At 68.9% G+C, this 57,671-nt stretch carries 39 protein-coding genes (2 of these 39 only partly in view); 19 read left to right on the forward strand and 20 right to left on the reverse strand.

Features of this window, described 5'->3' with window-relative positions; all coding sequences use genetic code 11:
* From LTV02_RS23695 to LTV02_RS23715, 5 genes are all read right to left on the reverse strand, one after another.
* Positions 1-18,427: the 5' end (the start) of a non-ribosomal peptide synthase/polyketide synthase gene (locus LTV02_RS23695; protein ID WP_233033930.1), read on the reverse strand. The gene continues 26,264 nt to the left of window position 1, outside the view; the window shows 18,427 of its 44,691 coding nt (coding positions 1-18,427); it begins with the start codon at positions 18,425-18,427; its stop codon lies off the left edge, out of view.
* A gap of 303 nt (positions 18,428-18,730) precedes the next feature.
* Positions 18,731-19,489 carry a precorrin-4 C(11)-methyltransferase gene (gene cobM, locus LTV02_RS23700; protein ID WP_233033931.1) on the reverse strand — a complete coding sequence of 253 codons (759 nt, stop codon included), beginning with the start codon at positions 19,487-19,489 and terminating at the stop codon, positions 18,731-18,733.
* 103 nt (positions 19,490-19,592) lie between these two features.
* Entirely contained in the window at positions 19,593-20,018 is a 426-nt protein-coding gene (locus LTV02_RS23705; RefSeq protein ID WP_233033933.1) for a PPOX class F420-dependent oxidoreductase, read from the reverse strand.
* A 16-nt stretch (positions 20,019-20,034) separates the two neighbouring features.
* Entirely contained in the window at positions 20,035-20,670 is a 636-nt protein-coding gene (locus LTV02_RS23710) for a LuxR C-terminal-related transcriptional regulator (RefSeq protein WP_067710253.1), read from the reverse strand.
* Positions 20,667-21,821 carry a sensor histidine kinase gene (locus LTV02_RS23715; protein ID WP_233033935.1) on the reverse strand — a complete coding sequence of 385 codons (1,155 nt, stop codon included), beginning with the start codon at positions 21,819-21,821 and terminating at the stop codon, positions 20,667-20,669. Before LTV02_RS23715 ends, LTV02_RS23710 begins: the two co-directional genes overlap by 4 nt.
* 130 nt (positions 21,822-21,951) lie before the next feature.
* On the opposite strand from LTV02_RS23715, the gene LTV02_RS23720 reads away from it, so the two are divergent.
* Positions 21,952-23,001, forward strand: a complete 1,050-nt coding sequence (locus LTV02_RS23720) for an ABC transporter permease (protein WP_233033937.1) — start codon at positions 21,952-21,954, stop codon at positions 22,999-23,001.
* Between the two features lie 16 nt (positions 23,002-23,017).
* Positions 23,018-23,743 carry an ABC transporter ATP-binding protein gene (locus LTV02_RS23725; protein ID WP_233033939.1) on the forward strand — a complete coding sequence of 242 codons (726 nt, stop codon included), beginning with the start codon at positions 23,018-23,020 and terminating at the stop codon, positions 23,741-23,743.
* A gap of 9 nt (positions 23,744-23,752) precedes the next feature.
* Here LTV02_RS23725 and LTV02_RS23730 read toward each other — a convergent pair whose 3' ends face one another.
* Both LTV02_RS23730 and LTV02_RS23735 read right to left on the reverse strand, forming a co-directional pair.
* The gene (locus LTV02_RS23730; RefSeq protein WP_067710245.1) at positions 23,753-24,178 is read right to left on the reverse strand and encodes a DUF4254 domain-containing protein; all 426 of its coding nucleotides are present in this window, start codon (positions 24,176-24,178) and stop codon (positions 23,753-23,755) included.
* 127 nt (positions 24,179-24,305) lie between these two features.
* The gene (locus LTV02_RS23735) at positions 24,306-25,442 is read right to left on the reverse strand and encodes an epoxide hydrolase family protein (RefSeq protein ID WP_233033941.1); all 1,137 of its coding nucleotides are present in this window, start codon (positions 25,440-25,442) and stop codon (positions 24,306-24,308) included.
* Positions 25,443-25,505: 63 nt separating this feature from the next.
* Between LTV02_RS23735 and LTV02_RS23740 the strand changes: the two genes are divergently transcribed.
* Complete coding sequence (locus LTV02_RS23740) at positions 25,506-26,465, forward strand: helix-turn-helix transcriptional regulator (protein ID WP_233033943.1); 960 nt, start codon at positions 25,506-25,508, stop codon at positions 26,463-26,465.
* On the opposite strand, the gene LTV02_RS23745 is transcribed toward LTV02_RS23740, so the two are convergent.
* Positions 26,424-27,491, reverse strand: a complete 1,068-nt coding sequence (locus tag LTV02_RS23745) for an isopenicillin N synthase family dioxygenase (protein WP_233033945.1) — start codon at positions 27,489-27,491, stop codon at positions 26,424-26,426. The genes LTV02_RS23740 and LTV02_RS23745 overlap by 42 nt on opposite strands.
* Positions 27,492-27,663: 172 nt before the next feature.
* Here LTV02_RS23745 and LTV02_RS23750 point away from each other — a divergent pair, with 172 nt between their 5' ends.
* Entirely contained in the window at positions 27,664-28,692 is a 1,029-nt protein-coding gene (locus tag LTV02_RS23750; RefSeq protein WP_233033947.1) for a TIGR03617 family F420-dependent LLM class oxidoreductase, read from the forward strand.
* On the opposite strand, the gene LTV02_RS23755 is transcribed toward LTV02_RS23750, so the two are convergent.
* From LTV02_RS23755 to LTV02_RS23780, 6 genes are read right to left on the reverse strand one after another with little or no spacing between them, the layout of a single operon-like run.
* Positions 28,681-30,573, reverse strand: coding sequence for an acetoacetate--CoA ligase (locus LTV02_RS23755; protein ID WP_233033949.1), 1,893 nt, complete (start codon positions 30,571-30,573; stop codon positions 28,681-28,683). The genes LTV02_RS23750 and LTV02_RS23755 overlap by 12 nt on opposite strands.
* A gap of 12 nt (positions 30,574-30,585) precedes the next feature.
* On the reverse strand, positions 30,586-31,395 hold the full coding sequence (locus LTV02_RS23760; RefSeq protein WP_233033951.1) for an HpcH/HpaI aldolase/citrate lyase family protein: 810 nt from the start codon (positions 31,393-31,395) through the stop codon (positions 30,586-30,588).
* Entirely contained in the window at positions 31,392-31,877 is a 486-nt protein-coding gene (locus tag LTV02_RS23765; RefSeq protein WP_233033955.1) for a MaoC family dehydratase, read from the reverse strand. Before LTV02_RS23765 ends, LTV02_RS23760 begins: the two co-directional genes overlap by 4 nt.
* Positions 31,874-33,034, reverse strand: coding sequence for an acyl-CoA dehydrogenase family protein (locus tag LTV02_RS23770; RefSeq protein WP_233033957.1), 1,161 nt, complete (start codon positions 33,032-33,034; stop codon positions 31,874-31,876). Before LTV02_RS23770 ends, LTV02_RS23765 begins: the two co-directional genes overlap by 4 nt.
* Positions 33,031-35,112 (reverse strand): acetyl/propionyl/methylcrotonyl-CoA carboxylase subunit alpha, encoded by a 2,082-nt coding sequence (locus LTV02_RS23775; protein ID WP_408639254.1) that lies wholly within the window; start codon positions 35,110-35,112, stop codon positions 33,031-33,033. Before LTV02_RS23775 ends, LTV02_RS23770 begins: the two co-directional genes overlap by 4 nt.
* Complete coding sequence (locus tag LTV02_RS23780) at positions 35,112-36,698, reverse strand: carboxyl transferase domain-containing protein (protein WP_233033961.1); 1,587 nt, start codon at positions 36,696-36,698, stop codon at positions 35,112-35,114. The genes LTV02_RS23775 and LTV02_RS23780 overlap by 1 nt, the downstream gene beginning before the upstream one ends.
* A gap of 96 nt (positions 36,699-36,794) precedes the next feature.
* Between LTV02_RS23780 and LTV02_RS23785 the strand changes: the two genes are divergently transcribed.
* The gene (locus LTV02_RS23785) at positions 36,795-37,400 is read left to right on the forward strand and encodes an SACE_7040 family transcriptional regulator (protein WP_233033963.1); all 606 of its coding nucleotides are present in this window, start codon (positions 36,795-36,797) and stop codon (positions 37,398-37,400) included.
* Between the two features lie 53 nt (positions 37,401-37,453).
* Here the strand turns inward: LTV02_RS23785 and LTV02_RS23790 are convergent, their stop codons facing one another.
* Positions 37,454-37,906, reverse strand: a complete 453-nt coding sequence (locus LTV02_RS23790) for a MarR family winged helix-turn-helix transcriptional regulator (protein WP_233033965.1) — start codon at positions 37,904-37,906, stop codon at positions 37,454-37,456.
* 103 nt (positions 37,907-38,009) lie between these two features.
* Between LTV02_RS23790 and LTV02_RS23795 the strand changes: the two genes are divergently transcribed.
* Complete coding sequence (locus tag LTV02_RS23795; protein ID WP_233033967.1) at positions 38,010-38,354, forward strand: DMT family transporter; 345 nt, start codon at positions 38,010-38,012, stop codon at positions 38,352-38,354.
* Between the two features lie 38 nt (positions 38,355-38,392).
* Positions 38,393-38,710 carry a DMT family transporter gene (locus LTV02_RS23800; protein WP_067710218.1) on the forward strand — a complete coding sequence of 106 codons (318 nt, stop codon included), beginning with the start codon at positions 38,393-38,395 and terminating at the stop codon, positions 38,708-38,710.
* Positions 38,711-38,737: 27 nt separating this feature from the next.
* Here the strand turns inward: LTV02_RS23800 and LTV02_RS23805 are convergent, their stop codons facing one another.
* A complete protein-coding gene (locus tag LTV02_RS23805; RefSeq protein ID WP_067710216.1) occupies positions 38,738-39,181 on the reverse strand; it encodes an SRPBCC family protein in 444 nt (147 codons plus the stop codon).
* A gap of 225 nt (positions 39,182-39,406) precedes the next feature.
* Here LTV02_RS23805 and LTV02_RS23810 point away from each other — a divergent pair, with 225 nt between their 5' ends.
* Genes LTV02_RS23810 through LTV02_RS23865 form a run of 12 tightly spaced genes read left to right on the forward strand, consistent with a single transcriptional unit; the run spans position 39,407 to position 50,056 of the window.
* A complete protein-coding gene (locus LTV02_RS23810) occupies positions 39,407-39,631 on the forward strand; it encodes a hypothetical protein (RefSeq protein WP_067710214.1) in 225 nt (74 codons plus the stop codon).
* Complete coding sequence (locus LTV02_RS23815; protein ID WP_233033969.1) at positions 39,631-39,819, forward strand: hypothetical protein; 189 nt, start codon at positions 39,631-39,633, stop codon at positions 39,817-39,819. Before LTV02_RS23810 ends, LTV02_RS23815 begins: the two co-directional genes overlap by 1 nt.
* A gap of 12 nt (positions 39,820-39,831) precedes the next feature.
* Positions 39,832-40,674 carry an MlaE family ABC transporter permease gene (locus LTV02_RS23820; RefSeq protein ID WP_408639255.1) on the forward strand — a complete coding sequence of 281 codons (843 nt, stop codon included), beginning with the start codon at positions 39,832-39,834 and terminating at the stop codon, positions 40,672-40,674.
* Positions 40,675-41,538, forward strand: coding sequence for an ABC transporter permease (locus LTV02_RS23825; protein WP_233033971.1), 864 nt, complete (start codon positions 40,675-40,677; stop codon positions 41,536-41,538). It begins immediately after the preceding gene.
* Between the two features lie 5 nt (positions 41,539-41,543).
* Positions 41,544-42,608: an MlaD family protein gene (locus LTV02_RS23830; RefSeq protein WP_084534779.1), complete on the forward strand. Its 1,065-nt coding sequence runs from the start codon at positions 41,544-41,546 to the stop codon at positions 42,606-42,608.
* Positions 42,605-43,627 (forward strand): MlaD family protein, encoded by a 1,023-nt coding sequence (locus tag LTV02_RS23835; RefSeq protein WP_233033973.1) that lies wholly within the window; start codon positions 42,605-42,607, stop codon positions 43,625-43,627. Before LTV02_RS23830 ends, LTV02_RS23835 begins: the two co-directional genes overlap by 4 nt.
* Positions 43,624-44,607: an MCE family protein gene (locus LTV02_RS23840; protein ID WP_233033975.1), complete on the forward strand. Its 984-nt coding sequence runs from the start codon at positions 43,624-43,626 to the stop codon at positions 44,605-44,607. Before LTV02_RS23835 ends, LTV02_RS23840 begins: the two co-directional genes overlap by 4 nt.
* Positions 44,604-45,713, forward strand: a complete 1,110-nt coding sequence (locus LTV02_RS23845; RefSeq protein WP_233033977.1) for an MCE family protein — start codon at positions 44,604-44,606, stop codon at positions 45,711-45,713. Before LTV02_RS23840 ends, LTV02_RS23845 begins: the two co-directional genes overlap by 4 nt.
* Before the next feature lie 23 nt (positions 45,714-45,736).
* Complete coding sequence (locus tag LTV02_RS23850; RefSeq protein ID WP_233033979.1) at positions 45,737-46,861, forward strand: MCE family protein; 1,125 nt, start codon at positions 45,737-45,739, stop codon at positions 46,859-46,861.
* Complete coding sequence (locus tag LTV02_RS23855) at positions 46,858-48,036, forward strand: MCE family protein (protein WP_067710200.1); 1,179 nt, start codon at positions 46,858-46,860, stop codon at positions 48,034-48,036. Before LTV02_RS23850 ends, LTV02_RS23855 begins: the two co-directional genes overlap by 4 nt.
* An 11-nt stretch (positions 48,037-48,047) precedes the next feature.
* A complete protein-coding gene (locus tag LTV02_RS23860) occupies positions 48,048-48,785 on the forward strand; it encodes a hypothetical protein (protein ID WP_233033980.1) in 738 nt (245 codons plus the stop codon).
* 56 nt (positions 48,786-48,841) lie between these two features.
* Positions 48,842-50,056 carry a TetR/AcrR family transcriptional regulator gene (locus LTV02_RS23865; protein WP_233033982.1) on the forward strand — a complete coding sequence of 405 codons (1,215 nt, stop codon included), beginning with the start codon at positions 48,842-48,844 and terminating at the stop codon, positions 50,054-50,056.
* Positions 50,057-50,074: 18 nt separating this feature from the next.
* Here LTV02_RS23865 and LTV02_RS23870 read toward each other — a convergent pair whose 3' ends face one another.
* The 4 genes from LTV02_RS23870 to LTV02_RS23880 all read right to left on the reverse strand — a co-directional run.
* Positions 50,075-50,287, reverse strand: a complete 213-nt coding sequence (locus LTV02_RS23870) for a hypothetical protein (RefSeq protein ID WP_067710195.1) — start codon at positions 50,285-50,287, stop codon at positions 50,075-50,077.
* Positions 50,288-50,641: 354 nt separating this feature from the next.
* Positions 50,642-50,764: a hypothetical protein gene (locus LTV02_RS39325; RefSeq protein ID WP_269821557.1), complete on the reverse strand. Its 123-nt coding sequence runs from the start codon at positions 50,762-50,764 to the stop codon at positions 50,642-50,644.
* 158 nt (positions 50,765-50,922) lie between these two features.
* Positions 50,923-51,138 carry an MbtH family protein gene (locus LTV02_RS23875; RefSeq protein ID WP_067710398.1) on the reverse strand — a complete coding sequence of 72 codons (216 nt, stop codon included), beginning with the start codon at positions 51,136-51,138 and terminating at the stop codon, positions 50,923-50,925.
* 103 nt (positions 51,139-51,241) lie between these two features.
* Positions 51,242-57,671: the end of a non-ribosomal peptide synthase/polyketide synthase gene (locus LTV02_RS23880; protein WP_233033984.1), read on the reverse strand. 12,842 nt of this gene lie beyond the right edge of the window; 6,430 of the gene's 19,272 nt are visible here — the last part of the coding sequence; the start codon falls outside the window, past its right edge; it ends in the stop codon at positions 51,242-51,244.

Below are 57,671 nucleotides of genomic sequence, written 5' to 3' on the forward strand. Positions count from 1 at the left end.
CCAGGTCGTCGATGACGAGCCATTCCACCGATTCCGGTAGATCGGCGCGCACCGAGGCCACGGTCAGGCCGACCGGCGAACCGGAGTCGGTGACCATGTGGGCGATGCGGTCGGCCGGGTAGTTCGGGTCCACCGGCACGAAGGCGGCGCCGGTCTTGGACACCGCCCATTCGGCGAAGTAGGAGACGTCCGAACGCGGGACGGCGATGGCGACCAGGTCCTCGGTGCCGATGCCGCGCTGAATCAGCAGGCGCGCCAGGCGGTTCGAGCGCTGATCGAGTTCGCCGTAGGACAGACTCGTCCCCTCGAACACGACGGCGGTCGCTTCGGGATCGATGGCGACGGCGTCGGCGATGAGGTCCGGCAGGGTGCGCGCCGGGACGGCGGGCAGCCCGAAGCGCGCGACCAGATCGCCGCGTTCGGCCTGATCGAGAATGTCGATCGCGCCGACCTTGATCTCCGGATCGGCGGCCACGGCCTCCAGCACGCGCAGCCAGCGCTGCGCGAAACCGGCGGCGGTGGCCTCGTCGAACAGATCGGTGGCGTAGGTCAGCGCCAGCGCCATGCCCGAATCCTGCTCCGACAGCGTGAACTGCAGGTCGAAGCGGGAGATGTTCTCGTCGAGATCCAGTGCCGCGACGGTCAGGCCCGGCAGTTCCAGGGTGGTGCGATCCAGGTTCTGGAAGGCCAGCATGACCTGGAAGAGCGGGTTGCGGGCCTGCGAGCGCTCGGGCGCCAGCAGTTCCACCAGGCGCTCGAACGGCACATCGGCATTGCCGAAGGCGTCGAGGTCGGTGTGCCGGGCGCGATCGAGCAGATCGGTGAACGATTCCGCCGGGTCGATGCCGGTGCGCAGCACCAGGGTGTTGACGAACATGCCGACCAGGTCGTCCAGCGCGGCTTCACCGCGACCGGCGACCGGGGTGCCGACGGCGATATCGTCGCCGCCGGACAGGCGGGCCAGCAGCACCGCGAGGGCGCTGTGCATGACCATGAACAGGGTCAGGCCGCGCTGGCGCGCAACGTCTTCCAGCGCCGCGACGAGCTCCGGCGACAGGGTGCGCAGCAGGGTCGCGCCGTGATGGGAGGCGATGGCGGGGCGCGGGCGGTCGGTCGGCAGCGCCAGCTCGTCCGGCACGCCGTCCAGCACCCGCTGCCAGTAGCCCACCTGGCGGGCCATCAGCGAGGACGAATCCTCTTCCGAGCCCAGCACTTCCCGCTGCCAGATCGCGAAGTCGGCGTACTGCACGGCGAGCGGAGCCCAGCCGGGCACCGCGCCCTGGGTGCGAGCGGTGTAGGCCACCATGACATCCCGGGTGAGCGGGGCCATGGAGAAACCGTCACCGGCGATGTGGTGCACGACGACGACCAGCACATGGTCATGTGCGGCCGGGCCCGCTTCGGCGGCCGGGTGACCTGTCGTGGCGGAACCGTTCACCGCGGAGCCGTTATCCACCGGGGCGGAACCGTTCCCGGCGGGATCGGCGGACGCCGTGCGGCCGGTGGCGGCCTCGGGCGCGACGCGGAAGAGCCGCGCGCGCAACGGGACCTGGTCGGCGACATTGAAGCCGAGCGTCGCGAAGGCGGTCACGGCGGCGGTCAGTTCCTCCGCCACGACGGTGACCGGGCGCAGGTCGAGGGCGATCTCCTCGGCCGGCACCACCACCTGCATCGGCGTGCCGCCGTGCTCGGGGTAGCGGGTGCGCAGCGACTCGTGCCTGCGCACCACGTCGGCGACCGCCAATTCCAGTGCGGCGGTGTCGAGTTCGCCGGTGAGGCGGATGGCCATCGGCAGGTTGTAGGCCGCCGAGTGGGTGTCGTACTGGTTCAGGAACCACATGCGCTGCTGTGCGAACGAGAGCGGCACCAGTTCGCCGGCCGGGCGCGGGCGGGCGACCAGCTTGGCGCGCGAAGCGCCGTCGGCGTGCGATTCGATACGGGCGGCGAGGGCCTCGACCGTGGTGGCCTCGAACAGGGTGCGGACCGCGACGGTGGTGTCGAGGGCCGAACCGATGCGCGACACCACGCGGGTGGCGATGAGCGAGTTGCCGCCCAGATCGAAGAAGTCGTCGTCCAGGCCGACCCGGTCCAGGCCGAGCACCTCGGCGAAGACCGCGGCGACGGTTTCCTGGGTCGGCGTCTCGGCGGCACGGAAGGCGCGCGCCTGCACGGCCGGCGCGGGCAGCGCCCGGCGATCGAGCTTGCCGTTGACGGTCAGCGGAATGTGGTCCAGCGCCACGGTGGCGGCCGGAACCATGTAGGACGGCAGGCGTTCGCCCGCGCCGTCCCGCACGGCCAGCAGCCAGTCGTCCGAACCGAGCGCGAGACCCTCGAAGGCGGTCCCGGCGGAATCCGTTGCGGTGGTGGCGGTTTCCGGCACCACATAGGCGACGATGCGCTGATCGCCCGGCTGGTCCTCGCGCACGATCACCGCGGCCTGCGCCACGCCCGGCTGGGCCAGCACGGCGGCTTCGATCTCACCGAGTTCGATACGGAAGCCGCGGACCTTGACCTGATCATCGGCGCGGCCCAGGTATTCCAGCTCGCCGAAGCGGTTCCAGCGCGCGACGTCACCGGAGCGGTAGAGGCGGGTGCCCGGCTCACCGAAGGGGCTCGCGACGAATCGGGCCGCCGACAGGTCGGGGCGGCCGAGGTAGCCGCGCGCCAATTGCGGTCCGGCCACGTACATTTCGCCCGCGACGCCGACCGGCACCGGGTGCAGGCGGTCGTCGAGGACGTACACGCGCAGTCCGGCGATGGCGCGGCCGACCACGGAACCCGTGGCGGCGGCGATGGTTTCGGCATCCAGGAAGCGCACCGACACGTGCACGGTGGTCTCGGTGATGCCGTACATATTGACCAGGTGCGGCTTGGAATCGCCGTGGCGGGCAACCCAGTCCGACAGGCGGCGCAGTTCGAGCGCTTCACCGCCGAAGATCACGTAGCGCAGCGCGAGAGGCTGTTCGGCCCCGGCCGCGCCGGCGATACGTTCGGCCTCGGCCAGCTGGTAGAAGGCCGACGGGGTCTGGTTGAGCACCGTGACCCGTTCGCGGCGCAGCAGTTCCAGGAACTGTTCCGGCGAGCGCGAGACGTAGTAGTCGACGACCACCAGGGTGCCGCCGTAGAGCAGCGGGCCCCACAGTTCCCACACCGAGAAGTCGAAGGCGTAGGAGTGGAACAGCGTCCACACGTCGTCGGCGCCGAAACCGAATTCGCGATCGGTGTTCGCCATGAGCCGCACCACGTTCCGGTGCGCCACGGCCACGCCCTTGGGGCGGCCGGTGGAGCCGGAGGTGTAGATGACGTAGGCGACGTGGTCCGGGCGCAGCGGGCTGCGGCGGTCGGCGTCGGTGATCGGCGAATCGTCGGCGTCCTCGATATCGCCGGCTTCCATGGCGAAGCCGTCGATCAGCAGCGTCGGCAGGTCGCCGGGCAGCTCGACCTGCGCGGTGGTGTCGATGACCACGCTGGTCGGCTTGGCATCGGACAGCACGTAGGCGATGCGATCGGCCGGATAGGTCGGGTCGATCGGCACGTAACCCGCACCGGTCTTGATGACCGCGAGCAGGCCCACCACCAGATCCAGCGACCGCGGCAGCAGCACCGCGACCAGCGATTCCGGTCCCGCGCCGTCGGCGATCAGCCTGCGCGCCAGCACATTCGCGCGCCGGTCCAGATCGGCGTAGGTCAGTTCCTCCGCACCGAACCGCGCCGCGACCCGCTCCGGGTTGGCGGCCACGGCGGCGTCGAACAGGCTCGACAGGGTGGCGTCCGGATCCACGAACGGCGTGGCCAGCGTGCCCGCCGCGGCCGCGGACAGCCCGGATCCGCCGCCGAGCACGATGCCCGCGATGGCGGCTTCCAGCTCCGCGGCGGCCTCGGCCAGGTCGTCGGCGGCAGCGGCCAGCGCGGCCGCGTCGACGGCGGTCAGTTCGGTGTCGACGGCGTCGGACTCCGAGCCGGCATCAGCATCAGCATCGGCCGAGCCCGCGGCGGATTCCCTTGCCGCACCGGTGGTTTCGGCCGCCTCGGTGAGCTCCGCCATCTCGGCGCGGGCGGCGCGGATGGTGGCGCGGGCGGACTCGGCCAGGGCGACGATGTCGTCACCGGCCGAGACCCAGTTCTCGGCCACATTGTGGCGCTCGCCCTCGCCGAGGAGGTCGATATCGCCGATCAGGGCGGCCGGGTCGTCGGCGACGGCGCGCAGGATGCGCACCAGGCGCTCGGCGAAGGCGATGACCGTCTCGGGGTCGAAGAGGTCGGTGGCGTAGTTCCAGGACAGGCCCAGCGAGCCGTCGGCCTGCTCGCTGACGGTGAGCTGGACGTCGAACTTGGCGGTGCCCGGGTCGAATGCGACGACCTCGAGTTCGAGCGCTCCCCCGCCCGGCGCTTCGGGCAGCGAGAACGCGGCCGCGTCCTTGGCCGCGGCGGCCTCGAAGGTCAGCGCCACCTGGAACAGCGGGTGGTGCGCCTGCGAGCGGACCGGACTGAGGACGTCGACGAGCCGCTCGAACGGCACGTCGGCGTGCGCGAAGGCGGCCAGGTCGGTGCGGCGCACCTGGGCGAGCAGATCGCGGAAGGCGGTGTCGCCCTTGACCGCACTGCGCAGCACCAGGGTGTTGACGAACATGCCGACCACGTCGTCCAGCGCGCGCTCGCCACGGCCCGCGATGGGGGTGCCGATGGCGATATCGGTGGCGCGGGACAGGCGCGCGGCCCAGGTGGCCAGGGCGGCGTGCACGAGCATGAAGAGGGTGACGTCGTTTTCGCGGGCGACGCCGGTGAGCGCGCGGTGCAGCTCGGCGTCGATCGAGAAGTCGTAGGTGCCACCGGCATTGGTGGCGATCTCCGGGCGCGGCCGGTCGGCGGGCAGCTCGATCTGCTCGGGCAGGTCGCGCAGTTGTTCGCCCCAGTAGGCGATCTGGCGGGCCGCGAGGGATTCGGCATCGCTTTCCGCGCCGAGGATCTCGCGCTGCCACAGCGCGTAGTCGGCGTACTGCACCGGCAGCGGTTCCCAGGCCGGGACCGCGCCGCGGGCGCGATCCAGATAGGCGGCCACCACGTCCCGCAGCAGCGGGCGCAGCGAGAAGCCGTCGGCGCTGATGTGGTGCAGCACCAGCACCACCACGTGGGTGGCGGCGTCGCCGTCGACCCGCAGCACGGTGGCGCGGAACGGCAGCTCGCGGGTCACATCGAAGTAGACGGACGCGAGTTGCGTGATGCGCGAAGGCAGTTCGGCGAGGGCGACGGTTTCGGTGCCGACCTCGAAGCTGACCTCGGACAGCGGCAGCACGCGCTGGAAGCCGTCGCCTTCCACCTCGGGGTACACGGTGCGCAGCGCTTCGTGGCGGGCCAGCACATCGCCCAGGGCGGCGTGGAAGGCGTCGAGATCCACGGCGCCGGTGAGCTTCAGCGCCACCGGGATGTTGTTGACGGCGGTGCGGTTGTCGAAGCGGTTCAGGAACCACATGCGCTGCTGGGCCGGGGACAGCGGCACCAGGGCGGCGGTCTCGCCGGTCGGCAGCGTCACCGCGGCCGGGCGTTCCTGGGCGGTCAGCGGGGCGCGGGCGCCGGTGCCGACGCGCGAATCCAGGTGCGCCGCAAGCGTTGCCACGGTGGTGGCCTCGAACAGCGTGCGCAGCGGGATGTCGGCGTCGAGCGCGGCGGACAGGCGCGCGATCACCTGGGTGGCGATCAGCGAGTTGCCGCCGAGTTCGAAGAAGTCGTCGTCCAGGCCGACCCGGTCCAGGCCGAGCACGTCGGCGATGGTGCCGGCGACGGTCTGCTGCACGGGGGTGACCGGCGCGCGGTACACCTTGGCGGCGAAGGTCGGGGCGGGCAGCGCCTTGCGGTCCAGCTTGCCGGAGGCATTGAGCGGGAAGGCGTCCAGGACCATGAAGGCGGCCGGGACCATGTAGGCCGGAAGCTGTTCGGCCAGTGCGTCCTTCACCGCGTCGAGGTCGAGGTGACCGTCGGCGGCAACCAGGTAGGCGACCAGCTGATCGCCGGTGCGCTCGTCGTGGCGGACCACGACGACGGCCTGGGCGACGGCGGGCAGCGCGGTGAGCGCCGACTCGATCTCACCCAGTTCGATGCGCAGACCGCGCAGCTTGACCTGGAAGTCGGTGCGGCCCAGGTATTCCAGCTCCCCGGCCGGGGTCCAGACCACGAGGTCACCGGTGCGGTACATGCGAGCGCCCGCGCCGAAGGGGTTGGCGACGAAGCGATCCGAGGTCAGATCGGGGCGCGCCACATACCCGGTGGCGAGCTGATCGCCCGCCAGGTACAGCTCACCCGCGACACCCGCCGGAACCGGCCGCAGCCGCGAATCCAGCACGTAAACCTGGGTATTGAAGACGGGCGCGCCGATCGGCACCGAGGCGATATCGGCATCGACGACCTCGTGGTAGGTGACGTCGACGGCCGCTTCGGTCGGACCGTACAGGTTGTGCAGGCGCGCACCGGTGAGCTGCCGCAGCTTCTGCGCGACCGGGGCGGGCAGGCCCTCACCGGAGGCGAACACATTGCGCAGGCTCACACAATTGGCGGCGGCGGGCTCGGCCACGAACACCGCGAGCATGGACGGCACGAAGTGAGTGACGGTGACGCCCTCGCGCACGATCAGCTCGGCCAGATAGACCGGATCGCGGTGGCCGTCCGGCTTGGCGACGACCAGGGTCGCGCCGACCTGCAAGGGCCAGAAGAACTCCCACACCGACACGTCGAAGGTGGCGGGGGTCTTCTGCAGCACTACGTCGTCGGCGGCCAGCCCGTACTGGGCGTGCATCCACACCAGGCGGTTGACGATGGCGGCGTGCGAGACCGCGACACCCTTGGGGCGGCCGGTGGAACCGGACGTGAAGATCACATACGCGGTGTTCTCCGGGCGCAGCGGGGCCGTGCGGTCGGCGTCGGTCAGGGGCGCGCCGGAGTAGGCCGATACGTCCAGCTCGTCGATGAGCAGCACATCCGCCATTCCACCGGTGAGCTCGAAACCGTCACGCGCGGTGGACAATACGACGACCGGACGGGCGGTCTCGAGGACATAGGCATTGCGCTCGGCCGGGTGGTCCGGGTCCAGCGGCACGTACGCGCCGCCGGCCGCGATAACGGCGTACATGCCGACGAGCAGGTCCAGCGAACGGCGCATGCCGAGCGCGACCAGGGTGTCCGGGCCGACGCCCGCCGCGACCAGGTGCCGCGCGAGGCGGTGCACCCGGTCGGCGAACTCGGCGTAGGACAGACTCGTCCCCTCGAAGCTGACGGCGGTCGCTTCGGGAGTCAGCGCGACCTGGGCTTCGAACAGCGAAACCAGCGTGGCGGCAGCGCCTTCGGTGACGACCGGCAGGGCGGCGTCGAGTTCGAAGGCGGTGTCGTTCCAGGCGTGCAGGACGCGGTGGCGTTCGGCGCTTTCGAGGAGTTCGACCTCGCCGACCAGCTGGGCCGGATCGGCCGCCACGGCTTCGAGCACGCGAACGAAGCGGCGCGCGAACACATTCGCGTAGTCGGCGTCGAAAAGGTCGGTGGCGTAGACGAGTTCGGCGGCCATCGACGCGGTGTCCGAGGCGCCGTCGGCGAGCACTTCGCTCAGCGTCAGCTGCAGGTCGAACTTGGCCGTCTGCTGGTCGATGCCGAGTTCGGCGACGCTCAGCGCGGGCAGTTCCAGCGCGGTGCGGCCCAGGTTCTGGAACGACAGCATGACCTGGAACAGCGGGTGGCGGGCCTGCGACCGCGCCGGGTTCAGCACCTCGACCAGCCGCTCGAACGGCACGTCGGCGTGCGCGAAGGCCTGCAGATCGCGCTCGCGCACGGTCTTCAGCAGTTCGGCGAAGCTGGCGCCGGTGTCCACCGGCGAGCGCAGCACCAGGGTGTTGACGAACATGCCGACCAGGTCGTCGAGCGCCTGCTCGCCACGACCGGCGACCGGGATGCCGACGGCGATGTCATCGGTATTGCTCAGGCGCGCCAGCAGGGCGGCGAATGCGCTGTGCACCACCATGAACAGGGTGGTGCCGTGGGTCTGGGCGACCCGGTTCAGCCCGGCGATCAGCTCGCCCGGCACCTCGAAGCGGTGGGTGCCCGCGTTGTAGGTGGCCACGGCCGGCCGCGGCTTGACCGAGAGCCGCAGCTCGTCGGGCAGCCCGCCCAGGGTCTCGCGCCAGTAGTCCAGCTGCTCGGCGACGAGCGAGCGCGGATCCTCTTCCGAGCCGAGGGTTTCGCGCTGCCACAGCGCGTAGTCCGCGTACTGCACGGGTAGTTCCGGCCAGCCGGGGGCTTCGCCGTTGCTGCGCGCGATGTAGGCGGTCATGAGATCGCGCACCAGCGGGTTCATCGAGAAACCGTCGGCGGCGATGTGGTGGGCGACCAGCACCAGCACGTGATCGTCGGCGGCCAATCGGAAGGCGCGCAGGCGAATCGGCGGTTCGGCGGTGACGTCGAAGCCCGCACCCGCGAAGGCGTAGACGGCGGCGAACAGTTCGCCCTCGGTCACGTCGGCGACATCCAGCTGCGGGATGGCGCGCGCGGTCGGCAGCACCTTCTGGAAGGCGACGCCCTCGTGCGACGGGTAGACCGTGCGCAGCGATTCGTGGCGGGCGATCACATCGGCGACGGCGCCGCGCATGGCGTCCAGATCCAGTGCGCCGGTGAGCCGTACGGCGGCCGGGATGTTGTTGGCGGCCGAATCGGTGTCGAAGCGGTTGAGGAACCACATGCGCTGCTGGGCGAGCGACAGCGGCGGGTGCTCGGGGCGGGAGCGCACCGTGAGCGCCTGGCGCACACCGGTTCCCGCGTGCGATTCGACGCGGGCGGCCAGCGCCGCCGCGGTCGGGGCCTCGAACAGGGCGCGCACGCCGATCTCGGCGTTCAGCGCGGCCGAGAGCCGGGCCACCACCTGGGTGGCGACCAGGGAGTTGCCGCCCAGTTCGAAGAAGTCGTCGTCCACGCCGACGCGTTCGACGCCGAGCAGGTCGGCGAAGATCTGCGCGGTGATCTCCTCGATCGGGGTCGAGGGGGCGCGGAAGCGCTTGGTCTCGAAGACCGGCGCGGGCAGCGCCTTACGGTCCAGCTTGCCGGAGGCGTTGACCGGGAAGGCGTCCAGCACCACGATCGCGGCCGGAACCATGTAGCCCGGCAGCGAGCCGCTCAGCGCGGCCTTCACGGCGTCGATGTCGACCACGGCGTCGGGCTCGCGGACCACGTAGCCGACCAGCTGATCGCCGGCGTGGGCGTCGGCGCGCACGACCACAACCGACTGCGCCACGCTCGGCTGCGCCAGCAGCGCGGCCTCGATCTCGCCGAGCTCGATGCGCAGACCGCGCAGCTTGACCTGGAAGTCGGTGCGGCCCAGGTAGTTCAGCTCGCCGTCGGCGGTCCAGGTGACGAGGTCGCCGGTGCGGTACATGCGCGCGCCCGGCGCGCCGAACGGGTTCGCCACGAAGCGATCCGCCGACAGGTCGGGGCGGCCCAGGTAGCCGCGCGCGAGCTGATCGCCCGCGAGGTAGAGCTCACCCGCGATACCCGGCGCGACGGGGTTGAGGCGCGCGTCGAGCACGAAGGTCTGGGTGTTCCACACCGGGCGGCCGATCGGCACGAACACGGTGTCGGCGTCGACGACCTCGTGGTAGGTGACGTCGACGGCGGCTTCGGTCGGGCCGTACAGGTTGTGCAGGCGCGCGCCGGTCAGCTCGCGCAGCTTCTGCGCGGTCGGGGCGGGCAGCGCCTCACCGGAGGCGAAGACCTGCCGCAGGCGCGGCGCGGGCACGCCGGCGTCGCCGTTCTCGTTGCCGAGGGTGGCGACGAACACCGAGAGCATGGAGGGCACGAAATGCGCGGTGGTGATGCCGGTTTCGGCGATCACCTGCGCCAGGTACACCGGATCGCGATGCCCGTCCGGCTTGGCGACCACCAGGCGCGCACCGGTCTGCAAGGGCCAGAAGAACTCCCACACCGACACGTCGAAGGTGGCCGGGGTCTTCTGCAGGACAGCGTCTTCCGGGCCGATCGGGTACTCGTGCTGCATCCACAGCAGGCGGTTCACGATGGCCCCGTGCTCGACGGCGACGCCCTTGGGGCGGCCGGTCGAACCGGAGGTGAAGATGACGTAGGCGGTGTGCTCGGGCGAGATCGCCTGTCCGCGTTCGGCATCGGTGATCGGCGCGGCCGAGTAACCGTCCAGCGCGAGGGTGTCGACCTCGAGCACCGGCACATTGCGCCCGGTGACGAAGTCGTCGCGGCTGGTGGTCAGGATGGCGGCCGGGCGCGCGGTGTCCAGGACGTAGTCGATGCGATCCATCGGCTGGTCCGGGTCCAGCGGCACGTACGCGCCACCGGCCTCCAGCACCGCGTACATGGCGACGACCAGGTCGGTCGATCGGCGGATGGCCAGTGCGACAAGCGATTCCGCGCCGACGCCCTGGGCGATCAGCTTGCGGGCCAGCCGGTGCACCCGCGCCGCGAACTCGGCGTAGGACAGACCTGTCCCCTCGAATTCCACGGCAGGCGCGTCGGCGCTGGTCAGAGCCTGTGCCTCGAACAGCGACACCAGGTTCGCGGTCTCGGTGGTGAGGCCCCGCGGCAGTACCGGATCCAGCTCGACGGCGGTGTCGTTCCAGCCGGTGAGCACCTGTTCGCGCTCACCCTCGACCAGCAGGTCGATATCGCCGAGCGGCTGCGCCGGATCGGCGACCACGGCCGCCAGGATCAGGTCCAGGCGGCGCGCGAACGCCGCGATGGTGTCCTCGTCGAAAAGGTCCAGCGCGTAGGAGAACTCGGCGGACATGCCGGCGTGCTCGCCGCGCTCGTCCTGGGTCTCCTGCAGGGTCAGCTGCAGATCGAACTTGGCCAGCTGGGCGTCGTATTCGATGCCGTTGACCGACAGCCCGGGCAGTTCCAGGCTGGCCTGCCGGGTGTTCTGGAAGGTCAGCATGACCTGGAACAGCGGGTGGCGGGCCTGCGAACGGGCCGGGTTGAGCACCTCGACCAGGCGCTCGAACGGCACGTCGGCGTGCGCGAAGGCGTGCAGGTCGGTGTCGCGGGCCTGGGCGAGGATATCGGCGAAGGTCTGCTCCGCCTGCACCTCGGTGCGCAGCACCAGGGTGTTGACGAACATGCCGATCAGGTCGTCCAGCGCGGCCTCACCGCGGCCGTGCACCGGGGTGCCGATCGCGATATCGCTGGTGCCCGACAGCCGGGCCAGCAGCACGGCCAGCGCCGAGTGCAGCACCATGAACAGCGAGGCATTGTGCCGGCGGCCCAATTCCACCAGCGCCTGCTGGGTTTCGGCGGAAATGGCGAACGGGTAGGTGCCGCCGCGGTAGCTGGCCACGGCGGGCCGCTGCCGGTCGGCGGGCAGCACCAGTTCGTCGGGCAGGTCGGCGAGTTCGTCGGCCCAGTAGCGAATCTGCTTGGAGATCAGCGATTCCGGGTCGTCCTCGGAGCCGAGCACCTCGCGCTGCCACAGCGCGTAGTCCGCGTACTGCACCGGCAGTTCGGCCCACGCCGGGGCCTCCCAGGAGGTGCGGGCGGCGTAGGCGACCATGACGTCGCGGGCCAGCGGGCCCATGGACCAGCCGTCGGCGGAGATGTGGTGCACCACCATGCCGAGCACGTACTCGGTCTCGGAGACCTCGAAAAGCCTTGCGTGCAAAGGCACTTCGCGGGTCACGTCGAAGGCCATGGAGGCCAGCTCGATGAGGTGGTCGAGCAGGTTCGACTCGGTGACCGGGACCGGGGTCAGGTCGGGCACGATCTGCGCCGCGCTCTCGACCTGCTGCACCGGGCCGTGCGCGCGTTCGGGGAACACGGTGCGCAGCGATTCGTGCCGGTCGATCACGTCGATGACGGCGACCTGCAGCGCGGCCACATCCAGTTCACCCGACAGGCGGATGGCGACCGGGATGTTGTTGACCGCGGAGGCGGTGTCGAAGCGGTTGAGGAACCACATGCGCTGCTGCGCCAGGGAGAGCGGGATCTCCTCGGGCCGTTCGCGGGCCACCAGGGCCTTGCGCGCGCCGTCACCGGCGTGCGATTCCACGCGCGCGGCCAGGGCGGCCACGGTGGCGGCCTCGAACAGCATGCGCACGGGGACGCGGGTGTTGAGCGCGGTGCCGAGGCGGGTGGCGACCTGGGTGGCGATCAGCGAGTTGCCGCCCAGTTCGAAGAAGTCGTCGTCCACGCCGACGCGCGCGATGCCGAGCACCTCGCCGAAGATCTGGGCGACGATCTCCTCGATCGGCGTGGTCGGAGCGCGGAATTCGCGCACCTCGAAGCGCGGCGCGGGCAGCGCCTTGCGGTCCAGCTTGCCGGAGGCGTTGAGCGGGAAGGCATCCAGCACCACGAACGCGCCGGGCACCATGTACGCGGGCAGCGTGCGGTGCAGCAGCGACTTCACGCTGTCCAGGTCGATCGGGCCCTTGGCCACCAGGTAGGCGACCAGCTGGTCGCCGGCCACGGTGTCGATGACCAGCACCACGGCCTGATTGACCGTCGGATGGTCGAGCAGCGCAGTCTCGATCTCGCCGAGCTCGATGCGCTGGCCGCGGAACTTCACCTGGAAGTCGGTGCGGCCGATGTAGTCGAGGACGCCGGCGTCGTTCTGGTTCCAGCGCACCAGGTCGCCGGTGCGGTAGAGGCGGGTGCCGGGCGCGCCGAAGGGGTTGGCGACGAAGCGTTCCGCGCTCAGGTCGGGGCGGCCGTAGTAGCCGCGCGCGACCTGCGTGCCGCCCAGGTACAGCTCGCCGGGAACTCCGGCGGGCACCGGGCGCAGGCCCTCGTCCAGGACGTAGGTCTGGGCGTTCCACACCGGGCGGCCGATGGGCACCGAGGTGACCGCCGGTGCGTCGATGGGCGCGTAGGTGGCGTGCACGGTGAACTCGGTCGGGCCGTAGAGGTTGTGCACGGCCGCGGTGGAGAACTTGCGGAAGGCGGTCACGGTGGCGGGCGGCAGCGCCTCACCGGCGACCAGCACCGCACGCAGGGACAGGCATTCGGCCGCCGAGGCGCTGGAGGCGAACACGCTCAGCATGGACGGCACGAACGAGGTCATGGTGACCCGGTGCCGGCCGATGACCTCGGACAGGTAGATCGGATCGCGGTGCCCGTCGGGGGCGGCGATGACCTGCTGGGCGCCGACGGCCAGCGAACCGAAGAGTTCCCACACCGACACGTCGAAGGTGACGGGGGTCTTCTGCAGGATCACATCGGTGTCGTCGATGCCGTATTCGCCGGTGATCCAGGCGATCTGGTTGAGCACCGAGGCGTGCGAGACGGCCACGCCCTTGGGGCGGCCGGTCGAACCCGAGGTGTACAGCACGTAGGCGGCGTTGGTCGGACGCAGCGGGGCCCGGCGATCGGCGTCGGTGACCGGCGCCGCGTCGAACTCGTCCAGCGCCAGGGTGTCCAGGTACAGGACCGGGCAGTCCTGGCTGGTCACGTCGTCGTCGCTGGTGGTCAGCAATACCACCGGGCGGGCGCTGGCCAGCACGTAGTCGGTGCGCTCGGCCGGGTGATCCGGGTCCACGGGCACGTAGCCGCCGCCCGCGGTGAGGGTGGCGTAGATGGCGACCAGCATGTCCACCGAGCGGCGAATACCCACCGCCACCAGGGACTCCGGGCCGACGCCCTCGGCGATCAGCTTGCGCGCCAGGCGATTCACCCGGGCCGAGAACTCGGCGTAGGTGAGTTCCTCGGCCGCGCCGAAGATCCCGCTGCTGCGCTCGCCCGGATCGAAGATCAGGGCGGTGCCGTGCGGGCGCACCCGGACCTGCTGTTCGAACAGGTCCAGCACGGTGGTCGCGGCGGCGGGCAGCGCGTGCGCGGTGCCGTTCCACGCTTCCAGGACGGTGGCGCGTTCGCCCTCGCCCAGGATGTCGATGTCGCGGACCACGGTTTCCGGTGCGGCGACGGCGGTTTCCAGGACCCGCAGGTAGCGGTTGCCGAACTCGGTGACGGTGGCCGCGTCGAACAGGTCGGTGGCATACGACAGCACCACCGACAGGCCGTCGGGGCTGCCGTTGAACGCGCGGTGCTCGGTCAGGGTCCACTGCAGGTCGAACTTGGCGATATCGACGTCGAGTTCGTCCGCGGAGACGGTGAGGCCGGGCAGCTCCATCGAGCCGTGCGACATCTCCTGGAACGACAGCATCACCTGGAACAGCGGATGCCGGGCCTGCGAGCGGGTCGGGTTGATGACCTCGACCAGGCGCTCGAACGGCACATCGGTGTTGGCGAACGCGGCCAGATCCTGTTCGCGGGTGCGGCTCAGGAAGTCGGTGAAGCGTTCTGCCCCATCGACATCCGAGCGCAGCACCAGGGTGTTGACGAACATGCCGATCAGGTCGTCGAGGGCCTGCTCGCCACGACCGGCGACCGGGGTGCCGATGGCGATGTCGTTGGTGCCCGAGAGGCGGGCCAGCAGCACCGCGAGCGCGGAGTGCATGACCATGAACAGCGAAACGCCCTGGGCGCGAGCCAGACCCGACAGGCGGGCGTGCAACTCGGCCGGGATGTCGAAGGTGACGCGGGAGCCGTGGAAGGACTGCACCGGCGGACGCGGGCGATCGGCCGGCAGATCGAGCTGGTCGGGCAGCCCGGCCAGAGCGCCCTTCCAGTAGGCGATCTCGCGGGCGGCCATCGATTCCGGATCGGACTCGTTGCCCAGCACCTCGCGCTGCCAGATGCTGAAGTCCTGGTACTGCACCGGCAGCGGATCCCAGCCGGGTTCCTGGCCGGCGACGCGAGCCAGGTAGGCGGCGGTCATATCGCGCGAGAGCGGACCGAAGGAGAAACCGTCCGCGGCGATGTGATGCACCACGAACGCGACCGCGAGATCCAGCTCGCCCTCGGCCAGTTCGGCGTCGGCGACCCGGAACACCCGCACCCGGATGGGCAGCTCGGTCGAGACGTCGAAACCGGTGGAGGCGAAAGCCGCCAGCGCGGAAGGCAATTCGGCGGCGGTGATATCCGCGACGTCGATGCCCAGATCGACCTCGTCCATGGGCAGCACGCGCTGGAAGCCGCCGTCCCCGGACTCGGGGAAGACGGTGCGCAGCGATTCCTGCCGCGCCACCACATCGGTCAGCGCGACCTGCAGCGCGTCCATCTCGACCCGGCCGCGCAGGCGCACCACGAACGGCAGGTTGTAGGTGGGAACGCTGGGATCGAACTGGTTGAGGAACCACATGCGCTGCTGCGCAAGGGAAAGCGGCACCCGCTCGGGGCGCGGCTGGGCGGTCAGCGGCGGACGCGAGACATCGGCGGCGTCGAGGGCTTCCACGCGCGCGGCGATACCGGCGACGGTGGGGGTCTCGAACAGCGCGCGCACGCCCAGGCGGGTGTGGAACGCGGCCGAGATGCGGGCCACCACCTGGGTGGCGACCAGCGAGTTGCCGCCCAGGTCGAAGAAGTTGTCGTCCACGCCGACGCGTTCGTGGCCGAGGACGTCGGCGAACACGCCCGCCACGATCTCCTCGGCGGCGGTGCGGGGGGCTCGGTAACCGGCGGCGTCGGCGCTGAACACCGGGTCCGGCAGGGCCTTGCGGTCCAGCTTGCCGGAAGTGTTGAGCGGGAACGCGTCCAAGACCATGATCGAGGCCGGGACCATGTAGGTCGGCAGCTTCTCGGCCACGAAACGGGTCAGCTCGGCCGGGTCGACGGACTGGCCGGGGACCGGGACCACGTAGGAGACCAGCTGCTGACCGGTCGCGGTGTCCATGACCAGCACCACGGCCTGGCTGACCGCGGGGTGGGCGAGCAGGTCGGTCTCGATCTCGCCGAGCTCGATGCGCTGACCGCGGAACTTCACCTGGAAGTCGGTACGGCCGATGTACTCGAGCGCGCCGGACTCGCTCCAGCGCACCAGGTCACCGGTGCGGTACATGCGCTCGCCGTGCAGCCCGAACGGGTTGGCCACGAAGCGATCCGAGGTCAGATCCGGACGGCCCTTGTAGCCGCGCGCCAGCTGACGGCCACCCAGGTAGAGCTCACCGGGCGCACCGATCGCGGCGGGACGCAGCCGCGAATCCAGTACGTAGACTTCGACATTCCATTCGGGCACACCGATCGGCACCGTGACGGTGTCGGCTTCGGTGTTCTCCCAGTACGTCACCGAGACCGCGGCCTCGGTCGGACCGTAGAGGTTGTGCAGGCCCGCGTCGGTGATCCGCCGGAAACCCGCGCCGGTCTCGGGCGGCAGCGCCTCACCGATCACGAAAACGTACTTCAGCGAGGCGCATTGGGCCCGCGTGGCGTGCGCGACGAAGACCGTCAGCATGGACGGCACGAAGTCGGTGACGGTGACGCCGTGCCGCTCGATCATGTCCGCGACGTACAGCGGATCGCGATGCCCGTCCGGGGTCGCGACCAGCAGCTTCGCGCCGACCAGCAGCGGCATGAAGTAGCCCCACAGCGACACGTCGAAGGTGGTCGCGGTCTTCTGCAGGTACACATCGTCTTCGGTCATCGGATACTCGTCGAGCATCCACAGTTCCTGGTTGACGATGGCGTGATGGGTCACCGCGACGCCCTTGGGGCGGCCGGTGGAACCCGAGGTGTAGATGACGTAGGCGGTGTTGTCCGGGCGCAGCGGGGCGATGCGATCGGCATCGGTCACCGGCTCGGCGGCGAAGGCCGAGGTGTCGAGGGCGTCGATCTCCAAGCGGCGCACCGACTCGGGCAGCTCCAGACCATCACGCGTGGTGGTCAGGACACAGACCGGTGCCGCGGACTCGAGGATGTAGGCGGTGCGGTCGGCCGGGTGATCCGGGTCGATCGGCACGTACGCGCCACCGGCGCGCAGCACCGCGTGCATACCCACGACCAGGTCCAGGGAGCGCCGCATGCCCAGCGCGACAAGCGATTCCGGGCCCACGCCATCGGCGATCAGGAACCGGGCCAGGCGATTGACCTTCTCGCCGAACTCGGCGTAGGTGAGCTGCTCGCCCTCGAACTCGACGGCCACATTGTCCGGAGTCAGCGGAATCTGCTTGTCCAGCAACGCCGGCAGCGTGGTGACCGGGACATCGTGCCCGGATTCGTTCCACTCCAGCACCGTCCGGGTGCGCTCGGCGTCGGTGGTGATCGGCAGACCCCACACCGGCTGCTGCTCCCCCGCCGCCAGGAAGCGGTCGAAGAACTCCAGGAAGCGCGAATGATGCTGCCGCGTCTCGTCTTCCGAGTACAGGTTGGGGTTGGTCTCGAAATCGATGTGATTCCGGGTGCCCTTGACCGACTGGTAGAAGTTGACGCCCAGGTCCTCGATGGAACCGGTGGACAGCACGCTGTACTCGCCGGTGAGATCGCCGAGCACGACCTCGTTGTGGAACAGCATGATATTGACCCAGGGGCCGAAGAACTCCCGGGTCACCACGCCGTCGCCGGCGCTGTCGCGGCGAATGTCCTCGTGCCGGTAGCGCTGATGGCGCAGCGCGCCCGACACCTCGACGCCCACCGACTCCAGCAGTTCGCCGACCGTGGTGTCGTAGCCGACGCGCAGGCGCAGCGGCACGATGTTCGAGGTCGCGCCGCCCGCCCGCTTCATGGCGGCGGTGGTGCGGGCGGTCACCGGCAGCGACAGGATGACGTCCTCGGAACCGGTCCACTGCGCCAGGTAGGCGGCGAAACCGGCGAGCAGCAGCCCGGCGGGCGACGAATCGTGCTTGGCCACCGCCTCGTCCAGCAGCGAGGTCTGATCGCTGCTGAGGTAGCCGGCGGCGACCCGGTTCAGCGCGGCCGGCGGCGCGGACCGCCCGGCCAGGCTGGTGCCCTCCTCGAGCCCGGCCACCCGCTCGGCCCAGTACTCCTTGGCGGCGGTGAAGCGGCTGGTGTCGCGGTAGGCGAATTCCTGCTCGACCAGAGTGCGCAGCTCGGTCAGCTTGGCGGGCTTGGGCTCCTCGCCGCGCACGTACGCGGTGTACAGCTCGGCCACGCGCTGCATGTAGGTCATCGCGCCGAAACCGTCGAGCACGATGTGGTGAATGCGCGCGTACCAGTAGAAGTGGCCCTCGGCCAGCTTCACCATGGCCGAGCGGATGAGGCGATCGTTGACGATGTCGATCGGCGCGCTGTAGTCGGCGCGCATCCACTCCTGGGCGGCGGCGGCCGGATCCTCGGCGTCACTCAGATCGACGTGATAGATGGTGCGATCGAGCGAGGTGTCGACCATCTGCATGGGCTCGCCGTCGCGTTCGACCACGCGCAGGAAGCCCGAGCCGAACTCGATCGAACCGTCCACCATGGCCCGCTCGAGCAACTCGATGTCGAGTTGCCCGCGCAGCTCCACGTACTGGGCGATATTGATCGGCACCTGGGGGTCCAGGTGCTGGGCGTACCAGATGCCGAGCTGCGCAGGCGACAGCGGAAAGAGCGCCCCCGAGCCCGGTGCGATTTCGCTGCCAGCGTCGCCGTTGCCGCCGAAATCCAGCCGGTCCAACCCAAACCTCGTTTCCGGAACACTCTGCGCAGCGCTCCCCGCCGAAAACCCGAACCGGACGCCACGCCGCCTAGCGTGACGTCCGAGGTTCGGGGCTCACTTCACGTAACAATCAGACAAAAATGTTCTCTTGGCTAAGCGTTCAGCCCGCTGCTCCCGTTACATGGGCGCGCCCCCACCCGCCGGACACGACGGGGCCTGGGTTGCGATCCTGGTGCTGAACACCCGGTCCAATCTACCGTCCGGGTGCAAGCCGGAACCAGAAAGGGCCATAGGGCTCGGCTATCACCCCATTTCACGCTGTCAGCGAGTGATATGCGTCCTGTCCCGGCCCGGGTCGTAGAGGTGCGATTGCGCACAATCGAGGGTTTCCGCCAGGGCTCGGCCGACCAGAATCACGGCGGCTCGGCGCAATCCGGCGGCCTCCACCCGGTCGGCGATATCGGCGAGAGTGCCGCGCAGGACCAGCTGTTCGGGTTGGCTGGCCCGGTAGACGACGGCCACCGGGCAGTCGGTTCCGTACTCGGGGGCGAGCTCGGCCGCGAGGGTCCGGATCCGGGTGATGGCCAGATGCAGGATCAGGGTGGCCCGGGTGCGGGCGAAGTTCGCCAGCGCCTCCGATTCGGGCATGACCGTCGAGCGCGCCCGTGTGCGCGTCAACACGACCGACTGCACCTGTTCCGGAACGGTCAGTTCGACGCCCAGGATGGCCGCGGCGGCCGCGTAGGCGGGGACGCCGGGGGTCACGTCCCAGCCGATGCCGAGGGCGTCGAGACGGCGCTTCTGCTCGGTGAGGGCCGAATATATGGACGGGTCGCCCGAACACAACCGGGCGACGTCCTTGCCCGCCCGGTGCGCGCGGGCGCAGTGCTCGATGATCTCGTCCAGATCCAGGCCCTGGGTGTCGATCAGCTCGGCCTCGGGCGCGCAGTACGCCAGCACTTCCGGGTCCAGATAGGTGCCCGCGTACAGGCATACGGGCGAATTGCGCAGCAGCTCCACCGCCCGCACGGTCAGCAGATCCGCCGACCCGGGTCCCGCCCCGATGAAGTGCACAGTCATGGGGCGAGTCTCTCACGGCCGACTACGACAGATCGTCCACCCAGGGCGGCCTTGGAGGGCCAGCGGCGATAGAGCGCGGCCTTGCCCACAAGTGGGGCGCCGGCTAGTCGCTCACCTCGAAGGCGGCGATGACCTTGGTCGGTTTGATGCGCACCACCAGTTCGCCGGGCACGCCGTTGCGCTTGCCGAATTCCTCGGCGCGGTCCGCGCCCATGTACCGGCCGCCGATCTCGGTGGCGGTCCGGACCAGCTCCGCGGGATCCTCCGAGGCGGTGGCCACGCCCTGCACCTGGACGAAGGCGTACGGCGGGGCCTCCAGATCCACCAGCAGCGTGACCCGGCCGTCGCGCAGCACGGATTTGCCCTTGGCCGAGGTCTTTCCGGTATTGAAGACGATCTCCTCGCCTTCGAGCACGAACCAGATCGGCGTGACCAGGGGACGGCCGTCGGAGGCGGTGAAGGCGAGCTTGCCGGTGCGGGTGCCTTCGGTCAGGAACTCGCGCACCCGGGGGTCGGATAGGGAGGCCATGCGGTCACGCTACCGCTCAGATGGCTCCGCGCTCGCGTGCCCGCGCCACGGCGGAAGTACGGGATTTCACGCCCAGCTTCGAATAGATGTGGACCAGGTGGGATTTGACGGTGGTCTCGCTCAGGAACAACCGCTTGCCGATCTCGCGATTGGAATGACCGTCGGCCACCAGGCGCAGCACTTCGATCTCGCGGGGGCTCAGGGTGGTGTCGGGTTTGCGGACCCGGGTCATGAGTTTCGATGCGACGGAAGGCGACAGCACGCTCTCGCCCGCGGCGGCCGAGCGCACGGCGGCCAGCAGTTCGGCGGGCGGGGTGTCCTTGAGGATGTAGCCGGACGCGCCCGCCTCGATCGCGCCGAGAATGTCGGCGTCGGTGTCGTAGTTGGTGACCACCAGGACGTTCGGCGGGCCGGGCAGCGCGCGGACGGCCGCGGTGGCCTGCGCCCCGGACTGGCCGGGACCGAAGCGCAGATCCATCAGCACCAGGTCCACGGGGGTGGTGGCGCAGAAGGCCACCGCGTCCTCGGCGGTCGCGACCTCGCCGATCACCTCGATATCGTCGGAATCGCTTTCCGCCACACCGGAATCCAGCAGCGCGCGCAGGCCCGCGCGGACGATGGCGTGATCGTCGGCGAGCAGGATGCGGATCATTGGTCCTCCAGCGGGAAGGAGACGGTGACCGCGGTGTGGCCGGGTTCGGATTCCACGTTCATGGTGCCGCCCTGCTGTTCTACCCGATTGCGCATGGCGGTCAGGCCGAAGCTGCCGGACGGGGCGTGTTCCAGCACCGCGGGGTCGATGCCCACGCCATTGTCGACGATGTCCAGGTGCACGGCGTCGTCGGCGTAGGTGAGGGTGACGCGCATGGCCGCGGCGCGGGCGTGCCGCACCACGTTCGACACCGCGCTCTGGGCGATCCGGACCAGGGCGGCCTCCATGGACATGGGCAGGCGTTGCGGATCGCCCTCCACCAGCACCCGGGCGTCGAGGCCGGGAGCGGCGGCGCGATCGACGATCCGGGTCAGCGCCTCGGTCAGCGATTGGCCGTCGAGCGGGGCGGGCGTGAGTTCGGCTATGAGATTGCGGGTTTCGACCAGGCCCTCGGCGGCGGTCTCGCGGGCGAGCCGGATCTTCTCCAGCGCCGGATGTTCCGGGGCGGCGCGCTCCACGGCGTGCAGCAGCAACTGAATGCTGCTGAGGCCCTGGGCGACCGTGTCGTGGATCTCCTGCGCCAGGCGTTCGCGCTCGGCCATCTTGCCGGCGGTGCGTTCCTGTTCGGCGAGAGTCGTTCTGGTGGCCAGCAATTCGTCGATGAGCTGCTGGCGGTCGGCGGCCTCGCGGAACAGCGCCTCGTAACCGAGCCCGATGGCGACCGCGACCAGCGCGCCCAGCAGCGGGCCGATCACGCCGCCGAAGGTCCAGCCCTTGTGCAGCGCGAAGCCCACCACCGACACCGCGGTGGCGGCGGTGACCGCCAGCAGGCCCCAGCGGCGCGGCAGCAGATGCAGATAGAGGAAGAACAATCCGAAGACCAGATAGACGGCCATAGGCGCCACGCAGACCAGGCCGAGCCACAGAACGGTCAACGCCCCCAGCCAGACTCGCGCCGCGACCAGACGGCGGCGGAACCGGGCGCCGGCGAAGTAGACACCGAGGAACACACCCGCCAGCAACACCACCACGATGGGGCGCTCGTCCGAGACCACGGCCTGCCCGACCACCACCGCGGTCAGCACCACCACCAGCACGTGCAGGCCCACCTGCAAGGCGGCGAAGACGGGGGTCAGGGGCGATCGGTGCACGCCGACCAGCTTATGCCCGGCTATTGGACCGGCATCCATCGAAAGGAGTAAACGCGCCCCACCGTCGGCAGGGTCGATCTTCCTCCACCGGCGCGATGGTTTCGCGGCCGATCACGGCCAGGGTGGAAGTATGTTCGTCGCACTCAGAGATCTGCGGGCCGCCCGCGGCCGCTTCCTCCTCATCACCCTGGTGGTCACGCTGGTCGCGCTGCTGGTCAGCTTTCTCAGCGGCCTGACCGCCGGGCTGGCGCACCAGAACATCTCCGCCATCGAGTCCTTGCACACCTCCACCGTGGTGTTCGCCGACACCGGCGCGAAACCCTCCTACGACTCCTCCACCCTCGGCACCGATCAGATCGAGGTCTGGCAGCGGGCCGGCGGCACCGTGGACCCGATCGGCATCAGCCGCACCCGGGCCACCCACGATGGCGCGTCGCCCACCCAGGTGGCGCTGTTCGGCGTCGAGGGAACACCTTTCGGCAATCGTGTGGCTACCGCTCCGGGATCGGTGATCCTGAGCAGCGCCGCCGCCAAGGACCTGGACGCGAAGACCGGCGACGTGGTGGATCTCGGCTCGGGCAACTTCACCGTGCAAGCGGTGACCGGCGACGACTGGTACGCCCACACCCCCGTCGTGTGGATGACCCTCACGGATTGGCAAGCGCTGAACCCGCGTTCGGGCGCGGCCACCATCCTCGCGGTCTCGGGGGTGAGCGACACCGCGGCTGTCGATGCCGCCGCGCACACCACCACGACCAGCACCAAGGGGTCGCTGTCGGCCATGAGTTCCTATCAGGCCGAGAACGGTTCGCTCACCCTCATGACCGTCATGCTCTTCGCCATCTCGGCCCTGGTCATCGGCGCGTTCTTCACCGTGTGGACCGTGCAGCGCCAACCCGACATCGCCACCCTGAAAGCACTGGGCGCGACGACCGGTTCACTGGTGCGAGATGCGTTGAGCCAGGCCCTGATCGTGCTCGCGCTCGGTGTCGGGATCGGCGGCGGCGCGACCACCGTGGCGAGCTTGTTCCTGGGCGATGCCGTCCCGTTCGTGCTCACCGCATCGACCACCCTGGTCCCCGCCGCCGCGCTGATCCTGCTCGGCCTGCTCGGCGCGGCCTTCGCCCTGCGCTTCCTCGCCACCACCGATCCGCTCACCGCCCTCAACCAAGCGCGCTGACCCCCAGGAGCTTTCGATGACCAACACCCTCACGGTCGCCGACCTCGTCCTCACCTTCCCCGACGGCGCCGACCGCATCACCGCCCTCGATCACGTGAACCTGCGGGTGCGCGGCGGGGAGATCGCCGCCATCACCGGCCCGTCCGGCTCCGGCAAATCCACCCTGCTGGCCGCCGCCTCGACCCTGCTGCGCCCCGACTCCGGCCGGGTGGAGCTCGAAACCCCCACCGGCACTGTCGATCTCGCGGCGCTGTCGCGTAAGGACGCGGCCACGCTGCGCCGCGAGTCCATCGGCATCGTGTTCCAGCAGTCCAATCTGATTCCGGCCCTCACCGCGCTCGAGCAGCTCGAGGCCATGTCCCATCTCGGCCAGTCCTGGTTCGTCTCGCCCGCCCGCCGTCGCGAAACCCGTTCCCGCGCTCGCGATCTGCTGGCCGCCGTCGGCTTGTCCGGGCACGAGGCCAAGCGACCCGCCCAGCTCTCCGGCGGTCAGCGCCAGCGCGTGAACATCGCCCGGGCGCTGATGAACGACCCGGCCCTGCTGGTCGTCGACGAACCCACCAGCGCCCTCGATCAGGAACGCGGCGCCGCCATCATCGACCTGGTTGTCGGCATCGTGCGCGAGCACGGCGCCGCCACCCTGCTGGTCACCCACGACCGCTCGCACCTGCACCGGATGGACGCCGTCTATCGCATGGTCGACGGCGTCCTCAGCCTCGAGTCCGAGGCCCTCGCCGCCTGAGCGCGGGAGTCAGTGGCCGCCGGGCAGGCGCCGGCGGCCGGTGCGGACCTCGGAGGTGAGGTCCTCGTAGCCGATGGCCAGTTCGGCCAGGTGCTCCCAGATATTGGCGAGGTCCCTGGTGGTGGCGCTGGCCAGGGCGGCGTAGGCGTGAGCGGTGAGGGCGGCGAGGCGGTCGATGACCGCGCCCAGCGTTTCGGTGTGGACTCGCGCGCCGCCGTGGCTCGGCGGGAGTTGCGAGGTTATCCAGCGGTCGATTTCGTGGACCAGGTCGGTGCGGATCTGTTCCAGGGCGGCCGCCTGGTCGGGGGTGGCGCTGAGGCGGCGTTCGTGGACTTCGGCTAGATCGTGAGCGGCGCGCAGTAGCGGGTGGCCGGGGAATCCGCTTCCCCGGCAGGCCCGGAGCACTTGGCTTTTGGTTGGCAGTGGATCTCGCATTTGACTGCTCCTCATACCGCGCACTAGCTAATTCGGAGCACGATAGTGAGCGCAGATGTCCGGAATATGTCCGTGACGGAACCAACCCGCTGCTGTTCTGCGACCGCGAGTTTCGATACGGGAACCGTTACGAATTGATCTTGGTGAAGAAGGTTGCGATATCGGCGGCATGGGCGAGGGGAACGTCCATGGCCAGGAAGTGATTGCCGGTATTTCCTTCGGGCCAATAGGCGATGCGATTGTCGCGTTCGGCGAGCCGCCGCATGAGGTCCGAACCGCCGCCGTAGACGCCGACGGGCACCAGGCGCTGACCGGCCGGCCAGGCGAAACCATTGTCGCCGAGGCCGTTGTACATGGGCCAGGACGAGGTCGCGGCGGTATTGGTGAACCAGTAGAGCGCGACATTGGTGAGCAACTGATCGCGATCGTAGGCGTCTTCGAAATTCTCGGCCAGGAAAGCGAATTCGTTGAATTTGTGCACCAGCCAGGCGAGCAATCCGACCGGGGAGTCGGTCCAGCCGTGGGCGAAGGTCTGCGGCGCGGCATTCAGCAGGACGTGATGGTTCACGCCGCTCTGCCACTTCTGCATCATTTCCCATTCGGCCAGTTCGTCGGCGTTCATGTCCGGTACGTCGGATTCGGACGGCATGCCGAGTCCGCCGTCGATGTGCACGCCGACGATTCGGTCCGGAGCGGCCAGCGCCATTTCCTGCACCACGTACGCGCCGAGGTCGCCGCCCTGCACGCCGTACCGCTCGTAACCGAGCCGCGCCATCAGCTCGATCCACAAGGCGGCCACCCGGCGCGGCTTCATCCCGGGTTCGCGCGGACCTTCGGAGAACGCGAAGCCGGGCACGGACGGGACGATCACGTGGAACGCCCGCTGCGCCAGTCCGTGCGCCCGCGGATCGGTCAGCAGCGGAATGGTTTTCGTGAATTCGACGAAGCTGTTGGGCCAGCCGTGGGTGAGGATCAGCGGCAGCGCGTCCGGCTCGGGCGAGCGCACGTGCAGGAAGTGCACGTCCAGGCCGTCGATCTCGGTCAGGAACTGCGGGAACTCGTTGAGCGCGGCTTCCTGTGCCCGCCAATCGAATTCGGTCCGCCAGTACTCGGCCAGCTCGCGCAGCGTGTCCACGGGCACGCCCCGCTCCCAGCCCTGCCCGGGCAGCTGCGCCGACCAGCGGGCGCGGGCCAGGCGATCGTTCAGGTCCTCGAGGTCGGACTGCGGGACGGCGATGCGGAAGGGGCGGATCTCGGTGCTCATGGGAACTACGTTAGAAATGAACTAGGTCAGTTCCGGTCCTAGTTGCGGAGGAGAGTTTCGAATATGAGCGACACCCCCGCACGGCTGCTCCGCCTGCTGTCCCTGTTGCAGACCCCGCGCGAATGGCCGGGCAGTGAACTGGCCGACCGCCTCGGCGTCTCCGACCGCACCGTCCGGCGCGATATCGACCGGCTCCGCGAACTCGGCTATCCCGTCGAAGCCACCATGGGCATGACCGGCGGTTATCGCCTGGTCGCCGGAGCCGCCATGCCGCCGCTGCTGGTGGACGACGAGGAAGCGGTGGCCATCGCGGTCGGCTTGCGCGCGGCGGCCGGGTCGGCGGTGGCGGGCATCGAGGAGGCGTCGGTGCGCGCGCTGGCCAAGCTGGAGCAGGTGCTGCCCGCCAAATTGCGCCGGCGGGTGCGGGTGCTCGGCGTCGCGACGGTGACGCCGAGCGGGAATGCCGAACCGGTCGATCCGGAAGTGCTGACCGCCTTGGCCGCCGCCATCACGAACCGGGAGCGGGTGCGGTTCGCCTACCGTTCCGGCGACGGCAGCGAGACCCGCCGCAATATCGAACCGGTCGGGCTGGTGCCCTCGCATCGGCGTTGGTACCTGGTCGGTTTCGATCTCGACCGGACCGCGTGGCGCACCTTCCGGGTGGACCGGGTCGAGCGCCCGCAGCCGACCGGTGCGCGCTTCACGCCGCGCGAACTGCCCGCCGCCGATCCGGCCGCGTTCGTGAGCGGCGCGCGCACCGATTGGGGCGTACCGGCCATCCGGATTCACGTGACCATCGCCGCGCCGATCGGGCGGATCGCCGGGCGGCTGGGCGACGGGCCCGGCGATCTCACCGCCCTGGACGACGGTTCCTGCGTGCTCGATATGACCCGAGAGGATTCCCCGGACTGGCTGGCCGTGCGCCTGCTCGACCTCGGTTTTCGTTTCGAGGTGCACGACTCCCCCGAACTCGATGAGGCCCTACGCGCCCTCCGCGGCCGCATCGACGCCGCCCTGCGATAGCGCGGCGAGCACGCGGGCGGCTTCCCGCTCGGCATTGGAATTCGATTGCAGGCCACGGGAACCGGCCAGCTTGGCCCGGATGTGCTCGGCCACCGTGACCGGCTCGTACCTGCTGCCGTCGCCCACGCACGAGGGCAGGGTGGCGATGACGGCGTCGAGGTTGCCGTCGTGGAAGTAGGCCGCGCTGCGCCGCCGCTGGATCGTGCCGTCCACGATGGGCGGCTTCACCCGGTGCAGGGTGGACATCCAGCGCTCATTGGTCCAGCGCGCCATCAGATCCCCGAGATTCACCAGCAGCGCGCCCTCCTCGGGCTGCACGTCGTGCCAGATGCCGTCCGCGCCCAGCACTTGCAGACCGGGCGCGCGGTCCGCCCACAGCACGGTGACGATCCCGTAGTCGGTGTGCTCGCCCATCCCGATCAGTTCGCCGTCCAATTCCACCGCGCCGGGCGGCAGGGCGTAATTGTTCATCCGCAGCACGTCCAGGGAGTGGTCGGTGAACGCGTCGAAGTATCCGGCGGGCAGTTCCAGCGCGTCCGCGAACGCGGTGGTGAGCGTGCGCGCCACCCGGGCGGCTTCGGCGAAGTAGGCCTCCACGGGCGCGCGGAACTCCGGCAGCTCACGGGGCCAGAGGTTTTCGGCGTAGTCGTCGGCAGGCAACGCCAGGTCCGGGTACCGGGCCGCCGGGACGCCCACATTGAACGCCTCGAAGAAGTCCTTCATCCGCCCGGCCGATTCCACGCCGAGGCTCAGACTCAGGCTTTCGCTCTTGGGCGGCGAATACCCCCGGTTGATGGCCGGCGGCGTGCGGTACTCCCGTTTGGCCGCGAGCTCGAGCCCGAAGAACGAATCGAGCGCGGCGGTGAACCCGTCGAGCACCGATTGCGGCACCGCGTGCCCGACGATCTGCATGAATCCGACGGTCCGCGCGGCCGCGTCGAGCTGGCGAGCCACCTCCGAACGCGCCTGCGCGCCAGCGCCGTTCACGTACGGGCCGATATCGATGACGGGTACCCGAAACTCCATGACGATCCTTTCACCGCGGTGCTGCAACCAGCCGACTGATAAGTGACAGCAGTCAGATTCGCCCATCCGTATAGCGCTGACGTTCATGGACATCACAAACATGTTAAGCCCCAGCGATCACCGCCGCTCCGGCTCGACTCATCCGCCACACCCGGTGTGAGAGGGTGCGGAGGTGGAGTTGGTGACGTCATTGCCCGCCGACACCCCGCTCGGCCTGGTGGGCGAGCGGGTCCGGCGCATCGAGCGGCTCGGGTTCGATACCGTGCACGTCTCGGAGACCGCGCACGATCCGTTCGCGGTGTGCGCACTGGCGGCGGAGCACTCCGCGCGGCTCACGGTGCGGACCAGCATGGTGGTGGCCTTCGCCCGCAGTCCGATGGTGACCGCCTGCGCGGCCCGGGATCTGGCGGAGTTCTCGGACGGGCGATTCCAGCTGGGGGTGGCCTCGCAGGTGCGGGGGAATATCGTCGGGCGCTACTCGATGGAGTGGTCGGATCCGGTGGCACGGCTGGGCGATTACGTCGGGGCGCTGCGGGCCATCTTCCGGTCGTTTCAGCACGGCGTGGCACTGGAATACGAGAGCGAGGCGTACACCTTCACGCGGTTGCAGCCCTATTTCAACCCGGGGCCGCTCGCGACCGGGATGCCGCAGATCTGGCTGGGCGGGGTGAATCGGCGCATGTGCGAGCTGGCGGGCGCGGTCGCCGACGGCTTCGTCGCGCATCCGACCGCATCGCATCCGATCGCGTTGCGGGAGCGGCTGATTCCGGCCCTGACGGCGGGAGCCGAGCGCGCCGGCCGGGACGGCGGGCCGCGGATCGTCGTGGTTCCCAAGCTGATCACCGGCGCGGATCGCGCGGCACTGGATGCGAAACGGGAAGCCGTGCGGTCGGAGCTGGCGTTTCTGTATTCGACGCCCGCGTATCGCGGCACGCTGGATCTGCTCGGGTTCGGGGAGACCGCGGATCGGCTGATCGCCGGGGCCGCGGCGAAGGAGTGGGCGACGCTGCCCGCGCTGCTCGGTGACGAGGCGCTGGCGGCGCTGGTGCCGCAGGGCGCCTACCGGGAGCTGCCGGAGCTGCTGCACGAGTGGTATTCCGGTTCGTGCCAAGGGATTTCCCTCGCCGTCCCGGACGATGCCGAGGACGACGAGGACTTCCGCGTGATGCTGGCGGAGCTGCGGCGGCGGTCAGTCGCGTAGGGCGGCGAACCAGTCCAGCAGATCCGGGTCGTCGATGGCGGTGCGGGCCACCACGGTGGCCGGGTCCGCGCCTTGGAACAGTTTCTTCAGCGGGACTTCGAGTTTCTTGCCGGTGCGGGTGTGCGGGACGCCCGGAGCCTGGATGATCTCGTCGGGCACGTGCCGGGGCGAGACCTCGGCACGGATGGCGGCATTGATGCGCGCCTTCAGCTCGTCGGTCAGGTCGACGCCGGGGACCGGGACCACGAACAGCGGCATCCAGTAGCCGCCGTCGGGCTGTTCCACGCCCAGCACCAGGGCTTCGGCGATTTCCGGCAGCGCTTCCACGGTTTGGTAGATATCGGCGCTGCCCATCCGGATGCCGTGGCGGTTGAGGGTGGAGTCGGAGCGGCCGTGCACGACGATGCTGCCGTGCTCGGTGAGGGTGATCCAGTCGCCGTGCCGCCAGACGCCGGGGAACATGTCGAAATAGGCGTCGTGGTAACGGGATCCGTCGGGGTCGTTCCAGAAACTCACCGGCATCGACGGCATGGGCTTGGTGATCACGAGTTCGCCGACCTCGCCGCGCACCGGCTTGCCGTTCTCGTCCCAGGCGTCCAGGGCGACGCCGAGATACGGGGCCGAGAGTTCACCCGGCCAGACGGGGACGGTCCGCACGCCGCCGATGAAGGCGGAGACCACATCGGTGCCGCCGCTGATCGAGGCGACCGGGACGTGCTCACCCACGTTGTCGCGCAACCAGAGTGCGGACGACGGGGGCAGCGACGAACCGGTGATGCCGACCAGGCGCAGCGCCGACAGATCGTGATCGCGGCGCGGGACCGAACCCGCCTTGGCGCAGGCCAGCACATAGCCGGGGCTGGTGCCGACCACGGTGGCTCCGACCCGAGCGGCGATGGACCACAGCGCATCCGTGGCCGGCGCGGACGGACTGCCCGGATAGCAGACGATGGTCGCGCCGACCAGCAGACCGGAGAGCTGGAAGTTCCACATCATCCAGCTCGGGCTGGTGTACCAGAAGAAGGTGTCGTCGCGCCCGATATCGGATTGCAGCGCAACGGCTTTCAGATGCTCGAGCAGCACGCCGCCATGCCCGTGCACGATGCCCTTGGGCTTACCGGTGGTGCCGGAGGAGTACAGCACCCAGAGCGGATGGTCGAAATCGACCTGCTCGGTGGCGATTTCGCCGTCGGAGGCGCCCGCGGCGATCTCGGCGGCGGTGATGGTGGCCACCAGGCTGGGCAGCCCGGCCCGCAACGCGGCCACGTCCGCGGATTTGTCGTGGGTCTTGCCGCCGAAGACGTAGCCATCGGTGGTGACCAGCACCTTGGGCTCGAGCTGCCCGAGCCGGTCCAGGGCGGCCTGCGCGGAATAGTCCATGCCGCAGGCGCTCCAGATCGCCCCGAGGCTCGCGGTGGCGAGGAAGGCGATGACGGCTTCGGGAATGTTCGGCAGGTATCCCGCCACCCGGTCGCCGGGCGTGACGCCCAGGCCGCGCAGGGTTTCGGCGAACGCCTTCGTCTTGCCGAGCAGGTCGGCCCAGGACAGTTCGGCGAGTGCGCCGGTCTCGTCGACCGAGATGATGGCGGGCCGATCGGTGCGGGCCTGCCGGGCCACCTGATCCACGAAGTTCAGACGGGTGCCCGGGAACCATTGCGCGCCCGGCATTTCCGCCGAGGCGAGGACTTCCGCTCCGCGTTCACCGAGTTCGAAGTAGTCCCACAGCGCACCCCAGAAGCCGGGCAGATCGTCCACCGACCACTGCCAGAGTTCCTGGTAACCGTCGGTGGCTACGCCCGTCCGCCGCTCCACGAACCGCGCGAAATCGGTCACCCGCGCCGTCTCGATATCCGCCGCGCTCGGCGTCCACTGTGGCTCCACCGCCCCAACCTCCTAGCTCAGTGCCCGCGCCACAATGCGCTCGGCGTGCCGGATGACCGGCATGTCCACCATGCGGCCTTCGAAGGTGAAGACGCCGCGATGATTCGGCACCTCCGCCAGCAGCCGTCGCGCCCAATCGACTTCGTCGTCCGACGGGGCGTACGCGCGCCGGATGACCGGCAACTGCGACGGATGGATGGCCACCTTGGCATCGAAGCCGACCGCCACCGCGTCCAGCGATTCGGCGGCCAGGCCATCCAGATCCGGGATGTTCAGGAACACCGAATCGAGCGCGAACTTGCCGTAAGCCTTTGCCGCCAGCAGGGATTGGGAGCGCACGTGGCGCGCCACATCCCGGTACGAACCGTCGGCGTGCCGGCTGGAGTTGCCGCCGAGCGCCGCCACCAGATCCTCCGCGCCCCACATGACGCCGATGGCATTGCGCGCCATCACCGCCCGGCCCACGCCCATGGCGCCCAGCGGGGATTCGATGAGCGCGATCACCTCGTACTCGGTCAGCCGCGTGATCTGTTCCGCCGATTCGCATTTCGGCAGCATGATGCGCCGGTAATCGGTACGCAGCAGGGCGTCCAGGTCCAGCACGTGATCCAGGGTGCCGGCGGCATTGACCCGTACCACGGTGCGTTCCGGATCCTGCGGAGTGTCGATGAGCGCCTTGCGCGCGGCGGCCTTGTCGGCCTCCGCGACCCCGTCCTCCAGGTCGATGATCACCACGTCGGCGGCGTCCAGGGCCTTGCCGTAGCGCTCGGGCCGGTCGGCCGGGCAGAAGAGCCAGGCCGGGCCGGGCATTTCCCAGTTCATGCGGTCGGGGCCTTGCGGACCAGGGTTTTGCGGACGGCCGTGGCCACCACGTCCCCGTGCTGATTGCGGCCGGTGTGCGCGAAAGTCACGATGCCCTCTCCCGGGCGGCTCTTGGATTCCCGCAGGTCGGTCACCACGGTTTCGGCGTACAAAGTGTCACCGTGGAAAAGCGGCTTCGGGAACGCGATTTCGGAAAAGCCGAGATTGGCGACGATGGTGCCCTGGGTCAGCTGCGCCACCGACAATCCGACCAGCGTGGACAGCGTGAACATGGAATTGACCAGGCGCTGATGGAACGGCGGCAGCGCCTCGGCGAACGCCGCGTCCAGGTGCAGCGCCTGGGTGTTCATGGTCAGCGTCGTGAACAGCACATTGTCGGCTTCGGTAATGGTCCGGCCGGGCCGGTGCTCGTACACCACGCCGACTTCGAATTCGTCGAACCACAAGCCGCGCTGGATGACTCGGCGCTGGGTTCCGGTCACAGGCCCAGCTCCCGCCCGATCAGCATCAACTGCACCTCCGTGGTGCCTTCCCCGATTTCCAGGATCTTGCTGTCTCGATAGTGCCGGGCCACAGCATATTCGTTCATGAAGCCGTAGCCGCCGAAAATCTGGGTGGCGTCGCGAGCATTGTCCATGGCGGCCTCGGAGGCGACCAGCTTGGCGATGGCGGCCTGCTTCTTGAACGGCTTGCCGGACAGCATGAGCGCGGCCGCGTCGTAGTAGGCGGTGCGGGCGGCGTGGGCGCGCGCTTCCATGCGAGCGATCTTGAAGGCGATGGCCTGGTTGGTGCCGATCGGCCGCCCGAAAGCCTCGCGCTCCTTGCTGTATCGCACGCTCTCGTCCACGCAGCCCTGGGCCGCGCCGACCGACAGCGCCGCGATGGCGATCCGGCCCTCGTCCAGGATGCGCAGGAAGTTGGCGTAGCCGCGGCCGCGCTCGCCCAGCAGGTTCTCGGCCGGCACCCGCACATCGGTGAAGCTGAGCGGGTGGGTGTCGGAGGCGTTCCAGCCGACCTTGTTGTACGCCGGTTCGGCCACGAAGCCGGGCGTGTCGGCGGGCACGATGATGGTGGAGATCTCCTTCTTGCCATCGGTCGTGCCGGTGACCGCGGTGACGGTGACCAGGCGGGTGATATCGGTGCCCGAGTTGGTGATGAACTGCTTGGAGCCGTTGATGATCCAGCTGTCGCCGTCCTGGACCGCCGTGGTGCGGGTGCCGCCCGCATCGCTGCCCGCGCCCGGTTCGGTGAGCCCGAACGCGCCCAGCGCCCGGCCGCTGGCCAGCAGCGGCAGCCATTCCTGCTTCTGCTTGTCGTTGCCGAAGCGGTAGATCGGCATGGCGCCCAGCGACACACCGGCTTCCAGGGTGATGGCGACGCTCTGGTCCACCTTGCCCAGTTCCTCGAGGGCCAGGCAGAGCGCGAAGTAGTCGCCGCCCATGCCGCCGAACTCCTCGGGGAATGGCAGGCCGAACAGGCCCATGTCCGCCATGCCCGCGATGACCTCGTACGGGAAGGAGTGCTCGGCATCGTGCTTGGCGGCGACCGGGGCCACCACCTGATCGGCGAAATCGCGGACGGTGAGGGCGAGTTGGCGGTACTCGTCGGGCAGCTGCCCGGTGGAGAGGAAGTCGGTCATGCGGGCTGGTTCTCCTCGGAAGCGGCCGGGGCGGCCGAGTCGGCGGTTGCGGCGATGATGCGGGCCAGCGGCTGTTCCAGCTTGACCTGCGCGCCCGGCTGGACGAGCAGTTCGACGCGGCCCGCGACGGGGGCGGTGAGGGTGTGTTCCATCTTCATGGCCTCGACCACGACGATGGGGGCGCCGGCGGCGACCAGCGCGCCGGATTCGACGGGGGTGGCGATGACGGAACCCGGCATGGGACTGAGGATTTCGGCATCGCCCTCGTGCGCGCCGCCGCCCCGGGTATCGGCCTCGGCGACCTCGCGGAGCACGGCGACGCCGGTGCGGTCGGCGACCCAGAGCTGACCCGCATCGGCGGCGACGGCGTAGGTGGCACGGATGCCGTCCAGCACGAGCGCGAGTCCCGTCGCGCCGGACTTGGAATCGGCGATGAAAGACGCTGTGAGCGTGCGCTCTTCACCGTCCTCGACCCGCACCGTCGCCCGCTCCGGCGTACCGGTGAACGCGACGTGCGCGGTGCGGTCACCCGCGACCAGCCGGAAGGTGGTGGGCGCGTGCGCGCCGACCCGCCAACCGCTCGGCCGTGCCCAGAGGGAGCCCGCACCCTCCGCTGCCCAGAGGTTCAGCCACGATTTCGCGGCTGCTGCGATGAATTGCTCGTCGGAGACCGCGGCCGGAGCGAAGTCCGCGGCGCGACGGTCCAGCAATCCGGTGTCGAGTTTTCCGGCGCGTACGTCCGGCTCCGCGAGCAGGAAGCGCAGGAAGTCGGTGTTGGTGCGCACGCCGAGCACCCGCGTATCGCGCAGGGCCGCATCGAGTTTGGTGATAGCGGTGGCGCGGTCGGCGGCGTAGGCGATGACCTTGGACAGCATCGGGTCGTAGTCGGTGCCGACCACGGTGCCGGCGCGCAGGCCCGAATCCACCCGGATACCGGCGCCTTCCGGTTCGGCGAGGGCGAGCACGGTGCCGCCGGTGGGCAGGAAGTCGCGGCCCGGATCCTCGGCGTACACGCGCGCTTCGACGGCGTGCCCGGTGAGCCGGATATCGTCCTGGCTCGCCGTCAGCTGCTGCCCGGCGGCGATGCGCACCTGGCATTCCACCAGGTCCACGCCGGTGACCAGTTCGGTCACCGGGTGTTCCACCTGGAGGCGGGTGTTCATCTCCATGAAGAAGAACTCGTCGGGATTATCGGCGGAGACGATGAATTCGACGGTGCCCGCGCCCACGTAGTTCACGCTGCGCGCGGTATCGCAGGCCGCCGCGCCGATCCGGGCCCGGGTCGCGGCGTCCAGCAGCGGCGAGGGCGCTTCCTCGATCACCTTCTGGTGGCGGCGCTGCAGACTGCATTCGCGTTCGCCCAGGTGCAGCACGTGGCCGAACTGGTCGGCCAGGATCTGGACCTCGATATGCCTGGGACGGTTGACGAATCGCTCCAGGAACAGCGTGTCGTCGCCGAAGGCCGCACCGGCTTCCCGGCGGGCGCTGACCAGGGCGGCGGGCAGGTCGGCCGGATCCTCGACCCGGCGCATGCCCTTGCCGCCGCCACCGGCGGACGGCTTCACCAGCACCGGATAGCCGATTTCGACCGCCGCGGCGAGCAATTCGGCATCGGTCAGGCCGGGCTTGGCGATACCGGGCACCACCGGTACCCCGTAGGCGGAGACGGCATTCTTGGCCGTGATCTTGTCGCCCATGACCTCGATGGCCTTGGCGGGCGGGCCGAGGAAGACTATGCCCGCCTCGTCCAGCGCCGCGGCGAAGGCCGAATTCTCCGACAGGAAGCCGTATCCGGGGTGCACGGCCTGTGCGCCGGACCGTACACAGGCATCCACAACCTTGTGGATATCCAGGTACGACTCGCGCGCGGGCGCGGGTCCGAGCCGGACCGCGGTATCGGCCTCGCGCACGTGCAGGGCGTCGGCATCGGCGTCGCTGTAAACGGCGACCGAGCGAATTCCCATGGCACGCAGGGTACGAATGACACGCACCGCGATCTCGCCGCGATTGGCGACCAGCACGGTGTCGAAGGCGACGGGCTGGGTGGCGTTCAGCAACGCTGTGTTCGTCATGGTCATCACATCCGGAAGACGCCGTAGGAAACGGGCTCGACGGGGGCCTGGGCGCAAGCCGAAAGGGCCAGGCCGACAACGGTTCTGGTATCGGCCGGATCGATCACACCGTCATCCCAGAGGCGGGCGGTGGAGTAGTAGGGATTGCCCTGCGCTTCGTACTGCTCACGGATCGGCGCCTTGAAGGCCTCCTGGTCCTCTGCCGACCACGGCTTGCCATTGCCGTCCAGCTGGTCGCCGCGCACCGTCGCCAGCACCGACGCGGCCTGCTCGCCGCCCATCACCGAGATGCGGGCGTTGGGCCACATCCACAGGAAGCGCGGCGAATACGCGCGCCCGCACATGGAGTAGTTGCCCGCGCCGTAGGAACCGCCGATGACCACGGTCAGCTTGGGCACCCGCGCGCACGCCACCGCGGTGACCATCTTCGCGCCGTGCTTGGCGATGCCGCCGGCCTCGTAGTCGCGGCCGACCATGAAGCCGGTGATGTTCTGCAGGAACAGCAGCGGGATGGTGCGCTTGTCGCACAGTTCGATGAAATGCGCGCCCTTCATGGCGGATTCGCCGAACAGCACGCCATTGTTGGCCACGATGCCGACCGGGTGGCCGTGGATGCGCGCGAACCCGGTGACCAGGGTCTTGCCGTATTCGGCCTTGAATTCCTGGAATTCGCCGCCGTCCACCATGCGGGTGATGACCTCGCGCACGTCGTACGGGGTGCGCAGGTCGACCGGCACCACGTCGTACAGCTCGTCCTGCGAGGCGATGGGATCCACGGTGGGCGCGATCTCCCACGGGGAGGGCGTCTTCGGCCCGAGCGTGGCCACGATATTGCGCACGATCCGCAGCGCGTCCTGATCGCTCTCGGCCAGATGATCGGTGACACCGGAAGTGCGCGAATGCAATTCGCCGCCGCCCAGTTCCTCCGCCGTCACGATCTCCCCCGTGGCGGCCTTCACCAGCGGCGGGCCGCCCAGGAAGATGGTGCCCTGATCGCGCACGATGACGGTCTCGTCGCTCATGGCGGGCACGTACGCGCCGCCGGCGGTGCAGGAGCCCATGACCGCCGAGATCTGCGCGATGCCCTTGGCGCTCAGGTTCGCCTGATTGAAGAAGATGCGGCCGAAATGCTCGCGGTCCGGGAACACCTCGTCCTGTTTGGGCAGGAACGCGCCGCCGGAGTCGACCAGGTAGATGCACGGAAGATGGTTCTGCAGCGCGACTTCCTGTGCGCGCAGATGCTTCTTGACCGTCATCGGGTAGTAGGTGCCGCCCTTGACCGTGGCGTCGTTGGCCACGATCACGCACTCGCGCCCGGACACCCGGCCGATGCCGCCGATCACGCTCGCGCCCGGGCACTCGTCGTCGTACATCCCGTCGGCCGCCAGCGGCGACAGCTCCAGGAACGGCGAGCCCGGATCCAGCAGTTGATCCACCCGCTGCCGCGGCAACAGCTTGCCGCGCGCCAGATGCCGCTCCCGCGCCTTCTCCGGCCCGCCCAGCGCGGCCGCGGCCAGCTTCTCGCGCAACTCCTCGACCAGCGCGAGATGCGCGGCCCGGTTTCCGGTGCGCACGTCCCCAGTCAGCGTCATTCCGCCATCCCAGCTCGTTCGGTTAATACCCAATAACTGGAATTTAAGATAATCTGCACTAACTGAGTTGTCCAGGACCGCGAAGGGAGAGCCACGGTGAGCAGCGCCGACACCGTCGTCCCCACGCGCCGCGAGCAGTTGAAAGCGCAGCGGCGGGAGCAACTGCTCGACGCCGGAGCACGGTTGATCGCCGACCGTGGTTTCCTCGGCGTACGCCTGGACGACCTCGGCGCGGCCGTCGGCATCAGCGGCCCGGCGGTGTACCGCCACTTCCCCAACAAGGAAGCACTGCTGGTCGAACTGCTGGTCGGGGTCAGTCAGCGACTACTCGACGGCGGTCGGGCGGTCATCGACTCCGCCCCCACCCCGGGCGAGGCGCTCACCGGCCTGGTCGACTTCCATCTCGACTTCGCCTTCGGCGAGCCGGAACTCATCCGCATCCAGGACCGCGATCTGGAGAGCCTGCCCGAATCGGCCCGCCGTCAGGTCCGGCGCACGCAGCGGCAATACGTCGAACTCTGGGTCGGCGTCCTGCGCGAGCTGCACCCGGATCTCCCCGAACCGGCGGCCCGGGTCCAGGCGCACGCCACTTTCGGACTGATCAACTCCACCCCGCACAGCGCGCCCGCCGCGCTGGCCACGCGCGCCCGGCCGGTGCTGCGACGCATGGCGTTGGCAGCACTCGAACAAGCGGAAGCTTAAGCAGCACTACAACTTCGGTCACACTGCCCTCGTCACGCCGGAAGGGCGGAGCGCTATTCGGTCGCGCGACGAGCGGCGGTCAGCAAGGCCGCAAGTGCCGGATCGGAGTCGGCGACCTCATCGAGCGCCGCCACCAGGGTTTCCTCGTAGGTGGGCCGGGCTTCTCGGTAGCGGGCGCGGCCGGCTTCGGCGAGGACGGCGTAGGCGCCGCGTTTGTCGTCGGGGCAGAGGTCCCGGTAGGCGAGGTCGGCGGAGTTGAGGCGGCCGACCAGCCGGGTGACCGAACTCTGGTTGAGGCCGACCTTGGCGGCCAGGTCCTGCATGCGCAGTTCGTTGCCGGGGGCCTCGTCGAGGAAGACCAGGGCGCGGTACTCCGAGAGGCCGAGGCCGTGTTTGCGCTGCAAGGCGGTGGCGAGGCGGGTTTCCACCTGGGCGTGCAGGTTCAGCATGCGGTTCCACATCAGGGTGTCGACCGCCGCGCCGCGGGTTCCGACCTTGGTTGCCATCGAAAATCTCCTTCGCTCTTGACAACACCTTACATGTACATGCAAGCTTTTGTTCGTCATCAAGTACTTGCATATACATGCAACTACCTTTCAGGAGTTTCCCATGGCCTGGGTATATCTGCTCGTCGCTTCGGTTTTCGAGATCGTGTTCGCGCTGGCCACCAATGCCACGCACGGCTTCACGGTGCTGGGACCGTCGCTACTGACCGCGGCCGCGGCGACCGGCGGCATCTTCTTCCTCAGCCTGGCGCTGAAATCCCTCGACGTCGGCGTCGGCTACACGGTGTGGACCGGCATCGGCTCGGTCGGCACGGTGGTGCTCGGCTCGGTGGTGTTCGGCGAAACCTTCACCGCCGCCAAGGCGCTCGCCTTCGTGCTGATCATCGGCGGCGTGCTCGGCTTGAAGATCGCCGACAAGCTGTCGCATCCCGGCGCCGTCGCCGCCTGAAAACCCGTTCAACGCAATACTTTTCAAAGGAGTTCATCATGGCTTGGGTATGGCTGGGCATCGCCGCCGTCTTCGAGATCGCCTTCGCGCTCGGCACGAACGCCACCAAGGGATTCACCCGGCTGTGGCCGTCGGTGTTCACACTGCTGGCCGCCGCGGCCGGGATCTTCACCCTCAGCCTGGCGCTGCGCACCCTGGATGTCGGTGTGGGATACACGATCTGGACCGGTATCGGCGCCATCGGCACCGTGGTGCTGGGCGCCCTGATCTACCACGAGAAGATCACCGCGCCGAAGCTGGTCGCCTTCGCCGCCATCGTGGCCGGCGTGATCACCCTGCGCCTCGGCGCGGCCTGATCCAGAACCTCTCAGAACCAATAGGTTTCACGCACCGCGGAGCTCACGCTCCGCGGTGCGAAACACCATCACGAACCCGCCGTGAATGGCCGGGGCGAACACGGCGGTGAAGAATCCCGCCAGCACCGGCGAGGCGATCTCGAAGGTGGAGAACCACCGCACCCGAGTACCGGCGGAAACCTCCGCGAAAGACATGTATCCCTCTTGATGCCGCAGCGGCGGAACGGAATTCAGCAACCGGTAGCGCATCAGCTCCGGCGGCGAGTACTCCACGATCTCCTCGGTGATCCGCAGCAGCGGCGTGACGATGAGCCGCACGGCTCCGGCCCCGTGACTGCGGGTATCCCCCGGCCGCACCAGCGTGACCCGCCGGACGAACGGAACCCGTTGGTAATTGGTGGCATCGGTGAACCAGTCGAACACATCGGGCCGTGGTGCGTGGATGGTGCGTTCGATGACCACCGTGCGCATACCGGCTCCGTTCTCGTTCCCGCTCGAACCTCTGCGCAGCCTACGAGATCGGCGGGCGGCCGGGGCGCGATTGCCGGGCGGGCGCCTGGGCCCCGGATCCGGGACGACCTGCATTCAATTATGAATACTCCATAACATAAGACCCGGATCGAAGCGGGTCAAGAACCAAAACAACTTCAAGAAAAGCGTCGGAACTCGCAAGAATCGTGAGTAACATACGTCACCATGCTCCGACGACTCGATCGAATACTGAGTTACGAGATGAAGGTGTCCGAGTTCCTCGGCACGCTGATCCTGCTCGGCGTCCCCTACGGGATCGTCGGCGTCATCTGGACGCTCACCCACACTTCGCACCTGAAACAGCAGCACGGACTCGACGTGATCATCTCGTTCCTCGGATCGATCGTGTGCTGGCCGGTGCTCACCTTCTCGAATGTGTGCATGACGTAATGATGATTCTGGTCTGGCTCATCGACCTCCTCGTCGAGGGCATCAAAGTGCTCGGTGGCCGCAAGCGGGTGAATCCCGTTTTCCGCGTGGCGCTCTGGGTGGCGGTGCTCAGCGCCGTGGCGGCCGGTATCGCGGTCCTGGGCGTCGCGCTGGTGCTGCTGCAACGGCAACTCGAAGACCTGGCGTAGGGGGGAACAGGCGTGGCGATCATCGAAAGCGGTGAACTGCGAACGATTTCCGAGAGCGCGGGCGGGCTGTGGAAACGGCATCCGCAGCGGTCGCTGGAAACGCTCGGGCGGCAGGTGCTGCTGGGCCGGGAGGCGATCGCGCAACTGGTGCTGGCGCTGGTGCGGCGGCGCTTCCCGTATCGGGAGTTCATCAAACAGTGCGCGTTCATGACCAGCGTGTCGGCCGCGCCGACGGTGCTGGTGGCCATACCCATCGCCGTGGTGGTGTCGATTCAGGTGGGCGCACTGGTGAATCAGGTCGGCGCGACCACCTTCATCGGGGCGGTGGCCGGGCTGGGCATCATCCGGCAGGGCGCGCCGCTGGTCACCTCGCTCATGATCGCGGGGGCGGTCGGCTCGGCCATCACCGCCGATCTCGGCTCGCGCACCATTCGCGAGGAGATCGACGCCATGCGGGTGATGGGCGTGGATCCGGTGCGCCGGCTGGTCGCGCCGCGGCTGCTGGCGGCGGTGCTGGTGAGCATGCTGTTGTGCGGGTTCATCGTGTTCGTGGGGTTCGCGACCGCGTATCTGTTCAATGTGTATGCCCAGCAGGGCACCCCGGGCTCGTTCATCGGGTCGTTCGCGTCCTTCGCGGTGGCCAACGACCTGGTCATCGCGCTGATCAAGGCCGCCATCTTCGGCGTCATCACCGCGATCATCGCCTGCGACACCGGATTACACGCGCACGGCGGTCCGGGCGGGGTGGCCAATGCGGTGAACTCCGCGGTGGTGTCCTCGGCGCTCATGCTCTTCGCCACCAACATCATCCTCACCCAGCTGTACAACACGCTGTTCCCGACGAAGGTGATCTGAATGGGCAGCACCTATACGCCGCCCGCGCTGAAACCCGTTCGGGTGGTGGGCAATGCGCTCGCCGTGCCGGTGCAGGCCAATCAGCGGCTCGGGCATCAGACCATCACGTTCTTCCAGGCGCTCATCGCGATTCCGTTCGTGCTGAAGCACTATCGCAAGGAAGTGCTGCGGCTGACCGCGGATGTGGGCTGGGGCAACGGTTCGCTCATCGTGGGCGGCGGCACCATCGGCGTGGTGGTGGCGCTGTGCGGATTCGGCGGCATCACCGTCGGCATGGAGTCGTTCACAGCGCTGAACCTGCTCACCATGAGCCCGCTCACCGGGGCCATCTCGGGCTTCGCGACCACCCGCGAGCTGGCGCCGATCATCGCCACGCTGGCCTTCGCCATTCAGGCGGGCTGCCGGTTCACCGCGCAATTGGGGTCCATGCGCATCTCCGAGGAGATCGACGCGCTGGAATCCATTGCCATCCGGCCGCTTCCGTACCTGGTGAGCACCCGGATGATCGCGGCGACGCTGACCATCGTGCCGCTCTACAGCGTGGGGCTGGCGGTGGCCTACCTGGCCACCAAGCTGTCGGTGCTGCTGCTGGGCGGCACCACGGCCGGCACCTACGACCATTACTTCTTCCAATTCCTGCTGGGGCCGGACGTGTTCTGGTCGCTGCTCAAAGTCATGTTGTTCGTGATGATCTCGACGTTCATCCAGTGCTATTACGGCTATGTCGCCACCGGCGGGCCGGAAGGCGTCGGGGTGGCGGCGGGGCGGGCCATCAAGATGGTCATCGTCGTCATGGTCTTCACCAATCTGTTCATGACCCTGGCCATCTGGGGCATCGACCCCGGCTTCCGGATCTCGGGGTAGGCGCGATGATTCTCGATCCCAATGGGCGCGGGGCCACCGCGCGGCAATTGACGCTCGCCGGCCTGGCGCTGATCGGCACGGTGGCGCTGCTGCTGTATCTGCTGGCGCTGCGCTACAACGGGCGGTTCGAAGACCGGGTGCCGGTGACCGCCGTGCTCACCAGCACCGGCGACGGGCTGCCCACGCGGGCGGACGTGAAGTTCCGGGGCATGGTGGTGGGCCGGGTCGACACCGTCGAGGTGGTCGCCAAGGGCGAACGGCAGGAAGCCTCGATCGCGCTGAAACCCGGTGTGGCGGCGATGATTCCGGATACCGTGGCGGCCCGGGTGATACCGAACAATATCTTCGGCGTCACCGCGGTCGAGCTGGTGGACACCACGCCCGCGCGCGGCACCCTGCGCGCGGGGGCCACCATTCCGGAGGACACCAGCGCGGCCACCGTGCAGTTGCAGACCACGCTGAACGTGCTGCGCCGGGTCATCGACAATATTCAGCCCGAGAAACTGGGGCGGGTGCTGGGCACCTTCGCGGCGGCGCTGGATCCGCAGTCGCGGGTGCCGGGGTCCACCATCGAGCGGCTGAACACCTGGCTGACCGAGGTGCACGCGATACCCGGCATCGGGAACCTGCTCGGCGATCTGGGGCAGGCGGCCACCGCTTTGAGCCGGTCGGCGCCGGAGCTGGTGGACGTGCTGTCGAATTCGGTGACCACCGCGCGCACGCTGACCGAGCGGCGCACCGAGCTGGTGGCCCTGCTCACCGGCGGGTCGACGGCCGTGGACTCGGTGAACGGGCTCTTCGCCCGCAATCCCGATTCCGGCAAATACCTGGTCGCGGGCTTGGACGAGCTGTTCGGCAGCCTCGCCGAGGATCCCCAGGCGATTCCGTACACGGCGGCCAATCTGAACACCGCGCTGCAACGGTTGCAGGGCGCGTTCGGGTTCGGGCCGCGCAATCAGATGGTGTGGCGCATGAACGTGTCCTTCACCCCGTTCCAGCAGTACACGGCCGCGGATTGCCCGCACTACGGCGAACTGGCCGGGCCGCGCTGCGGCGGGGGTGGCAATTGAAATCGGGAAAGGCCCTGGCGGGCTTCGCAATTTTCGCGGTGATCGCGGTGGTGCTCACGTACACCATCTGGTCCACGCTGCAACGGTCGGTGCCGGGGCGGACCGACAGCTATTCGGCGGTGTTCTCCGATGTGCTCGGGTTGCGGGTCGGGGACGACATCCGGATGGCGGGGGTGCGGGTCGGACGGGTCGACAAGATCGACTTCACGGACGACTACCGGGCCCGGGTGGATTTCCGGATCGAGGCGGATCAGCATCTGACCACCACGACCAAAGCGCTGGTGCGATACCAGAACCTGATCGGGCAGCGGTACATCGCGCTCCTGCCGGGCAAGGACGCCGGGCAGGCGCTCGCGGCGGGCGGGCAGATCCCGTTCGAGCACACCGAACCGTCGTTCGACGTATCGGCGCTGCTGTCCGGGTTCGAGCCGCTGTTCAGTGTGCTGCAGCCGGATCAGGTGAACTCGTTGTCGGAGACGTTGATTCAGGCGTTGCAGGGCAACGGGGTGTCGCTGAGCGCGCTGATCACGCAGGCGGCGCAGCTGGCCGGGACCTTCGGGCAGCGGGATCGGATTCTCGGGGATGTGGTCGGCAATCTCAGCAGCGTGATCGCCGGGCTGGCCAATCGCAGCGGGGAGCTGGAAACGCTTATCACGCAGGCGCGTTCGCTGACCGAGGCGCTGTACGCGCAGGGCGACGCCCTCAAGAGTTCGGTCACGCACGTGGCCACCGCGACCGACTCCCTGGTGCGGATCATCGCGCAGGTCAAACCCGGTGTGGCGCAGGCGCAGACCGATGCGACGGCGGGGATCGCATTGCTGCTGCTGAACGGCGCTTCGCTGGATCAGGCGGCGATCGAACTGCCCGACGTGCTCAATGGCATCGCGCGGTTCAGCAGTTACGGGACCTACGGCAACGCCTACATCTGCCGGCTCGACGTCTCGCTGTGGGGCGTGGCGCTGCCGCCGGGAGTGTTCTCGCAGGTGGGCGGGCCGGCGCAATCGGAGGTGTGCCGATGAGGAATCGGTATCTACGGGTGGGGGTGCTGGCGGCGGGCTTCGTGGTGCTGCTGCTGGTCGGCTCCACCACCGTCAAGCAGGCGCAGCTCGGCTCCCGGACCATCCACGCGGACTTCGCCCAGGCCGCCGGATTGCGTTCCGGTGCAACGGTGGACGTCTCGGGCATCGAGGTCGGGTCGGTGTCGGCGGTCAAGCTGGCCGGGGACAAGGTGCGCGTCGATATGAAGGTCCGCAAGGATCTGCGGCTCGGCCCGGACGCCAAGGCGGCCATCAAGATGTCCACCATTCTCGGCCGCCTGCACGTGGACCTCGCCCCCGGCGACGGCAAGGGCCTGCCCGGCGACAAGATCGAGCTCGCGAACACCACCGTCCCCTACAACCTGGGCAAAGTGGTGCAGGACCCCAAGTACAAGTCGTCCTTCGAGCACATCGAGCGCATCGACCCCACCAAGCTGCGGCAAGCCCTCGACCTGGTCAACCAGCAGATGGGCGCATCGCCTGAACTCGCCGTCCAAGCCCTGGACAGCGTGGGCGCCCTGGCCAAGGTCATCAACGAGCGCCGCGACGAGGTCGACACCCTGCTCAAAGGCATGGACACGGTCGCCCAGCTGGCCGCCGACAATCAGAACGGCGTCCTGCTGCTCCTGACCCGCGGCGAGGCGATCGGCAGCGCCGTCCAGCAACGCCAGACCCTGCTGCGGCAACTGCTCGACAATGTCGCTTCACTCTCGAAGCTCTTGCAGGACATGGGTTTGGAGAACAACGGCGAACTCGCCCCCTTGATCGCCAACCTCAACACCATGTCCGAGGGCCTCACCAAGAACAACGACAACCTGGCCCGACTCTACGAAATCATGCCGGTCACCCTGCGCCAGTTCAACAACGTGCTCGGCAACGGCCCCTACGGCGAGGTCTACGCGCCGTGGATCTTCCCGGACAACTGGCTCTGCTTCGCCCAAGCCGTACAGGGGTGCAAATGAACAGGATTCGCTCGCTGGCCAAGGTGGCGGCGCTGTGCTGCGTGGCGACCATCGGATCCGGATGCTCGCTGCTGCCGGACAGTCTGACGGCCCTGCCCGAGCAGTATCTCGGGGATCGGATGCGGATCAGTGCCGACTTCGAGAATGTGGCGGGGTTGTATGCGGGGAACGAGGTGGATGTGCTGGGGGTGCCGGTGGGGACGGTCGAATCCGTTACGCCGCGTGGGAGTTATGTCGAGGTGGTGATGTCGGTGGATCGGGAGGTGCGGATACCGGCGGATGCCATTGCGGCGCTGGTGAATCCGCAGTTGATTACCAATCGGCATGTGGAGTTGGCGCCGGCTTACAGCGGCGAAGGGGAGACGTTGGCGCCGGGGGCGCATATTCCGTTGCAGCGCACCAGGGTTCCGGTGGAGCTGGATCGGATTCTGGCGAATTTCGATCAGTTGGGGGCGGCGTTGAAGGGGGACAAGGACACGGGGCCGATGGCCAGCCGGGTGTTGTTTCCTTTGCTGAACGGGAATGGGGATCGGTTGCGGGAGACGCTGGATGCGTTGTCTTCGGCGTTCGAGGTGACTTTCGCGAACAAGGATCAGATCGCCAACACGATCATCAAGTTGAACGAGATCACGCAGATCATCGCGAGCAACGACCAGACGGTGCGGGACTTCAGCGGGCGGCTCACCGAGCTGGTGAACCTGATGGGTGAGCAGGCGCCGGGATTGCAGGCGGTGCTGACGCAGCTGGACGACTTCGTCACCAATACCGCGACGCTGGTGGGGGACAACAAGGATCAGCTGGCGGGGGCGCTGACGCGGTTCGTGGCGATCAGCAATCAGATGCGGGCCAATGCGCGCGGGCTGACCGAGATCGTGGACGTGGGGCCGCTGATGTTCCAGAACCTGTCCAATGCGACCAGCCGGGAAGAACAGGCGCTGCGGTTGCACGGGCTGCTGGACAAGAGCGTGCTGGACGGTGAAGCGCTGGCATTGTTCTGTGAGCGGATCCAGTTGCGGCTGGACGGGTGCCGGACCGGGAAGATCGCCGACTTCGGGCCGGACTTCGGGCTGACGGCGGCGCTGCTGGGCATTACGGGGACGAAATGAACAGGCGGACAGGGACTTCTGCAATGGCGGCGCTGGTGACCGCGGCCGCGCTGACGGCGGCGAGCGGCTGCGCGGTCACGGTGTCGAACGTGCCCATGCCCAAACCCGGGATCGGCGGGCCGGGGTACACCATTCACGCCTCCTTCACCGACGCGCTCAATCTGCCCGATCGGGCGCACGTGAAGATCGGCGGGACCGATATCGGCGTGGTGACCGGGATCAAGACCACCAATTTCGTCGCCGACGTGGAAATGCTCATCCGCGAAGACATTCGGCTGCCGCGCGGGACCACGGCGGAGCTGCGGCAGGGGACGCCGCTGGGCGACATGTTCGTGGCCATGACGCTGCCGTCGGCGCAGGAAGCGGGAGCGGAACTGCGCGAGGGCGATACGCTCGGGACGGACCGGACCTCGGCGGGCGCGTCGGTCGAACAGCTCATGATGTCGATATCGCTGCTGCTCAACGGCGGTGGCATCAATCAGGCGGCGCGGATCACCTCGGAGATGGACTCCATGTTCGCGGGACGCGCACCGGAGCTGTCACATCTGATCACCGAAATGACCGGTGTGATAACCGCTTTGAACCAGCGCACCGGTGACATCGACCAGACGCTGAGCGGATTGAACACTCTCGCGGGCGAATTGGCGCAACGCAAGGCCGAACTCGGCGTCGCCGCCGACACCTTCCCGGCGCTCATCGGACTGTTCACCGAGAACAATCAGCAAATGGTGGACCTGCTCACCAAGGTCTCCACCACCATGACCGCGCTGGGCGATTTCAGCGACACCACCGGGACCGAATTCGTCAGCCTGTTCACCAGCATTCAGCGGCTCATGTCGGGGTTCGCGCAGATGGGCGACAATCTGACCGGGGCTTTGACCGGGCTGCACACCATCTATCCGTCGCTGATGGCGAGCCTGCGCGGACCGGCGCTGGCCGTCGCGGCGACCGTGTCGTATCTGAGCGTGGGCGCGCTCACCGATCCCAGCGGCAGCCGCTGGCCGGAAGTCGGGGACGTGGGACAGTTCATCGGCAGCCTCACCCAGGTGCTGGAGAAGGTGTTCGGGCGGCTCGCCAGCCCGCCGCAGCAGCCGGGCGGCGCGACGCCCGCGGCGCCGGCCGGTCCGGAGCAGGGCGGTGCGCGGTGAATCCGCCACTGTGGCAATGGATCGTGCGGCATCGCATCGCGGTCGCCAACCTCGGTTTGATCGCGGTGCTGATCGTGGGCAGCGGATACATCGGCGGATATGTGCTGCGGTTCAACCCGATTCCGCACACCTACCGGGTCACCGTCGAACTGGCGGCATCCGGCGGGCTGGCCGCCGGGAACGACGTGACCTTCCGGGGCAGCCGGATCGGGCGGGTGGACGAGGTGCGGGTGTCCGGCGACGGCGTGGCCGCCATCGCCGAAATCGATGACTCCGCACAGGTTCCGGTGGGCGGGACGGTGGCGGTGGGACGGCTGTCGGCGGCCGGGGAGCAGTACCTGGACTTCCGGCCGGACACCGACGGCGGGCCCTATCTGCACGACGGGTCGGTGGTGCAGCGCACCGCCACCAGCGTGCCGGTGAGCATGCAGTCGGTGTTCGCCAACCTCAGCGACTTCATCGGCGGGATGAACCCGGACCGGCTCAATGTGATCATCGACGAGCTGGACAAGGCCCTCGCGGGCGGCCCGGATCGCCTGCGCAATATGGTTTCCGGGATCAGCCGGGCCATGTCGGGGCTCACCGATCTGCTGCCGCAGACCCGGCAGCTCATCGAGAATCTCGAGGTCATCGCCGGCACCACCTCGCACGCACAACCCGATCTGGGGACGCTGACGCGGGCGGGCAGCACGCTGTTCAACCAATTCGCCGCCGCCGACCAGGAATTGCGCACGCTGCTGACCAACGGGCCGGGGCAGCTGGCGACGCTGAGCGGGTTCCTGAGCGAAACCCAGGACCCCATCACGGATCTGGTGACGAACTTCGTGGCCATCACCAAGGCGGCGAAGCTGCGGGCGCCGGCCATCGCGGCCTTGTTCCCGGCGCTGCGGGTCGGATCCGAAGCGCTCGGGATTCCCGCGCACGACGGGGCATACAACACGCTCGTCGATCCGTGGCCACGCCCCACCTGCGAATACGACACCATCCCGGTGGTGCCGACCGAGGTGATGGTGGACACCCGGGTGCGGCTCTACAACTACTGCGTCACGAACAACCCGGCGCTGCAGATGCGCGGCTCGGCCAACGCGCCGCGCCCGAACGTGCCGGACAACGGCGTCACCACTCCCCCGGGCGCGACCGGAAACGAACTCTCCCAACCAGCTGTGCCGCGATAGGAGCGACGAACATGAGCGAGATCGAAGCCGGGAAGCCGGCTGATGCCGAAGCAGTGGCAGCCGAAGCGCCCGCGGCCGAAGCAGCGGCGACCGAAGCAGCGGCAGCCGAGGCACCTGCGAGCGAAGCTGCCGCAACCGAACCGGTGACGGCAGCGCCCGCCGCCCGTCGTTCCGGCACGCTTTCGGCCGGAATCTCACGCCTGATGAACCGTTCCCAAACGGAAGATCCCGACCGCAAGCACGCCGGGAGGACGAGGACGGCGGCTCGGGTAGCGGCGGTGGCCGTGCTCGGAGCCAGCATCGGCGCGAGTGCGTTCTTCTTCGTCCAAGGCCAGAACAAGCAGGCGCTGCTCGACGCGCACGAGTCCGCGCGCTCCGCCGCCTGCAAGTACGCGCCGGTCCTGGCCACCTACGATGCCAAGAATCTCGACACCTACTTCGCCGGGGTGCTGGACGGCGCGACCGGGGATTGGCGCAAGCAGTTCGATTCCACCAGCAAGGATCTGCGCGAGGTGCTGACCGCCGGGCAGGTGACCTCGGCCAGTACGGATGTGCAGTGCGCCATTCGCAGCGGCGACAAGGATTCGGCGGAGGCCATCGTGGTGATCGGCCAGACCATCACCAGTCTGGGTACCCAGAACAAACCTCAGCCGGGCCAGTTGTCCATGGTCATGCGGCTGGAGCGGCAGGGCGATCGCTGGCTGGTGAACAAGGTCAACTCGCCGCTGTTGCAACAGGCGCGCCCGTGACGCGTGGTCGCCAACCCGGCAGGGGCGCAAAAGACCTGGTGACTACCATTACCGACATGAGTGCCGAGCCCCAGCAGCGTGTGATCCGCCGCCGTCCGAAGAACCGGCGCGCCCAGATCGCCGCCACTTCGGCCGCGGCGTTCGGGTCGCTGGGCTATCACGGTGTGAGCATGGAGGACATCGCCGCCAAGCTCGGGATCTCCTCGGCGGCACTGTATCGGCACTATCCGAGCAAGTACGCGCTGTTCCGGGAGGAAGTGCTGCGGCTCGGGGCGCTGACCGTGGCCTCGGCGACGCCGGCGGAGGAGACGGCCGGGCTGGAGCCGCGGGCGCGGCTGGACGCGGTGCTGGACCGGATCATCGCGGAGACCATCGCGAATCGGGCGACGGTGACGCTGGTGCGGTGGGAACTGCGGTATCTCGACGCGACCGATCGCGCCACCCTGGACGAGCAGTTCGCGGCGGCCCTGAGTTCGCTGCGCGAGTTGATCGCGGCGGTGCGGCCCGAGCTCGAGGAAACCGATCGGGCGGTGCGGGCGGTCACGCTGCTGTCGGTGATCTCCAGCGTGGGCGACCATCACGCGGCGCTGCCGGTGAAAACGCTGACGGCGCTGCTGCATTCGGCCTGCGATGCCGTGCTGGACGCGGAACTGCCGCCGCCGGGCACGGATTCGAGCGCTCCGCGCGCGGTGGAGATCCCGCTGTCCTTCAAGCACGAACTGCTGCTGAAGAAGGCCGTGGAGCTGTTCCACGAGCGCGGGTATCCCAATGTGAGCGTGGAGGACATCGCCGCGGCGGCGGATCTGTCGGCGGCCTCGGCCGTCTACCGCTATTACCGCAGCAAGGGCGACCTGCTGGCCGCCGCCTTCCGCCGCGCGGCCGATCGGGTGTCGGGCGCGATCGGCCCCGCGGTGGCGTCCTCGTCGACGCCCGCCGAGGCGCTGACCAAGCTGGTCGACCTCTATGTGGCGGGCTCGTTCGCCGAACGTGAGCTCACCTACGTCTACTACGCCGAATTCGGCCATGTCTCGGCCGAAGAACGCACCATGCTCCGCAATGTGCAGCGGCTGATCGTCGCCGAATGGGTCCGGCTGCTGGTGGCGGTCCGCCCGGAACTCTCCGAGGGCGAGGCCCGCATCCTGGTGCAGGCCGCGTTCGGCCTGGTGGTGGACCTCGGCCGGGTATTCGGCGACAATCAGCGAATCTGCCCGCAGCAGCGCGTGATTCGGCTCATGGAGGTCATTCTGTTCGGCGTCGCGCCCCGGGATTGAGGCGGCGTCCGCTCCGGGTTACGCCCCGGCGGCGGCGAAAACGGACACGGGCGTGAACGGGGCATAGTCCCGCACATGTCCGCTGTCCCACTCCCACAAGGAAATCGGATCGACCGATACTCCGCTCTGGAGGATGAGGCGCCACCCGGCGTCCTCACGCTGCCAGATATCCCCGTCACGGTCCCAGTACAGACCGATACTGCGCGGTTCGGCCATATCGTTCAGGCTCATGCTTTCCCTCTCCGCTTCGTTCAATCGCGGCGATCAAGCTGATCTTGAGCCTAAATATATTTGCCGAACATTCGCCATTGCAGGATTCACGCCGGGCGAGTCGAATTAACCGGAAATGAATCTGGTACCGACTTCGGCGGGAAGTGCCGTGGTTTTCGCGCTGCCCCACCCGGTGGCCGGGGACGAGGAACGGCCGCCAGGCGGGATGCGCTGGCGGCCGGAAGCTTCGGTCGATCTATGCCGTCGGCGTCGGCAGGGTGATCGGGGGGAAGGTGAACGAGGAGCCGGTACCCAGCATCTTCGCCAGCACTCCGAGGAAATTGTCTACGGCGCTTCCACTTTGCATGGGGAGCCTCAGACTGTGGGAGTGGGGGTCGGCGTGGGGGTGGGCTGGGTTACGGAGATGCCCGAGCCGGAGCCGATCAGGTGGGCGATGGCCGACAGGAGGGAGTTGAAGCCGGAGCTACCGAGATCCATGGTGGAGTTTGTTCCTTTACAGCGCAGACTATTTCAGGTGATCAGGCGAGCTTGGGGTTGTAGTTGATGGACGATCCGCTGGCGAGAAAGGCCAGGACCTGGGTGAGGATGGCAGCGATGTCGACGCCTTCCATGGACGTCTCCTTTCGTGAGGGGGTTTATTCGGATTCCGACATCGCCTCGACCAGCGAGGCCGGGCGCATATCGGTCCAATGCGACTCCACATAGTCGAGGCAGTCGGCTCGACGGGCTGGTCCGGTGGCGATGGTCCAGCCACCGGGAACGGCGGCGAAGACCGGCCAGAGGGAATGCTGCGCTTCCTCGTTGACCAGCACGTAGAACTGAGCGTCTTCGTTGTCGAAGGGATTGCTCATCGAATTGCCTTTCTTCACCGACACAGCACACTGTGAAAACGATGTATTTCAGAATCTACCGCAGGGTTCGCCGGAACGCATCGCATTCCGGCGAATCACGCGGCTAGCGCAGTTCCTCCCGCCGGCGCAGCGCATTCAGCACCCGGGTGATCTGGGCCAGGGATTCCGGCGCGGTCATCTGCCAATGGGTGGCCGGGACGGCGTGGCTGTGCACCATGCCGTCGATGGCCTGCCGCCAGCTCGAGACGCCGACGGTGGAGCTCGGATCGTCCAGCGCGGCGGCGAAATACAGCAGATCACCCTTGAAGCGGCGCGGCTGGTAGGCCGCGATGAGGCCCAGCGACGCGACGCCCGAATCGATGATGCGGGTGACCCGGTCCACGCCCATGGAGGCGAACGGTTCCGGCAGCGCGGACAGGCGCTCGGCCAGGGCCGCCGGATCCAGTTGCGCCGGATCGAGTTCGGCGGCGTCCGGGAGCAGGCCGCCCAGCAGCTCCGCCACGGGCAGGACCGCCGATTCGGTCTCGGCCGCGTCCACGTCCAGGGAGCTGTCCAGCATGGCCAGGGTCGCGACCTGCTGGCCCTGCTCCTGCAACTGGACGGCCACGGCGTGCGCGATGACGCCGCCGAGGGACCAGCCCAGCAGGTGGTACGGGCCCTCGGGCTGGACCTTGCGGATCTCCTCGATGTAGCGCCGCGCCCAGGATTCGATGGAATCCGGCAGTGCCGCAGCCGATCCCAGGGTGGGCGATTGCAGGCCGTAGATCGGGCGGTCGCCGTCCAGGCCGGCGGCCAGGCCCGCGAAGGACCAGGCCACGCCGCCGATCGGGTGGATGCAGAACAGCGGGGCGCCGGAGCCGTAGGGCCGCAGCGGGAGCAGTACCTCGAAGGCCGCGCTCGCGTCGAGAGCGCCTGCGGTGCGCTGCAATTCGGTCACCAGATCGGCGGGGGTGGGCGCGGTGAACAGCACCACCACCGGGATCTGCTGCCCGAGCGCGGCGCTCAGTTCCGCGACCAGCCGCACGGCGATCAGCGAGTTGCCGCCGAGCTCGAAGAAGTTGTCGTCGAGCCCGATCCGTTCCTGATCCAGCACCGTGGCGAAGGCCGCGCACACGATGATCTCCAGTTCGGTTGCCGGAGCGCGGAACTCGCGGGGCGCGAACACCGGTTCGGGCAACGCGTCGCGATCCAGTTTGCCGTTGGCGTTGAGCGGGAGCTCGTCGAGCGCCACGTAGGCCGCGGGCACCATGTAGGACGGCAGCCGGTCCGACAGCGCCGAGCGCAACCGGGCCGGATCGAGATCCGCCCCGACCAGGTAGGCCACCAGCCGATCCCCGCCGTGCCCGTCCGGCTTGGCCAGCACCGCAACGCGTTCCACGCCCGGCTGGGCCAGCAGCGCCGCTTCGATCTCGCCGAGTTCGATTCGGAACCCGCGGATCTTCACCTGGAAGTCGGTGCGGCCCCGGTACTCCAGCTCGCCGTCCGCACGCCAGGCCACCAGGTCGCCGGTGCGGTACATGCGCTGCCCCGGTTCGAAGGGGTTGGCCACGAAGCGATCCGCGGTCAGGTCGGGACGCTCGAAGTAGCCGCGCGCCAGCTGCGCACCGGACAGGTACAGCTCGCCGGAGACCCCGGCGGGCACCGGCCGCAACCGCGCGTCCAGCACGTAGACCCGGCTGTTCCACTCGGGCGCGCCGATCGGCACGGCGAGCCGATCCGCGTCGGTGACCCGGTGATTGGTGATGGACACCGCGGCCTCGGTCGGGCCGTACAGGTTGTACAGCTCCGCCGCCGGATGCGCCGCCCGGAAGCGCTGCGCCAGCGCACCCGGCAGGGCTTCACCGATGGCCAGCACCCGCAGCAGCGGCGAGCCGGGACGATCGGCCCCGGTGGTGAGCAGGGCGTCCAGCATGGACGGCACCGCGTGCAGCGTGGTGACGCCTTCGCGGATCATGAGCTCGCCCAGGTAGTCCGGATCGCGATGCCCGTCGGGCGCCGCGATGACCAGTCGTCCGCCGCACACCGCCGCCGACCAGAACTCCCACACCGACAGGTCGAAGGTGGCGGCGGTCTTGAGCAGGATCGTGTCATCCGCGCTGAGCGCGAATTCCGCGGTCTTCCACTGCAATTGGTTGACGATGGCCGCGTGCGGCACGGCCACGCCCTTGGGGCGGCCGGTCGAACCCGACGTGAAGATGACATACGCGGTGTGCTCCGGCCGCAGCGGCGCGCGCCGATCCGCGTCGGTGACCGGATCGTCCGGGTAGCTGATGAGATCCAGCAGATCGATCCGCACCTGTGCGATGTCCAGCGGCAGATCGGCTCCGGAGGTCAGCACCGTGACCGGATCCGCCGTGTCCAGAATGTATTCGATGCGCTCGGCAGGCTGATCCGGATCCACCGGCACATACGCGCCGCCCGCGACCGACACCGCGTACATCGCCACCACCAGATCCACCGACCGCCGCATGGCCAGCGCCACCCGCGACTCCGGCCCGACCCCGAGCGAAATCAAATGCCGCGCAAGCCGATACACGCGCTCACCGAGTTCCCCATAGGACACCTCGACCCGCGACTCACCGCCGACCAAGGCGATGCGGGTCGGGTTGGCGGTTGCCAGGGTGGTTGTCAGTAGGGCGGGGAGGGTTGCGGTGGCGTCCACCGGGTGTGCGGTGTTGTTCCAGGATCGGAGGATTCGGTTGCGTTCGGCCGTGGCGAGGAGTTCGTACGAGCCGACCGGCCGCGCCGGTTCCACCACGATGGCGTTCAGCAGGCGGCGGAGGCGTTCGGCGAAGCCGGCCGCGGTCGCCTCGTCGTAGAGGGCGGTGGCGTAGGTGAGCTGTGCGGAGATGCCGTCGGGGGCGCCGCCTGCGGTATAGCGGTCCACCAGCACCAGGTGCAGGTCGAACTGGGAGATGGTGGTCTCGAAATCGGCTGCGCCGACTCGCAATCCGTCGAGTTCCAGCTCGGCGGTCTCGGTGTTGTTGAAGGAGAAGCCGACCTGGAAGAGCGGGTGGCGGGCGGTGGAGCGGACCGGGTCGAGGGCTTCGACCAGGCGCTCGAAGGGGACGTCGGCGTTCGAGAGCGCGGCCAGGTCGGCGGCGCGGACATCGGCCAGCAGGGTGTCGAAACCGGCGGCCGGGTCCACCTTGGCGCGCAGCACCAGGGTGTTGACGAACATGCCGACGAGATCGTCCAGGGCGTCCTCGCCGCGCCCGGCGACCGGGGTGCCGACGGCGATGTCGTCAGTGCCCGACAGACGGGACAGCAGCAACGCCCAGGCCGCGTGCATGACCATGAAAAGCGTTGCGCCACGGTCGCGTCCGAGGGTGACCAGGCGGTTGTGCAGATCGGCGTCGAGATCGAATTCGACCGCGCCGCCCGCTGTGGACAGCACCGCCGGACGAGGCCGGTCGGCGGGCAGCTCGAGCTGATCGGGCAGGCCGGCCAGCGCCTCGGTCCAGAAGCCGAGCTGGCGGGACAGCAGCGAACGCGGATCGTCCTCGCTGCCCAGGCGTTCGCGCTGCCACAGCGCGTAATCGGCGTACTGCACCGGCAGCGGCGTCCACTCCGGGGCGTGCCCGGCGTGCCGGGCCGCGTAGGCGAGCATGACGTCGCGGGCCAGCGGGGCCATGGACGCGCCGTCACCGGCGATGTGGTGCACGACCACCACCAGCACGTACTCGTCGGGGCTGCCGATCGGCGCGAACAGGCGGCCGCGGATCGGCACCGCCGCGGTCACGTCGAAACCGGCGGAGACGAAATCGGTGAGGACGCCGAACAATTCGGCGGGCTCCACGGCGACCGGGGTGAGCGACGGCAGTGCGACTTCCGACGCGGGCAGGATGACCTGCACCGGACCGGATTCGGTGAGCGGATACACCGTGCGCAGCACCTCGTGCCGCTCCAGCAGGTCCGCCATGGCCGCCTCCAGCGCCGGGATGTCCAGCGCGCCGGTGAGCCGGATGGCCACCGGCATGTTGTAGGCCGAGGATTCGCCGTCGAACCGGTTCAGGAACCACATGCGCTGCTGCGCGAGCGACAGCGGCACGGGACCGTCCCCGGTGCGCGGCACCAGCGGCGGCGCGGCGGCGAACAGCACCGCGCCGGCGTCCACGGTGGCCGCCAGCCCGGCGACCGTCGGCTGTTCGAACACCGTCCGCATGGCGATCTCGACGCCGAGGCGGGCCGAGAGCCGGGCCGAGAGCTTCACCGCGCTCAGCGAATTGCCGCCGAGGGCGAAGAAGTCGTCGTCGAGGCCGACGCGTTCCGCGCCGAGCAGTTCGGCGATGGTCTCGGCCACCGCCGTCTCGATCGCGGTCTCCGGGGCCCGGAACTCGGCGGTGCGGAACACCGGCTCCGGCAACGCCTTCCGGTCCAGCTTGGACATCGGGTTGAGCGGAATGGCGTCGATGACCATGATCACCGCGGGCACCATGTAGGCGATGAGCGAGCGGCCCACGAAGGCCCGCAGCTCGTCCTCGTCGATCACCGCGCCGGCGGCGGGCACCACGTAGGAGACCAGCGAGACGTCCCCGCTGCGGCCGGTGTGGCCGACGGTGACCGCGAAATCGACGCTCGGGTGCGCCTTCAGCGCGGAGTCGATCTCACCCAGCTCGATGCGCAGGCCGCGCACCTTCACCTGATCGTCGGTGCGGCCCAGGTATTCGAGGGTCGGCTCGGTCAGCCCGGCGATGGGGTTGCGCACCCAGCGCACCAGGTCGCCGGTGCGATACAGCCGCCCGCCGGGCTCGCCGTACGGGTCGGCCACGAACCGGCTCGCGCTCAGCCCGGGCCGGCCGTGGTAGCCGCGCGCCAGGCCCGGACCGCGCATGTACAGCTCGCCGACGGCCCCGTCCGGCACCGGCCGCAACCGGGCGTCGAGCACCAGCTCCGACATGCCGTCCACGGGTTCGCCGAGCACCACCCGGCCGTTGGGCCGCAGCGAATGACTCTGATGGCTGACGATGGTGACCTCGGTCGGACCGTAGCCGTTGGCGAACTCGCGAGTGCCGCCCCAGCGGTCCACCAGATCCTGGCCGAAGCCCTCACCGCCGACGATGAGATGCGTCAGCCCGCGCAGGGTTTCCGGATCGAGGGTGTTGAGCACGGCCGGGGTGAAGATGCCGTGCGTGACGCCCTCGGACTCGATGAGCCCCGTCATGGCCGCGCCGCCGATGGTGTCCACCGGCGCCACGATCAGCGTCGCGCCGACCGGAATGGCCCAGAGGATCTCCATGAGGTTGGCGTCGAAACTCGGCGAAGTACGGTGCAGCACACGAGCGTTCGCGCCGATCGGCGAATGCACCTGCTGTACTTCGGCGATGCCGATGATGCCCGCGTTCCCGACCACCACGCCCTTGGGCAGGCCGGTGGAGCCGGAGGTGTAGACCATCCAGGCGGCATTGTCGACATGCCAGGGGCGCGTCAGTTCGGCGGGCGTGATCCGCACGCCGGACAGCGCCGCCAGCCGCTCCACCGTCGCCGGATCGTCCAGCACGATCCAGCGGCAGGTGTCGGCGGGCAGCCGGTCGACGTACTCGGCGATCGTGATGCCCACGGGCGCGGCGGAATCCGACAGCATGAAGCCGATGCGATCGGCCGGATAGGTCGGGTCCACGGGCAGGAACGCCGCACCTGACTTGGCGACCGCGAACACCGCCGTCAGCGATTCCACCGAACGCGGAATCGACAGGGCCACGAAGGTTTCCGGGCCGACGCCGAGTTCGATGAGCATGCGGGCCAGCCGCGAGGAGCGGGCATCCAGTTCCGCGTAGCTCACTGCCTCGCCGCGATAGACCAGCGCGGACGCGTCGGGATCGATATCGACGGCGGCGGTGAAGATCTGAGCGAGCGATAGCGGCGGCAGCGCGGCCGGGCCACGCCGGGCCAGAATCGCCGACCGCTCCCCCGGCGACAGCACCTCGACGCTGCCGACGGTCCGGCTCGGATCCTCGGTCACGGTGCCCAGCACCCGGCCGAAGCGGCGCAGCAGATCCCGCGCCGTGGACTCGTCGTAGAGGTCGGTGGCGTAGGCGATCTCCACCATCAGGTTGCCGTCGGCGTCGGGTTCCTCGCCGATGGAGAAGGTGAGATCGAATTTGGCGACGGTGTCGTCGAATTCGACCGGCTCCAGCACCAGGCCCGGCACCGCGTGCGTGCCGTTGTCCATGTCCAGGTAGTTGAGCGAGACCGTGAACAGCGGATGCCGGGACGGGTCGACCGCCACCCCGAGCGCCGTCACCACCTGCTCGAAGGGCACGGTGGCGTGCGCGAAGGCGGCCAGGTCCACCGCGCGGCTCTCGGCCAGCAGTTCGGCGAAGGTGCGGTCGGCGGCCGGGCGGGTGCGCAGGGCCAGGGTATTGACGAACATGCCGACCAGGCCGTCCTGCGCCGGTTCGTCACGACCGGCCACGGCGGTGCCGACGGCGATGTCGTCGGTGCCGGACAGGCGGGCGAGCAGGGTGGACAGGGCCGCGTGCAGCACCATGAACGGGGTGGCGTGGTGGCGCTTGGCGACCTCGCGCACCCGC

The organism is Nocardia yamanashiensis, from assembly GCF_021183565.1.
Taxonomy (GTDB): Bacteria; Actinomycetota; Actinomycetes; order Mycobacteriales; family Mycobacteriaceae; genus Nocardia; species Nocardia yamanashiensis.

Excerpts from the sequence above, each read along its gene's own strand:
- cobM (WP_233033931.1), bottom strand. The coding sequence starts at position 19,489 with ATGACTGTGCACTTCATCGGGGCGGGACCCGGGTCGGCGGATCTGCTG.
- LTV02_RS23705 (WP_233033933.1), bottom strand. The coding sequence starts at position 20,018 with ATGGCCTCCCTATCCGACCCCCGGGTGCGCGAGTTCCTGACCGAAGGC.
- LTV02_RS23710 (WP_067710253.1), bottom strand. The coding sequence starts at position 20,670 with ATGATCCGCATCCTGCTCGCCGACGATCACGCCATCGTCCGCGCGGGC.
- LTV02_RS23720 (WP_233033937.1), top strand. The coding sequence starts at position 21,952 with ATGTTCGTCGCACTCAGAGATCTGCGGGCCGCCCGCGGCCGCTTCCTC.
- LTV02_RS23725 (WP_233033939.1), top strand. The coding sequence starts at position 23,018 with ATGACCAACACCCTCACGGTCGCCGACCTCGTCCTCACCTTCCCCGAC.
- LTV02_RS23730 (WP_067710245.1), bottom strand. The coding sequence starts at position 24,178 with ATGCGAGATCCACTGCCAACCAAAAGCCAAGTGCTCCGGGCCTGCCGG.
- LTV02_RS23735 (WP_233033941.1), bottom strand. The coding sequence starts at position 25,442 with ATGAGCACCGAGATCCGCCCCTTCCGCATCGCCGTCCCGCAGTCCGAC.
- LTV02_RS23740 (WP_233033943.1), top strand. The coding sequence starts at position 25,506 with ATGAGCGACACCCCCGCACGGCTGCTCCGCCTGCTGTCCCTGTTGCAG.
- LTV02_RS23745 (WP_233033945.1), bottom strand. The coding sequence starts at position 27,491 with ATGGAGTTTCGGGTACCCGTCATCGATATCGGCCCGTACGTGAACGGC.
- LTV02_RS23760 (WP_233033951.1), bottom strand. The coding sequence starts at position 31,395 with ATGAACTGGGAAATGCCCGGCCCGGCCTGGCTCTTCTGCCCGGCCGAC.
- LTV02_RS23770 (WP_233033957.1), bottom strand. The coding sequence starts at position 33,034 with ATGACCGACTTCCTCTCCACCGGGCAGCTGCCCGACGAGTACCGCCAA.
- LTV02_RS23775 (WP_408639254.1), bottom strand. The coding sequence starts at position 35,112 with ATGACCATGACGAACACAGCGTTGCTGAACGCCACCCAGCCCGTCGCC.
- LTV02_RS23780 (WP_233033961.1), bottom strand. The coding sequence starts at position 36,698 with ATGACGCTGACTGGGGACGTGCGCACCGGAAACCGGGCCGCGCATCTC.
- LTV02_RS23790 (WP_233033965.1), bottom strand. The coding sequence starts at position 37,906 with ATGGCAACCAAGGTCGGAACCCGCGGCGCGGCGGTCGACACCCTGATG.
- LTV02_RS23795 (WP_233033967.1), top strand. The coding sequence starts at position 38,010 with ATGGCCTGGGTATATCTGCTCGTCGCTTCGGTTTTCGAGATCGTGTTC.
- LTV02_RS23800 (WP_067710218.1), top strand. The coding sequence starts at position 38,393 with ATGGCTTGGGTATGGCTGGGCATCGCCGCCGTCTTCGAGATCGCCTTC.
- LTV02_RS23805 (WP_067710216.1), bottom strand. The coding sequence starts at position 39,181 with ATGCGCACGGTGGTCATCGAACGCACCATCCACGCACCACGGCCCGAT.
- LTV02_RS23810 (WP_067710214.1), top strand. The coding sequence starts at position 39,407 with ATGCTCCGACGACTCGATCGAATACTGAGTTACGAGATGAAGGTGTCC.
- LTV02_RS23815 (WP_233033969.1), top strand. The coding sequence starts at position 39,631 with ATGATGATTCTGGTCTGGCTCATCGACCTCCTCGTCGAGGGCATCAAA.
- LTV02_RS23825 (WP_233033971.1), top strand. The coding sequence starts at position 40,675 with ATGGGCAGCACCTATACGCCGCCCGCGCTGAAACCCGTTCGGGTGGTG.
- LTV02_RS23830 (WP_084534779.1), top strand. The coding sequence starts at position 41,544 with ATGATTCTCGATCCCAATGGGCGCGGGGCCACCGCGCGGCAATTGACG.
- LTV02_RS23840 (WP_233033975.1), top strand. The coding sequence starts at position 43,624 with ATGAGGAATCGGTATCTACGGGTGGGGGTGCTGGCGGCGGGCTTCGTG.
- LTV02_RS23845 (WP_233033977.1), top strand. The coding sequence starts at position 44,604 with ATGAACAGGATTCGCTCGCTGGCCAAGGTGGCGGCGCTGTGCTGCGTG.
- LTV02_RS23850 (WP_233033979.1), top strand. The coding sequence starts at position 45,737 with ATGGCGGCGCTGGTGACCGCGGCCGCGCTGACGGCGGCGAGCGGCTGC.
- LTV02_RS23860 (WP_233033980.1), top strand. The coding sequence starts at position 48,048 with ATGAGCGAGATCGAAGCCGGGAAGCCGGCTGATGCCGAAGCAGTGGCA.
- LTV02_RS23865 (WP_233033982.1), top strand. The coding sequence starts at position 48,842 with ATGAGTGCCGAGCCCCAGCAGCGTGTGATCCGCCGCCGTCCGAAGAAC.
- LTV02_RS23870 (WP_067710195.1), bottom strand. The coding sequence starts at position 50,287 with ATGAGCCTGAACGATATGGCCGAACCGCGCAGTATCGGTCTGTACTGG.
- LTV02_RS39325 (WP_269821557.1), bottom strand. The coding sequence starts at position 50,764 with ATGGATCTCGGTAGCTCCGGCTTCAACTCCCTCCTGTCGGCCATCGCC.
- LTV02_RS23875 (WP_067710398.1), bottom strand. The coding sequence starts at position 51,138 with ATGAGCAATCCCTTCGACAACGAAGACGCTCAGTTCTACGTGCTGGTC.